At 64.2% G+C, this 50832-nt stretch carries 81 protein-coding genes (1 of these 81 only partly in view); 66 read left to right on the top strand and 15 right to left on the bottom strand.

The genetic code is table 11. From position 1 onward, the window contains the following. The 22 genes from EGH21_RS22630 to EGH21_RS22525 all read left to right on the top strand — a co-directional run. Positions 1-396, top strand: partial view of a phage terminase large subunit family protein gene (locus EGH21_RS22630; RefSeq protein WP_220620676.1) — the 3' end only. 1203 nt of this gene lie to the left of the window's left edge; 396 of the gene's 1599 nt are visible here — the last part of the coding sequence; its start codon lies beyond the left edge, outside the window; it ends in the stop codon at positions 394-396. 21 nt (positions 397-417) lie between these two features. Further along, the gene (locus EGH21_RS22625) at positions 418-714 is read left to right on the top strand and encodes a hypothetical protein (protein WP_220620675.1); all 297 of its coding nucleotides are present in this window, start codon (positions 418-420) and stop codon (positions 712-714) included. 15 nt (positions 715-729) lie between these two features. Further along, complete coding sequence (locus EGH21_RS22620) at positions 730-1968, top strand: hypothetical protein (protein WP_220620674.1); 1239 nt, start codon at positions 730-732, stop codon at positions 1966-1968. Position 1969: 1 nt separating this feature from the next. Beyond that, positions 1970-4201: an FmdB family zinc ribbon protein gene (locus EGH21_RS22615; RefSeq protein ID WP_220620673.1), complete on the top strand. Its 2232-nt coding sequence runs from the start codon at positions 1970-1972 to the stop codon at positions 4199-4201. Next, on the top strand, positions 4198-4716 hold the full coding sequence (locus tag EGH21_RS22610; RefSeq protein WP_220620672.1) for a hypothetical protein: 519 nt from the start codon (positions 4198-4200) through the stop codon (positions 4714-4716). The genes EGH21_RS22615 and EGH21_RS22610 overlap by 4 nt, the downstream gene beginning before the upstream one ends. Positions 4717-4721: 5 nt before the next feature. Next, positions 4722-6035 carry a hypothetical protein gene (locus EGH21_RS22605; RefSeq protein WP_220620671.1) on the top strand — a complete coding sequence of 438 codons (1314 nt, stop codon included), beginning with the start codon at positions 4722-4724 and terminating at the stop codon, positions 6033-6035. A 105-nt stretch (positions 6036-6140) separates the two neighbouring features. Then, complete coding sequence (locus tag EGH21_RS22600) at positions 6141-6809, top strand: hypothetical protein (protein WP_220620670.1); 669 nt, start codon at positions 6141-6143, stop codon at positions 6807-6809. Positions 6810-6811: 2 nt separating this feature from the next. Further along, positions 6812-8056 carry a hypothetical protein gene (locus EGH21_RS22595; RefSeq protein WP_220620669.1) on the top strand — a complete coding sequence of 415 codons (1245 nt, stop codon included), beginning with the start codon at positions 6812-6814 and terminating at the stop codon, positions 8054-8056. A gap of 7 nt (positions 8057-8063) precedes the next feature. After that, the gene (locus EGH21_RS22590; protein WP_220620668.1) at positions 8064-8255 is read left to right on the top strand and encodes a hypothetical protein; all 192 of its coding nucleotides are present in this window, start codon (positions 8064-8066) and stop codon (positions 8253-8255) included. Between the two features lie 16 nt (positions 8256-8271). Next, positions 8272-9018, top strand: a complete 747-nt coding sequence (locus EGH21_RS22585; protein WP_220620667.1) for a hypothetical protein — start codon at positions 8272-8274, stop codon at positions 9016-9018. Between the two features lie 3 nt (positions 9019-9021). Next, entirely contained in the window at positions 9022-9360 is a 339-nt protein-coding gene (locus EGH21_RS22580; protein ID WP_220620666.1) for a hypothetical protein, read from the top strand. Positions 9361-9363: 3 nt separating this feature from the next. Continuing rightward, on the top strand, positions 9364-10284 hold the full coding sequence (locus EGH21_RS22575) for a hypothetical protein (protein WP_220620665.1): 921 nt from the start codon (positions 9364-9366) through the stop codon (positions 10282-10284). A gap of 5 nt (positions 10285-10289) precedes the next feature. Beyond that, positions 10290-10727 carry a hypothetical protein gene (locus EGH21_RS22570; RefSeq protein WP_220620664.1) on the top strand — a complete coding sequence of 146 codons (438 nt, stop codon included), beginning with the start codon at positions 10290-10292 and terminating at the stop codon, positions 10725-10727. Further along, positions 10728-11246, top strand: a complete 519-nt coding sequence (locus tag EGH21_RS22565; protein ID WP_220620663.1) for a hypothetical protein — start codon at positions 10728-10730, stop codon at positions 11244-11246. Beyond that, positions 11243-11524 carry a hypothetical protein gene (locus tag EGH21_RS22560; protein WP_220620662.1) on the top strand — a complete coding sequence of 94 codons (282 nt, stop codon included), beginning with the start codon at positions 11243-11245 and terminating at the stop codon, positions 11522-11524. Before EGH21_RS22565 ends, EGH21_RS22560 begins: the two co-directional genes overlap by 4 nt. Before the next feature lie 81 nt (positions 11525-11605). After that, positions 11606-12595: a phage tail tube protein gene (locus EGH21_RS22555; protein ID WP_220620661.1), complete on the top strand. Its 990-nt coding sequence runs from the start codon at positions 11606-11608 to the stop codon at positions 12593-12595. Positions 12596-12607: 12 nt separating this feature from the next. After that, on the top strand, positions 12608-13168 hold the full coding sequence (locus EGH21_RS22550; protein WP_220620660.1) for a hypothetical protein: 561 nt from the start codon (positions 12608-12610) through the stop codon (positions 13166-13168). A 142-nt stretch (positions 13169-13310) separates the two neighbouring features. Next, positions 13311-14417, top strand: coding sequence for a hypothetical protein (locus EGH21_RS22545; RefSeq protein WP_220620659.1), 1107 nt, complete (start codon positions 13311-13313; stop codon positions 14415-14417). Continuing rightward, positions 14414-14998: a hypothetical protein gene (locus tag EGH21_RS22540; RefSeq protein WP_220620658.1), complete on the top strand. Its 585-nt coding sequence runs from the start codon at positions 14414-14416 to the stop codon at positions 14996-14998. The genes EGH21_RS22545 and EGH21_RS22540 overlap by 4 nt, the downstream gene beginning before the upstream one ends. Beyond that, positions 14995-16113 carry a hypothetical protein gene (locus EGH21_RS22535; RefSeq protein ID WP_220620657.1) on the top strand — a complete coding sequence of 373 codons (1119 nt, stop codon included), beginning with the start codon at positions 14995-14997 and terminating at the stop codon, positions 16111-16113. Before EGH21_RS22540 ends, EGH21_RS22535 begins: the two co-directional genes overlap by 4 nt. After that, complete coding sequence (locus EGH21_RS22530; protein ID WP_220620656.1) at positions 16113-18479, top strand: fibronectin type III domain-containing protein; 2367 nt, start codon at positions 16113-16115, stop codon at positions 18477-18479. Before EGH21_RS22535 ends, EGH21_RS22530 begins: the two co-directional genes overlap by 1 nt. Next, entirely contained in the window at positions 18479-21220 is a 2742-nt protein-coding gene (locus EGH21_RS22525) for a fibronectin type III domain-containing protein (RefSeq protein WP_220620655.1), read from the top strand. The genes EGH21_RS22530 and EGH21_RS22525 overlap by 1 nt, the downstream gene beginning before the upstream one ends. Here EGH21_RS22525 and EGH21_RS22520 read toward each other — a convergent pair whose 3' ends face one another. After that, on the bottom strand, positions 21221-21472 hold the full coding sequence (locus EGH21_RS22520) for a hypothetical protein (protein WP_220620654.1): 252 nt from the start codon (positions 21470-21472) through the stop codon (positions 21221-21223). An 89-nt stretch (positions 21473-21561) separates the two neighbouring features. On the opposite strand from EGH21_RS22520, the gene EGH21_RS22515 reads away from it, so the two are divergent. Continuing rightward, a complete protein-coding gene (locus tag EGH21_RS22515) occupies positions 21562-22044 on the top strand; it encodes a hypothetical protein (protein ID WP_220620653.1) in 483 nt (160 codons plus the stop codon). A 539-nt stretch (positions 22045-22583) separates the two neighbouring features. Here EGH21_RS22515 and EGH21_RS22510 read toward each other — a convergent pair. The 12 genes from EGH21_RS22510 to EGH21_RS22455 all read right to left on the bottom strand — a co-directional run bounded on the left by EGH21_RS22510 (position 22584) and on the right by EGH21_RS22455 (position 27584). Then, the gene (locus tag EGH21_RS22510) at positions 22584-22994 is read right to left on the bottom strand and encodes a DUF7970 domain-containing protein (protein ID WP_220620652.1); all 411 of its coding nucleotides are present in this window, start codon (positions 22992-22994) and stop codon (positions 22584-22586) included. Beyond that, on the bottom strand, positions 22995-23822 hold the full coding sequence (locus EGH21_RS22505) for a ParA family protein (RefSeq protein WP_220620651.1): 828 nt from the start codon (positions 23820-23822) through the stop codon (positions 22995-22997). 742 nt (positions 23823-24564) lie between these two features. Continuing rightward, the gene (locus EGH21_RS22500; RefSeq protein ID WP_220620650.1) at positions 24565-24714 is read right to left on the bottom strand and encodes a hypothetical protein; all 150 of its coding nucleotides are present in this window, start codon (positions 24712-24714) and stop codon (positions 24565-24567) included. Then, positions 24711-25256, bottom strand: a complete 546-nt coding sequence (locus EGH21_RS22495) for a hypothetical protein (protein ID WP_220620649.1) — start codon at positions 25254-25256, stop codon at positions 24711-24713. The genes EGH21_RS22500 and EGH21_RS22495 overlap by 4 nt, the downstream gene beginning before the upstream one ends. Continuing rightward, a complete protein-coding gene (locus tag EGH21_RS22490; protein ID WP_220620648.1) occupies positions 25246-25482 on the bottom strand; it encodes a hypothetical protein in 237 nt (78 codons plus the stop codon). Before EGH21_RS22490 ends, EGH21_RS22495 begins: the two co-directional genes overlap by 11 nt. A gap of 261 nt (positions 25483-25743) precedes the next feature. Further along, entirely contained in the window at positions 25744-25983 is a 240-nt protein-coding gene (locus EGH21_RS22485; protein ID WP_220620647.1) for a hypothetical protein, read from the bottom strand. After that, complete coding sequence (locus EGH21_RS22480; RefSeq protein WP_220620646.1) at positions 25983-26174, bottom strand: hypothetical protein; 192 nt, start codon at positions 26172-26174, stop codon at positions 25983-25985. Before EGH21_RS22480 ends, EGH21_RS22485 begins: the two co-directional genes overlap by 1 nt. Next, positions 26171-26350: a hypothetical protein gene (locus tag EGH21_RS22475; RefSeq protein ID WP_220620645.1), complete on the bottom strand. Its 180-nt coding sequence runs from the start codon at positions 26348-26350 to the stop codon at positions 26171-26173. Before EGH21_RS22475 ends, EGH21_RS22480 begins: the two co-directional genes overlap by 4 nt. Continuing rightward, positions 26343-26585, bottom strand: coding sequence for a zinc finger domain-containing protein (locus tag EGH21_RS22470; RefSeq protein ID WP_220620644.1), 243 nt, complete (start codon positions 26583-26585; stop codon positions 26343-26345). Before EGH21_RS22470 ends, EGH21_RS22475 begins: the two co-directional genes overlap by 8 nt. Next, positions 26575-26754 carry a hypothetical protein gene (locus EGH21_RS22465; RefSeq protein ID WP_220620643.1) on the bottom strand — a complete coding sequence of 60 codons (180 nt, stop codon included), beginning with the start codon at positions 26752-26754 and terminating at the stop codon, positions 26575-26577. The genes EGH21_RS22470 and EGH21_RS22465 overlap by 11 nt, the downstream gene beginning before the upstream one ends. Next, positions 26744-27370, bottom strand: a complete 627-nt coding sequence (locus EGH21_RS22460; RefSeq protein ID WP_220620642.1) for a DnaJ domain-containing protein — start codon at positions 27368-27370, stop codon at positions 26744-26746. The genes EGH21_RS22465 and EGH21_RS22460 overlap by 11 nt, the downstream gene beginning before the upstream one ends. After that, on the bottom strand, positions 27354-27584 hold the full coding sequence (locus tag EGH21_RS22455; protein WP_236035768.1) for an ArsR family transcriptional regulator: 231 nt from the start codon (positions 27582-27584) through the stop codon (positions 27354-27356). The genes EGH21_RS22460 and EGH21_RS22455 overlap by 17 nt, the downstream gene beginning before the upstream one ends. 223 nt (positions 27585-27807) lie before the next feature. Here EGH21_RS22455 and EGH21_RS22450 point away from each other — a divergent pair, with 223 nt between their 5' ends. The 6 genes from EGH21_RS22450 to EGH21_RS22425 are packed head-to-tail and all read left to right on the top strand — an operon-like array spanning position 27808 to position 29854. Beyond that, on the top strand, positions 27808-28254 hold the full coding sequence (locus EGH21_RS22450) for a hypothetical protein (RefSeq protein ID WP_236035767.1): 447 nt from the start codon (positions 27808-27810) through the stop codon (positions 28252-28254). Further along, positions 28254-28688 (top strand): hypothetical protein, encoded by a 435-nt coding sequence (locus EGH21_RS22445; protein ID WP_220620640.1) that lies wholly within the window; start codon positions 28254-28256, stop codon positions 28686-28688. Before EGH21_RS22450 ends, EGH21_RS22445 begins: the two co-directional genes overlap by 1 nt. Then, positions 28688-29020 carry a hypothetical protein gene (locus tag EGH21_RS22440; protein ID WP_220620639.1) on the top strand — a complete coding sequence of 111 codons (333 nt, stop codon included), beginning with the start codon at positions 28688-28690 and terminating at the stop codon, positions 29018-29020. Before EGH21_RS22445 ends, EGH21_RS22440 begins: the two co-directional genes overlap by 1 nt. Positions 29021-29050: 30 nt before the next feature. Next, positions 29051-29470, top strand: a complete 420-nt coding sequence (locus EGH21_RS24290) for a hypothetical protein (protein WP_236035766.1) — start codon at positions 29051-29053, stop codon at positions 29468-29470. After that, complete coding sequence (locus tag EGH21_RS22430; protein ID WP_220620638.1) at positions 29463-29627, top strand: hypothetical protein; 165 nt, start codon at positions 29463-29465, stop codon at positions 29625-29627. Before EGH21_RS24290 ends, EGH21_RS22430 begins: the two co-directional genes overlap by 8 nt. After that, positions 29624-29854, top strand: coding sequence for a hypothetical protein (locus EGH21_RS22425; protein WP_220620637.1), 231 nt, complete (start codon positions 29624-29626; stop codon positions 29852-29854). The genes EGH21_RS22430 and EGH21_RS22425 overlap by 4 nt, the downstream gene beginning before the upstream one ends. On the opposite strand, the gene EGH21_RS22420 is transcribed toward EGH21_RS22425, so the two are convergent. Beyond that, a complete protein-coding gene (locus tag EGH21_RS22420; RefSeq protein WP_220620636.1) occupies positions 29855-30598 on the bottom strand; it encodes a DUF4352 domain-containing protein in 744 nt (247 codons plus the stop codon). Between the two features lie 599 nt (positions 30599-31197). Beyond that, the gene (locus tag EGH21_RS22415) at positions 31198-31446 is read right to left on the bottom strand and encodes a hypothetical protein (RefSeq protein WP_220620635.1); all 249 of its coding nucleotides are present in this window, start codon (positions 31444-31446) and stop codon (positions 31198-31200) included. A 107-nt stretch (positions 31447-31553) separates the two neighbouring features. Between EGH21_RS22415 and EGH21_RS22410 the strand changes: the two genes are divergently transcribed. The 37 genes from EGH21_RS22410 to EGH21_RS22230 all read left to right on the top strand — a co-directional run bounded on the left by EGH21_RS22410 (position 31554) and on the right by EGH21_RS22230 (position 50759). Continuing rightward, positions 31554-31715: a CopG family ribbon-helix-helix protein gene (locus EGH21_RS22410; RefSeq protein WP_220620634.1), complete on the top strand. Its 162-nt coding sequence runs from the start codon at positions 31554-31556 to the stop codon at positions 31713-31715. Positions 31716-31986: 271 nt separating this feature from the next. Further along, positions 31987-32412, top strand: a complete 426-nt coding sequence (locus EGH21_RS22405; RefSeq protein WP_220620633.1) for a hypothetical protein — start codon at positions 31987-31989, stop codon at positions 32410-32412. Further along, positions 32412-32765 (top strand): PadR family transcriptional regulator, encoded by a 354-nt coding sequence (locus EGH21_RS22400; RefSeq protein ID WP_220620632.1) that lies wholly within the window; start codon positions 32412-32414, stop codon positions 32763-32765. The genes EGH21_RS22405 and EGH21_RS22400 overlap by 1 nt, the downstream gene beginning before the upstream one ends. After that, the gene (locus EGH21_RS22395) at positions 32765-32950 is read left to right on the top strand and encodes a hypothetical protein (RefSeq protein ID WP_220620631.1); all 186 of its coding nucleotides are present in this window, start codon (positions 32765-32767) and stop codon (positions 32948-32950) included. Before EGH21_RS22400 ends, EGH21_RS22395 begins: the two co-directional genes overlap by 1 nt. Further along, positions 32950-33135 (top strand): hypothetical protein, encoded by a 186-nt coding sequence (locus EGH21_RS22390; RefSeq protein ID WP_220620630.1) that lies wholly within the window; start codon positions 32950-32952, stop codon positions 33133-33135. Before EGH21_RS22395 ends, EGH21_RS22390 begins: the two co-directional genes overlap by 1 nt. Further along, the gene (locus EGH21_RS22385) at positions 33132-33365 is read left to right on the top strand and encodes a hypothetical protein (protein ID WP_220620629.1); all 234 of its coding nucleotides are present in this window, start codon (positions 33132-33134) and stop codon (positions 33363-33365) included. The genes EGH21_RS22390 and EGH21_RS22385 overlap by 4 nt, the downstream gene beginning before the upstream one ends. Then, the gene (locus tag EGH21_RS22380) at positions 33362-33778 is read left to right on the top strand and encodes a hypothetical protein (protein WP_220620628.1); all 417 of its coding nucleotides are present in this window, start codon (positions 33362-33364) and stop codon (positions 33776-33778) included. Before EGH21_RS22385 ends, EGH21_RS22380 begins: the two co-directional genes overlap by 4 nt. Continuing rightward, positions 33775-35106: a hypothetical protein gene (locus tag EGH21_RS22375; RefSeq protein WP_220620627.1), complete on the top strand. Its 1332-nt coding sequence runs from the start codon at positions 33775-33777 to the stop codon at positions 35104-35106. Before EGH21_RS22380 ends, EGH21_RS22375 begins: the two co-directional genes overlap by 4 nt. A 133-nt stretch (positions 35107-35239) precedes the next feature. Then, positions 35240-36094: a hypothetical protein gene (locus EGH21_RS22370; protein ID WP_220620626.1), complete on the top strand. Its 855-nt coding sequence runs from the start codon at positions 35240-35242 to the stop codon at positions 36092-36094. Next, positions 36087-36467, top strand: a complete 381-nt coding sequence (locus EGH21_RS22365; RefSeq protein WP_220620625.1) for a hypothetical protein — start codon at positions 36087-36089, stop codon at positions 36465-36467. The genes EGH21_RS22370 and EGH21_RS22365 overlap by 8 nt, the downstream gene beginning before the upstream one ends. Then, entirely contained in the window at positions 36460-37563 is a 1104-nt protein-coding gene (locus tag EGH21_RS22360; RefSeq protein WP_220620624.1) for a DHH family phosphoesterase, read from the top strand. Before EGH21_RS22365 ends, EGH21_RS22360 begins: the two co-directional genes overlap by 8 nt. After that, the gene (locus EGH21_RS22355) at positions 37553-37906 is read left to right on the top strand and encodes a hypothetical protein (RefSeq protein WP_220620623.1); all 354 of its coding nucleotides are present in this window, start codon (positions 37553-37555) and stop codon (positions 37904-37906) included. The genes EGH21_RS22360 and EGH21_RS22355 overlap by 11 nt, the downstream gene beginning before the upstream one ends. A gap of 216 nt (positions 37907-38122) precedes the next feature. Further along, complete coding sequence (locus tag EGH21_RS22350) at positions 38123-38287, top strand: hypothetical protein (RefSeq protein WP_220620622.1); 165 nt, start codon at positions 38123-38125, stop codon at positions 38285-38287. A gap of 45 nt (positions 38288-38332) precedes the next feature. Then, positions 38333-39184, top strand: coding sequence for a DUF5131 family protein (locus EGH21_RS22345; RefSeq protein WP_220620621.1), 852 nt, complete (start codon positions 38333-38335; stop codon positions 39182-39184). Beyond that, on the top strand, positions 39177-39359 hold the full coding sequence (locus tag EGH21_RS22340) for a hypothetical protein (RefSeq protein WP_220620620.1): 183 nt from the start codon (positions 39177-39179) through the stop codon (positions 39357-39359). Before EGH21_RS22345 ends, EGH21_RS22340 begins: the two co-directional genes overlap by 8 nt. Beyond that, positions 39360-39731 (top strand): hypothetical protein, encoded by a 372-nt coding sequence (locus EGH21_RS22335; protein WP_220620619.1) that lies wholly within the window; start codon positions 39360-39362, stop codon positions 39729-39731. It abuts the gene before it with no gap. Further along, a complete protein-coding gene (locus EGH21_RS22330) occupies positions 39721-40299 on the top strand; it encodes a hypothetical protein (protein WP_220620618.1) in 579 nt (192 codons plus the stop codon). The genes EGH21_RS22335 and EGH21_RS22330 overlap by 11 nt, the downstream gene beginning before the upstream one ends. Next, positions 40292-40609: a hypothetical protein gene (locus tag EGH21_RS22325; protein ID WP_220620617.1), complete on the top strand. Its 318-nt coding sequence runs from the start codon at positions 40292-40294 to the stop codon at positions 40607-40609. The genes EGH21_RS22330 and EGH21_RS22325 overlap by 8 nt, the downstream gene beginning before the upstream one ends. Next, on the top strand, positions 40602-40991 hold the full coding sequence (locus tag EGH21_RS22320) for a hypothetical protein (protein ID WP_220620616.1): 390 nt from the start codon (positions 40602-40604) through the stop codon (positions 40989-40991). The genes EGH21_RS22325 and EGH21_RS22320 overlap by 8 nt, the downstream gene beginning before the upstream one ends. Continuing rightward, positions 40988-41281: a hypothetical protein gene (locus EGH21_RS22315; protein WP_220620615.1), complete on the top strand. Its 294-nt coding sequence runs from the start codon at positions 40988-40990 to the stop codon at positions 41279-41281. Before EGH21_RS22320 ends, EGH21_RS22315 begins: the two co-directional genes overlap by 4 nt. Further along, a complete protein-coding gene (locus EGH21_RS22310) occupies positions 41274-41666 on the top strand; it encodes a hypothetical protein (RefSeq protein WP_220620614.1) in 393 nt (130 codons plus the stop codon). Before EGH21_RS22315 ends, EGH21_RS22310 begins: the two co-directional genes overlap by 8 nt. Beyond that, on the top strand, positions 41666-41818 hold the full coding sequence (locus tag EGH21_RS22305) for a hypothetical protein (RefSeq protein ID WP_220620613.1): 153 nt from the start codon (positions 41666-41668) through the stop codon (positions 41816-41818). Before EGH21_RS22310 ends, EGH21_RS22305 begins: the two co-directional genes overlap by 1 nt. Before the next feature lie 531 nt (positions 41819-42349). Beyond that, positions 42350-44947: a hypothetical protein gene (locus EGH21_RS22300; protein WP_220620612.1), complete on the top strand. Its 2598-nt coding sequence runs from the start codon at positions 42350-42352 to the stop codon at positions 44945-44947. Beyond that, positions 44940-45305, top strand: coding sequence for a hypothetical protein (locus EGH21_RS22295; protein ID WP_220620611.1), 366 nt, complete (start codon positions 44940-44942; stop codon positions 45303-45305). The genes EGH21_RS22300 and EGH21_RS22295 overlap by 8 nt, the downstream gene beginning before the upstream one ends. Next, positions 45298-45564 (top strand): hypothetical protein, encoded by a 267-nt coding sequence (locus tag EGH21_RS22290; protein WP_220620610.1) that lies wholly within the window; start codon positions 45298-45300, stop codon positions 45562-45564. The genes EGH21_RS22295 and EGH21_RS22290 overlap by 8 nt, the downstream gene beginning before the upstream one ends. Beyond that, positions 45561-45857: a hypothetical protein gene (locus tag EGH21_RS22285; RefSeq protein ID WP_220620609.1), complete on the top strand. Its 297-nt coding sequence runs from the start codon at positions 45561-45563 to the stop codon at positions 45855-45857. The genes EGH21_RS22290 and EGH21_RS22285 overlap by 4 nt, the downstream gene beginning before the upstream one ends. Further along, positions 45850-46572 (top strand): ParB/RepB/Spo0J family partition protein, encoded by a 723-nt coding sequence (locus EGH21_RS22280; protein ID WP_220620608.1) that lies wholly within the window; start codon positions 45850-45852, stop codon positions 46570-46572. Before EGH21_RS22285 ends, EGH21_RS22280 begins: the two co-directional genes overlap by 8 nt. Further along, positions 46569-46805, top strand: a complete 237-nt coding sequence (locus EGH21_RS22275) for a MarR family transcriptional regulator (protein WP_425433327.1) — start codon at positions 46569-46571, stop codon at positions 46803-46805. Before EGH21_RS22280 ends, EGH21_RS22275 begins: the two co-directional genes overlap by 4 nt. Positions 46806-46977: 172 nt before the next feature. Continuing rightward, entirely contained in the window at positions 46978-47652 is a 675-nt protein-coding gene (locus tag EGH21_RS22270) for a hypothetical protein (RefSeq protein ID WP_220620607.1), read from the top strand. After that, positions 47649-47864, top strand: coding sequence for a hypothetical protein (locus EGH21_RS22265; protein ID WP_220620606.1), 216 nt, complete (start codon positions 47649-47651; stop codon positions 47862-47864). The genes EGH21_RS22270 and EGH21_RS22265 overlap by 4 nt, the downstream gene beginning before the upstream one ends. After that, positions 47861-48190, top strand: a complete 330-nt coding sequence (locus EGH21_RS22260) for a hypothetical protein (protein ID WP_220620605.1) — start codon at positions 47861-47863, stop codon at positions 48188-48190. Before EGH21_RS22265 ends, EGH21_RS22260 begins: the two co-directional genes overlap by 4 nt. Positions 48191-48195: 5 nt before the next feature. Then, positions 48196-48486: a hypothetical protein gene (locus EGH21_RS22255; protein WP_220620604.1), complete on the top strand. Its 291-nt coding sequence runs from the start codon at positions 48196-48198 to the stop codon at positions 48484-48486. Then, the gene (locus EGH21_RS22250; protein ID WP_220620603.1) at positions 48486-48665 is read left to right on the top strand and encodes a hypothetical protein; all 180 of its coding nucleotides are present in this window, start codon (positions 48486-48488) and stop codon (positions 48663-48665) included. Before EGH21_RS22255 ends, EGH21_RS22250 begins: the two co-directional genes overlap by 1 nt. Beyond that, entirely contained in the window at positions 48658-50055 is a 1398-nt protein-coding gene (locus EGH21_RS22245; protein ID WP_220620602.1) for a hypothetical protein, read from the top strand. The genes EGH21_RS22250 and EGH21_RS22245 overlap by 8 nt, the downstream gene beginning before the upstream one ends. Then, positions 50052-50306 carry a hypothetical protein gene (locus EGH21_RS22240; RefSeq protein ID WP_220620601.1) on the top strand — a complete coding sequence of 85 codons (255 nt, stop codon included), beginning with the start codon at positions 50052-50054 and terminating at the stop codon, positions 50304-50306. The genes EGH21_RS22245 and EGH21_RS22240 overlap by 4 nt, the downstream gene beginning before the upstream one ends. Then, positions 50303-50560, top strand: a complete 258-nt coding sequence (locus EGH21_RS22235; protein WP_220620600.1) for a hypothetical protein — start codon at positions 50303-50305, stop codon at positions 50558-50560. The genes EGH21_RS22240 and EGH21_RS22235 overlap by 4 nt, the downstream gene beginning before the upstream one ends. Before the next feature lie 19 nt (positions 50561-50579). Continuing rightward, complete coding sequence (locus tag EGH21_RS22230; protein ID WP_220620599.1) at positions 50580-50759, top strand: hypothetical protein; 180 nt, start codon at positions 50580-50582, stop codon at positions 50757-50759. The last annotated feature ends 73 nt before the right edge of the window (positions 50760-50832 follow it).

The following is a 50832-nucleotide window of genomic DNA, read 5'->3' as shown; positions in this document are numbered from 1 at the left end:
GTGCAGGACAACGCTGACTGGGCTGCTCGCAAGCTCCGATCGGCGACCCTCGGCGACCACTCGATCAACCCGTCAGAGGTCCGCGTCGAGACGAACAAGGCGCCGGGCGTCGCCCAGACGCTACGCGACGAGTCACCATACCGAGTCCGCGGCGAGGACTCAACCGGCGCCAAAGAGGGTCGGCTGCACGACCTCTCAGCAGTCTTTCAGCGCGGCGACCTCGTCATCGTGGGCGACTCCACAGACAGGCGGTGGCGGGACTTCGAGCAGGAGGAGTGGCTGCAGTTCCCGAATGCAGCTCACGATGACCGACTCGACGCCATCGAGATCGCGCTCCGAAACGTTCGCCACGGCGGCGGCACGGAGCGCATCGGCTCGATGCGCGACCTCCTCTGACGACTGACGGAGCAACCTACCATGCCAAGTAAACAAGACGAAGCTAGCGACTACGACCTCAGTAGCACCGGCACCATCGTTGAGACGACCGCCAATCACGGTAGCGATATCGGTTGGAACGTCAAGGCTGGCACCGCTGTCGACCTCGTCGTCGAGGTGAAAGGCAACGACGTCGGCTGGCTGACGCACAAGTCAGTATCGTCAACGACCGACGAGAACGACGGCGCCACTCTCCCCGAGGCGCGGCGCGTCCGGATCCGAAACACAACGACGGCGGCGGACACCGCTGACGCGCTACTCGGCGTCAGCGAGGAGTAACTGGAGGCACACAGGATGGGATTCGGCGGTGATGAAGACAACGACCCTGCAGCCGATAGCACGTCGGGCCGACTCAACCAGTTTGACGAGTACATCTTCCGCGAGCTGCAGATTATCTGGGAGCACACGTTCCAGAAGGTCGACGAGAACGCCGGCGATGGCATCACGGACAAGTTCTTCGACTACAGCGGCGTCACTCGAAGCGGCCCGGACGTCCAGGTCGGCGAGGGTGGCTTCATACGCACCAAAGAGGCCGGTGACTACGGCGCCGGACAGCCGGTCCTCGCCGGCGCCGCGGGCCACTTCGACAGTGCGCCCACTGGAGATCAGGATGGCTGGGTCGGCTACACCAGCGGCGACAACGGGACTGGCTTTGGCTGGGATGCGACGTCGCCGTACGTGTTCAACGACCGCGCCGGCGGCCGAACCACAGTCCGCCAGTCTGACTGGAACCTTCACAAGCTGAATGGTGACGAGGGCGAGGGACCGACTCTCGACCCAACCGACGGATTCACGCTCCGGATTCCACACGCCTGCTACGGCCACGCCAAAGCGGTGATCGTCATCGGCGTCAAGTCTGACAACGGCGGATTCGACCTCTACCCTGTCCATCAGTTCAACGAACGCGGGCAGACAATGTGGGAACAGTTCGACGTCCCCATCGAGTGGCACTTCGACGGTACCGAGGGCGACGGCAACTTCCTCGCAGCGACTGCCTGTCACTACGAGGGCGAGCAGGGCCGTCAGGTGAAACGCGAGACTGGCGAGGGCTGGACGCCGCAAAAGAACAGCGGCACCAAGATCACGCTGAACGCATATCCAGCCTGGACGTTCATCATCGGCCTAAAAAAGCGCGCTGGCTGGGAGAACACCGACGTCACGCCGTCAGCTATCTCGCTGAATGCGACCCACGACGTCGAGGTGCAGTTGACGGTCCGGGGCACGTTTTCGGGAACCTCCTTTGGACTGCCTGAAGATACATCGACGACCGAGGCAGCTGCTGAGTACGACGTGAAAACGTACGACCTCGCGAACGACAGTGAGAAGAGTACGGAAACGACCATCGACTCGCGCGGCGAGCGTGAGTGGTACGACGTCGTCCCGGGGGACAAACAGAGTCCGATTCAGGTGGGCTCCGAGCTGAAAAACGTCGAACTGGCATCGGACGAGGTGTTCGCGATGCTCGTTCGTCCCGCTACAAGCAACGCGACAGACGTCAACTACGCAGCGATGCGCAACGGCGGAGGGTTCTGACATGGATGGCATACAACAGCATGACCTCGGCGACGGCTCCAGTCTCCTCGTCTCTGGGTTCAACGATGACGATGCACTGGCATCGGTCGAGCAACAGCTGCGTCGCTCGGTCGACACGCCGACGCCGTCGGGGCGTGGCTCCGGTGACGGTGGTGTCGCGAGCCGGGCGACCAACTCATCGACCGTCTTCGGAATCAAGGGGCTGCGGACACTCGGCATGCAGGCCCACGAACTGGGTGACGCCGTCCGGACCCGTCGTGACGAACTCTACCGCAACGAGTTCCCGCTGCTCAAGCCACGGTTCACGCAGAAGTGCGAGGCCTGCGAGTCCGAGTTCGACGAACAGAACGACGTCTGTCCGGCCTGCGGCGAGGACGCACTCCGTCGCCCTGATCCCGAGGAGAAGCGCTGGGCCAAGCGCCTGTTCGAATCGGTCAACAGCGAGGGCCAGAGTTTGCGCGACCTCGCGAAGTACTGCGAGGTCGACCAGTGGTTCGCCGGTGTCTCCGTGATGGTCATCCAGTACGACTACGTCATCGCGCAGGGCTCGGCGATGTATCAGGACGGCGAGGTCCTCGCCAAGGAGCCCGACGAGATCGTCTACGGCGACCCGAACACGATCAAGCCGGTCGTCGACGAACACAATCGCGCCGGCGGACACTGGTGGACCTGCCCCATCCATCGCGAAGACCCGGCCGAACAGCCCGGCCGCTGCAAGACGTGCAACGCCGAACTCCAGGAGGTGTTCTTCGCCGAGCAGCAGCAACAGGGCGACCACAACTACTACTTCCGCGACGAAATCGTGACGTGGGCGTTCCCGATGCCCCGCCTGCACGGCCTCGATGGCCTGGCGCCGGCGGGCGGCGTGATGCTCCGGCAGCTCATCCTCGAGATGATGCACCGGTACGGCGCCGCGTTCTACGATCAGGAGAGCGACCGGCTGCCCAACCAGCTGATGATTCTCCACACGACGAACGCTGACTCGTTCCGCAAGGAGATCCAGCGTATCCGGGATGACGACGACCCGTACGACTCGCCAATCCTCTCGAACGAGTACTCGCCGCAGGACTCGTCGACGCCGACACTGGAGGTCGTCGACGCGATGCCTGACGAACTGCTGGGGCAGTCGGCCGAGATCAAGCAGGACTACAAGGAGGACATCCGGCAGGCCATCGGCATCTCGAATGCGCACGACTCGGACCTGCAGGATGCCGGCGGGCTCAACAACGAGGGGCTGCAGCTGGAGGTCACCGACCGCGACATCGCGAGCCAGCAGCACGACTACATCGAAGGCTGGCTCGACACGCTCGCGAAGCGGCTGGGCATCGACGACTGGCGCATCGAGTTCCTGCCATCGACGGAAGACGACGAAGGTGCCTTAGACCTGCAGCGGACTTTGCGAGCCGGCCAACTCGCCGCTGAGTCTGGGCTTGACGCTCGCTGGGAGGATGGTGAACTCGTCATCGACAGCGGAGAGTTCGAAGCGCCACCCGAGAATCCACTCGGAGGGGCGGGAGATAGCGGCGAGGATCAGCCCGAGGGATCTGGCCAGGACGGTCCGGACACGCCGACGCCACCAGGACAGCAGTCGGCGAGCCCGCGACTGGGCAACCTTGCGAAGCAGGCTGATGACGTCCTCTTCGACGCCCATCGCCACATCGTCTGGGCTGAAGATGGCGATGTGGAGCAGCAGGCAGAGCCGTTTTTCGATGAGGACGACAACGTCCCAGAGTTCGTCATCGAACTGATTCAGGAGGCCATCAACGACGGCGCTCTTTCGACGAGTTTCGAGACGCTGTCGGCTGGCGCCAGAGGCCGGCTGGCCGCCCTGCTCGAGGACAACCTTACCCAGCCACAGGGCTGGTCGCTCCGGTCGATTTCCGAGGACCTGCAAGACGAGTTCGGCCTCTCCGAAGACGAGGCCAACAGTCTGGCCCGCAACGAGGTCAAGGCCATCAACGACCAGGCTCGCGAGGTCGCGTACGAGCAGCAGGATATCGAAGACGAGGCCGAGTTCAAATGGCTGGGGCCAGAGGACGACCGCAAGCACGAGGCGTGCTGGTGGCTTCTCGAGAAGACCAACCCCGAACACGGCGGCACGCCCCGGCCACTGGACGAGCTTCGCGACCTCGTCCAGGAGGCCAACGACCGCTTCGTCGACGGGCATGACGCCCGCCGGTACAGCCCGCACATCGGTTGCCGCGATACATACGTGCAACACTACAACACATGACTGAGACCATCCCCCTGACAGCGACTGACGACGTCACCACTGGCGAGCTTCTCAAGAGCGTCGTCGACGAGGTAACGACCGCCGACACGCAGTCGGCGTTGACAAACAACTACGCGCCGACTGCTGGCCGTGTCGCAGAGGTGACGAGTACCGGCACGGTCTACGTCGGCGACGGGAGCGCGTGGCAGACGGCTGCCTCGCTGGTCGGCCTCGAGTCCAACCACGTCTGGCGCCGCGCCGGCCCGGCGACCGCGAACACCTCTGTCTCCGACCAGGGCATCATCCAGGCCGTCGACACTAGCGGCGGGACGGTCACCGTCACGCTCGCGAGCGCGATGGTCGAGGACGGCGCCGAGATCATCGTCAAAGACGAGGCCGGCAACGCCGGCACGAACGCCATCACCGTCGACACCGAAGGAAGCGAGAGTATCGACGGGTCGGCATCGGCCACGATCGGCTCGAACTACGGCGTTCTACGCCTCTACTCCGACGGCACTGACTGGTACACTCGGTGATCACCATGGCTGACGAAACTGCTGTGCCAGCCTGGGCGTCGGAGTGGACCGTTCGAGAGCTCGACGGCATCGCGATGGAGATGGACGTCCTCTCACGGGCCGAACCCGAGGCGGGCCGCGTCGTGTGGTCGTCGGCCGACGGCGCCATCTCGTACTTCGCCGAGCTCCCCGACAAGTACCGTGAGAACATCGGCGAAGACGCGTTTGTCCCGCCGGAGACGGCGGCCGACAACGCCCGCCAGGCTCTGGAGTGGTACGAGGAGTACCCCGAGGAGTTCGACGCTGGCGCCGAAGACGGTGAAGGCATCCGCCGGGCCCGCCAGATCGTCGAGCACCACAAGGACGACGAGCCACTCCCACCGGAGTACGTCGTCGAGATTCAGGGCTACCTCTCCCGCAGCGACGCCCAGGAGGGTCGGGCCGAGCTGGACGACGACGTCCCCGACGACCAGCCGTGGCTCGACGACGGCTACACAGCGCATCTGCTGTGGGGCGGCGACGCGATGCTGGACTGGGCTGAGGACCTCATCGAGGAGATGGAGGCCGTCGACAGCGAGACCGAGCAGGAGGCTATAGCCGGCGCGACGACGGCTGAAGGTTGGCAGGCTGACGGGCCCGCGACCGCAGTCACGCAGGCGTCGGTCGCCGCCGATGACTTAGACGCGCCGGGCCCGCTACGCAGCTCTATCACCAAGGAGGGCAGCAACGAGATCGACGTCGAGTCGCTGCCCGAGGAGTATCAGGCCGCCATCGAGGCTGATGATTTCCTCGTGTACGGCAAAGCCAGCATCGAGCAGTACGACCGCTCGGACGACCCCATCAAGATCGAGATGGAGGCGCTCGAGGACGCCCTCGACCGGTTCTTCGAGAGTCAGGAGGCGCCGGGTATCATCTCGCTGTACCACGACGACATCCCCGTCGGCGTGCCCGTCCGCGAGCACGTCCTCGACGAGGACACCGTCATCCACCTCGAGAGCCCGAACGGCGAGCCCGAGCGCTACGAGTTCGAGGCCGGCGAGAAGCTGACCACGCACGTCGAAGACGGCGATGGCGACGGGCGGCCCGAGATGTGGCTCCTCTCCAACCTGGCCGGCGACTCCGAGATGGCCAAGGAGGTCCGCATCCGGGCCCTACAGAACGAACTCAACGGCTACTCCGTGACGATCCATCGCAACCGCGACGAGCAGACCGACGACGGCCGGCTGGTCACGCAGTGTGACCTGCACGCCGTGACGCTCGGAACGAGCGAGATCGTCAAGAACGCCGGGTCGACGTTCGGCGTCGCGGAGTACCAGGCCTTCTCGCAGACTGCAGACTAAACCGCTCGCCAACGACGCCACGAAGCCAGCTACACCGATGACGCCCCCAATAGTGGCAGAGGTACTGGCTGTCGTGGACGGTGCGGTAACACCCAACGATTCTCCATGAGTAACGACGCAGACGAAACGGACGAAACGCTCCGTGAACGGCTCCACTCTAAGCTCGACTTCATGTCGGGTGATGGTACCGACACCGAGGACGACGAGCCGACCACTGAGCAAGAGGCGGATAGTGAGACAACCGATGGTGGCGATGATGCCACCGAACAAGAAGGCGACTACGGGGACGGTGAAGACGACGAGGACGAAGACGACGACACCGAGATGGAGATGGACGCCGGTGACGCCGTCGACATGCTCGTCGCCAACACCGACTTCGACCGCGAGGAAGCCATGGCCTTTGCTGAGGCCGTGGGTGCGGGCGGGTCCGGCGAAGACGGTGGTGACACCGGCGATGACGACGGCGAGATGTCCGCAGAGGCGGACGTCGACGCGGCCGAGGTCGCGGATGCGGCTGCCGAAGCCGCTGCCGAGGTCGTCGACCAGAAGCTGGACGACCAGCTCGACGACGTCCCGACGCAGGTGGAACTCGAGCAGGAACTCAACGAGCGCATGGAGTCCTTCGCGGACACCATGGCCGAAGAGACCGAGACGACTGTCGAGCAGGCGCTGACTGGCTCTACCCCCGGTCCGGACAGCGCGGGTTCGACGGACATCAACAAGAACGACCTCTTCAGCGGCGACGCTGAGGGCGGCGACAACGGGGGCGACTAACAATGAGTGTCGGACACATCAATCACGGGCACAGTCCGCGGGACCTGCTCGAACAGCAGGGCATGCTCGACCGCGCCGTTGAGGCGCTGTCGGCCATCTCGCAGGAAGCAACGTACAGTACAAGCGACGCCGCACTGGTCAACGACCTCTTCGGCGCCGCGCTGTACGTCCAGACGAACCTCGAAGCAAACGGCTACGGCTCGCTGCCGAAGATCGATCGCTCGGGGATGAACACGGACGCGTCCCAGCCGCTGCCGCTGACGTTCCGTGCCGCGCACACGCCGCCGGCGCTGCAGTCGACCGGCGAGGGCGCCAGCATCCCGGACGGCCGGAAGTACAGTCAGGAAGAGGTCAGTGCGGCCATCAAGCAGTCTGAGGCCGTCGTCGAGCAGACGCACCTCCAGCAGGTGCGGGCTGAAATCCTCGACGGCGTCCCGTGGGACGAGCTCACCCGCGTCGACGAACTCTTCCAGGAGCTGGCCATCGACCGCGACGGCGTCATGGCCGCGGTCTCCGCGAACAACGGTGGTTACTCCAGTCGGGACAAGATCACCGAGCTCGACCGCATCATCGCGTCGGGTGACGAGGAGGCCAACGCGACGGACACGTCGAGTACGGCCTTCGCCGACGGTGACCTCGACGTCTACGACATCGACCGGTCGGCTGACTCGTGGGCTGACGCCTACGTCGACCACAACAGCGGGACGCTGCGCCAGCTGACCGAGAGTCTGATGGACTCGTTCCTCGCGCAGTACTTCGACTTCGGGAGTGCCTCGCGAGAGAACGTCTACATCCTCACCGGACGCACCACGGCCAAGGTGCTGGGTGAGATCCAGTCCGACTCGACGGATGGCGTCCAGGCGGTCGTCAACTACGACCCCGAGGACATCGGCCGCGACGGCGTCAACGACGCCGAGACGGTCATGGGGCTGCCGACCAACACCAAGTCCCGCCACTACAAGGGCATCCCGATCGTCCCGAGCCAGCACATCCCTGCCGACAGCCTCGGTCGGATCTACCTCATCCCGACGGACACGATCCAGGCCGGCGACGGCCAGCAGGTTCCGCGCATCGCTGTCGAGGAGCTGCGCAACCCGCACTACGAGGAGCTCACCGACGCGAACCCAGAGAACGCCCCGTACCTCTCCCGCGGCAAGAAGGAGAACGCGGCGTACTACCTCATGGACCACGAGATCGTCACGCGGGACTTCTCCGCGCTCGGCAAGCTTCGCGACCTGCAGGAGTAACGCCCGCATGAAGACGTTCACCATCATCACTACCTCGGGCTCGTTCGACGTCGACGGCGAGCGCTGGACGCGCGACGACAACGGCGACGTCTACGTTTACGCCGACGACACTACCGACGCCGACCCTGTCGCAGAGGTCGATGCGCCCGAGTTCACCGCGATTTTCGATGCCAACCACGGCACACACGTCAGAGACTAACAAACCACTAACACCAATGTTCCACTACGAAAACTTCACGAACGAACTCGAACAGGAGGGTCGTGTCGAAACGGCCCTTATCGGCCTACGCTACGTGGGCACGAACAGTTCTGTCTCGCCGAACCAGGCACGCCAGCAGGGCGGCTGGCCCGGGACACAACCCTTCCAGGCCGGCGACGTCGTCGAACGCGACGAGGACGGGACGGTAATCGAGCGGGAGCCGGGCCCGATGCAGATTGGGCTCAACCCCGACTGGCTCGACGACACTGTTGAGGGCGGCTCCCTCGCCGGCCTTGAAGCGCTACCGGACATCGAGGTCGTCTACGACGAGGCCGAGCTCGCACAAGCGATGCTCGACGCGAACTACCTGCCACCCGACGTGTTCGGCTCACCCGGCGACCAGACCGGCGGCCAGCGGACGGCGCCAGACTTCGAGATTCGGGAGGCCGTGTTCGAGTTTTTCGACGAGCTCGAGGATCGTGGCTCGGGCCCCGGATCCCATCAGATGTACCGCGAGCAGCTGGCCGACATCGCCGGCGTCGACCTCGCCGGCGAGGACGACTCGCCGACCGACAGCCAGCGGTCCCAGCAGTACGTCGACGATCACACTCGCGCCGAGCTGAAAGACGCCGTCGACGAACTCCGCGAGGGGCCCGAGGACATCAGCCTGCAGAACGGCAAGAGCGACTTCGCAGAGTGGCTCGCCAAGCAGGACGCGGCCGATGTCCGGGCCGCGCTCGAAGACGACGACAGCGAGGAGTGACTGATGCCAGTTAAGTCCGACACAGGCACCTGCAGTGAACCCCGAGAGCAGGAACAGCTCTGGCCAGCTCGCCGGCACCCAGACGAACTCATCCTACCGGACGTCCACCCAACGCGGTTTCCCGGCACGTGGGTAGCTATCTTCGAAGATACAATCCCAAACGACCAACGCAATGGTCTGTTTCTCGAGGGGTACCATCTTTACCGAATCCGGCTACTCGAAGGCGGCAGGGCGCAGGTCATCATACGGGAAGAGGACCGTCCAGACCGCGACGACGAGCATCAGCACGACGCGACAGACCAGCGCTACGAACAGTACGACCCACGGAAGCGCGATTACTGACCCATGCCCGTCCCGTACTGCACTGACATCGACGTCGTCAGGAAGTTCAACCCGCAGCTGGGTGAGGCAGCCCTAGAGGCGAACGACTACATCGGGAACGAAGATCGCGAGCAAATTCGCGCTCGCATCGACGCTGTCTCCGACCAGTTTGATGAGAGCACTGGCCGGGCGATGCGCGAGGTTCGCGTCGGGTCGCCGGGCTCGCCCCGTACCTACGAGTACTACGATGCGCAGCGCCAGCGCCATCGTTATCCGCTGGAAATTGACCTCGACCACGAGGACATCGTCCCGATCGACCCGGGCGCCGGCGACACGCTCGAAGTGCGAGACGGCCGCGACTCGTGGGACGATATCACAGCCGGAGAGGGCGACGACTGGTTCCTCGACTACGACGACGGCGAACTCAAAATCTTCGAGCTGCTAGTCAACCGTATCTACTTCGAAGCCCGCAACGAGCGCTACCTCCGGGCAACCTATCGACACGGTGCCCTCGGTGGCGGCCGTCGCCGCGGCGGCCAGACCACGCTCGCCAGCCAGATTGATGACTCGGCGACGTCGCTGTCGGTGGCTGACAGCGCTCGCCTGCCGGCCGATGGCGGCGTGATGCTAGTCGGAACCGGTACCGATGCCGAGTACGTCAGGGTGACCGACGTCGACACGAGCACGGACACACTCACCGTGGCGCGTGGCATCCGGGCGACCTCGGCGGCCAGTCACGCCAGCGGTGATACAGTCCACTACTGCCCGCTTGAGGTCCGTGACGCAGTCGCCGCAAAGACTGCTCGCGAGCTCCTGCGCTACGAGGACTGGGTCGACGAACTCATCGAGGCGGGCAACGGCCTCGGCGCGTCCGACAAGATGGATGCCTGGGAGCAATCATGGACTGACGCCTGTGCGAATCACTCGGCCGTACACAGGATGTGAGCTGCATGGAGATCGACAGCAGCGAACTCGAGGCCAAGTTCGAACTTCTCGGTAAGCAAGAGGCCATGGAGGCTGCCAACCGCGCGTTCTCCTCGTCACAGGAGAGGCTGACGAAGGTCGGCGACAGTCGAGGCTACGAAGTGTTCCCCGTTGTCCAGAGCGGCACGCCGCCGGTGTGGGACGAGACGGAGAATGCCGCCCGCTTCGAGTACTCCCACCCAGCAGCGTACTACTTCGAAGTCGGCACGCAGACCCACGAGATTGTCGCCGACGACGGCATGCTGGCTTTCGAGTGGCCCGATGCACCGCCTGAAGTTCAAGACATGTTCGAAAGCACGTTCCCGACGGTCTTCTTCAAGAGCGTCGAAGTCGAGGGGATCGACCGCATCGACTTCGTGAAACAAGGGCTCGAAGACGCTCGTGACTGGCTGGAGGGTCGGTAGATGTCGATGACCGAGATGCAGGCTGCTCAGGCTCTGCTCGACACAGAGTGGGAGACGACCATCAGCGACCGGACGACTGACGTTCCGAAGCCGACCATCGTCCTCCAGCAGAACGTCTCCCAGTCCGACCTGAAAACGGAGCCGTATGCGCGCATCGTCGACGGCGGCGGCAAGACGTTCGAACCCCGCGGCTTCGGATGGACACACCAGCGGATCGAGGCGGACGTCACAGTCGAACTACGGACGGCGGACCGTCGCGTCGACGGCGGCGCCACGCAAGACGGCCACGAAGAGATGTTCGGCGCTCGCAGCGGGACCGGCGAGCCCGACCGGTACGTCGGGCTGACTGGGGAGACACGCCGCATCCTCGAGGCCAACCGCAAGGGCTTCGCGGAGTTCTGCAACGTTTACTCCAGCGAGATCCGCAACGAGAGTTCGGCCGAGGGCAAGAACTACTACCGGGCTGACGTGGACATTCGCTTCGTCCAGGAAGCCGACCAGATCAATCCCGCACCATGACTGAGGGCGAACTGCCGGCCCCGCCGGAGGACCGACCCGACGCCGAGCGACAGGCATGGTTCGAGGGGGCTGCGACGGTTGCCCAGCTGCAGGCAGACCAGTGGGCGATCATCGCGAAGCAATATCGCGAGGCCGCCGAGGATCTCGGCCACGAAGACGACCCCGACGACGTCGACGATGAAGACGATGGTCCTGGCGAATGTCCTGACTGCGGGATGGACCGGGTCAAGGCGATGGGCGGCGCCGTCTGCCCGCGTTGCGGGCCCGATAACGACTAAACCGATGATTCACACGACACTCCAGACCTACGGCGAGATGCATCGACCAGCAACCGGTATCCGCGGCGGAGGTGATGGCTGATGGGCGGCGTTCCAACCGGTGCAGATGTTCGCACCAACATCCAGTGGGAGAGCGACTTCCGCAACGCCGAGTCCAGCCCCTCGCCGTTTGTACCTGGCGCCGGCGGGACGCTCGAGACCGCCGAGGCCGTGAACAACATCACGCGCATCACCAACTTCAGCAAGGACGTCGCTGCGACGATGAAAGCCGGCGCGTTCGAGGGGGCCTGGAGCCTGTCGTGGGACCTCACGACGCCGTGGTGGCTGCGGTCCATCTTCGGGGCGCCCAACACCACGGACAACGGCGACGGCTCGTACACCCATGCCTACTCGTTGGGCACGGGCGATCCCGATTCCTTCCAAATTCTGGAGGGGTACGAGACGTCGACGGCTGCCGAACGCGCGCTGAAGGGCTGCGTTACTGGCTCCGTTCGCATTGAACCGTCCGTCGACGATGATGGCGGCAGCCGCGTTACGATGGATGGGTTCTACGCCATCGAGAACACAGATACCGGCGTCTCACTCACCAGCCAGGACACGATCGACGAGGACGTCCTCAACTACGCCGACGCCACGCTGAAGCGCGACGGCTCGGCTGAGGCACTCGTCCAGAACGCGACGCTGGACCTGTCGTGGGAGGCTTCGCGCGCCATCCAGACGTTCGGCTCGCGCTTCGCAACAGACTATCTCGTCGGCCTGTTTTCCCCCAACCTCGACTACTCGAAGCTGAAGACCGACGCCGCGGCCCTGCAGGACGTCTACGGCGGGGCGTCGGCGACGGTCGTGCAAGAAGACATCGAGAACAGTGTCTCGGCCGAACTGTCGCTCGACAACGGCAAGGCAGCGGGCTCGGGCATCAACCAGCACGTCTACTCGCTGTCTGGCACGTATCCCGATAGCTACGGCGAGGACGGCGCCGGCCAGCCCACGGAGGCCATCACCGAGAACCTCTCGCGGCCGACGACCAACGTCACCGTCGACGTCACCAACGAGACCGCGACGCCGCCCTGACGTAGGATCATCATGACTGACAACACAACTACCAACACCAAGAGTAGTACCGACTCCGAAGCCGATCTGAAGAGCGTCGCGACCGGCGGCGACACAGCGACGGTCGACCTCGAGGGTCTCGTCGAGAGCCTCGAAGCCGAGGCCGAGGACCTCCGCGAGCTACGGGAGGAGGCGAAAGAGGACGAGGACGTCCAGTGGCCGCCAGAGGAGTACCGCGGCATGCAGCGACCGGTACTGGAGGTCGAGCACAGCGCCGAACTTGTCCGCTCGGACATCGAGCGCTTTGGGGGGTCGGAGATCGTCATCACGAAGGCACGCGCCGGCGAGATTGCCCGAGCGAACGACCTCGTCGCGACGGACTCGCTGCAGTCTGACCAGGACGCCCGCGCGAACGTCGAGTCGAGCAAGCACCGACTCGTGCAGGTCTGTGTCCAGCAGGTGCCGCCGGACACCCCGACCGACGCCAAGGGCGAGCTGCAGACCACGGCCTTCGAGACGCCGACGTTCAACCACCTCCACCAGAAGGTGCGGAACTTCAACCGCTACGGCAAGCTCGAGCTCGAAGATTTTTGAGATACATCGCCGATCCGGAGTATCGACAAGTGATCGTGACCACCCTCGCGAGGCAGGGACTCACGCTTGACGATTACTACGTCGAGGACCTCCTCGCACTGCTCAAACAGGCATATGACATACAGCAACAGGGAGGGCAGTGATGCCGCGTAGAGCCGAGCTCGCCGGCGTCATCCGCCCCGAAGTTGACGACCGCCAGCTCGAACAGGAAGCCCAGCAGATGGAGAATCGGCTAGGGAAGGCTGCGCAGTTGACCCCTAGCATCGACACGGGACAGATACAGCGGCAGCTAGAGCGGGCCATCCCCGGCGGCGGCGTGATCGGGACGGCCGTCGACGCCGTCCGTGGGGCGGGTGGTGGCGGTAGTGGCGGCGGCGCCGGCGCTGGCGACGCTCTGTCCGGGTCGGGGAACGTCGAACTGGCGCAACTCGAGAAGCTCAACGACATCCACGACGAACTCGAGAAGATCGGCGTAAGTGGTGGTGACGGCGGTGGTGGGGGTACCACGATTATCGGGAGCGGAGGTGCCGGTGCGCTGGGCGGTCTTCTCAGCACGGCCGCCGTCGCCGGTGGCGCACTCACTGGTGTCGGCGCGGGTATCGGAGGTGCGCGCTATGCGATGGGACAGGGCACGTTTGGACGTGCTGGCCGACAGGCGCTGCAAGGCCGGAAGAAATTCGAAGGGGTGAGCGGCGCTCGAAACGCGATGCAGGATCCACTCGGGGCGCTCGCGACCGGCGCAAAGAACCTGTACGATCCATCAGGGCTGCTTGAAACAGGCGTCCGCGCAGCAGGGTCGAAGATTCGGAATGCGGCGCCGCAGTCGTTCGTCAACGAGGTCGACAGAGGCGTCAAAGGTGTCAAAAACCTTCCATCGAAGATTGACGACATCCAAATCGAGAAGCCACAGTGGCTATCCAACCTTGACCTGCAGAAACCGACATGGCTATCGGACCTTGGGACACTGCAGGAACCGACGTGGCTGCAGAACCTCGGCACACTGCAGCAGCCGGCGTGGCTGTCGCAACTTGACCAGAACATCTCCATCCAGGAACCGCCGTGGCTGAATGCGCTCAGCAACATCGGCCTCAACTTCAACGTCGACCTTCCCGCACCGAAGTTCCAGCTCGGGACTGGACAGCTTGAGCGTGAGCTCCGGAGTGCGTTCGACGACTTCCGCGACGACGTCGTCGACGACGCGGTCAAGCAACTTGAGCAGGAGTTCACCGACGTGTTGGGTGGTGTATGACTGTCCTGAACAAGGCTGTCCTTGTCGTTGAAGCCGATGTCGACGGCGACGGCACCGCTGAGACCGGCGAGTTCCACATGAGCGGCAACCTCAAAATCACACCCAGCATCCGCACTGGCTATCTCATCGGTGGACGTGGGTCGACAGTCAACTCAGTCGCCTCGAGTACGAGCGGGTCAGATCAAGCCAAACGGCAAGGGTTCTATCTCGACCTCGGTGGCGGTGCTCGCCTTTATGAGATCGAGTTCGATCAATGGGAAGGCTCAGACGATCAGTGGGGCAACACCGGCGATAGTTCGTCGGTCAGTCAAACTGACGCGACTGGCGCGGCGCCGATGACCCAACTCGAAGTGCTGATGGAATATCTTGCTGTCGCCGAGATCGATTCCCGAAACCCTGCGACACTGCGGTGTGGTGAGCACCACGCTAACGGACTGTACGACGAACTCGACGTCGCCGTCGAAGGCCCACAGGGAACTCGCTCCGCCGAAGACGGCTCGTGGTGGAGCGGGAACATCACACTGGTAACGCTGCAGTCGCTCGAGAAAACTATCGACGGCGCTTCTCAGACGATATCATGACCGACAGAGAACTCTACGTAATCAGGGCTCCGACCAGTGTGCAGACCAACGCCAAGCGGCGAGGTCGGCAGAAGACCGCCGCCCAGGGCCTCCTCAATTCGGATACTGGCTCGGTCCAAGCTATCGCGACAGAGCCGGGTGAGAAGGACATCCGCTTCGAATATCGCGGACAGTACGCCGAGAAGATAGTGTCCGAACTCAAGGAGCTCGCGAGTAGCTCGACGATCGATGAGGTACCCTACGCTGCGGTCTCCGAGTCGACGCCGTCTGATGGCTACTACACCGTCCAGTCAGCGTCCGCAAATCGGAACGACCCTCGCACGGACAAACTCCAGGTCTTCGATGGCGTGCTAGTCGAGGCTGGCACTCGCGCAAACAAGCGCCGCGTCGTCCGCCTGAACAAGAACCAAGCCGACCATCCGTTCGGTAACGAGACGACCGCCGAGGTCGCGGTGCCAGCGACGGCCACACAGGTGCAGTGGCTGGACCGCGAGACCGAATCCACGTCGGATCCGTCGCTGGTCACGACCCGCAGCGCCGAACTCGGCGACGTCGAGATCTACGACCTGCAGGCGGCGCCGTACGCCAACGCCACGCTCGTCTACGACATCCCCTACGCCGACGAGGGGCCCGTCGACGTGCGTGTCTGGGACGAGCGCGGTGTCGGTTCCCGAACCGACGCAGATGGCGTCCTGCAGTTTCAAAAAGTCTTCTCGACGGCCCACGAGTACTCGGGCGAGCGCGTCATCTCCAACGGCCTCGTCCGCCTGCGCGTCGACCAGTCGCCAGCGCTGTCGGTCGAGCGCTGGGACGACGGCGCCGGGGAGTGGACCAGCCAGTCACTCGGTTCCTCGTCGTGGAGTGTCTCCGATATCGACATCCGCCACATCGGGATGGCCCGCGCCGACGCTCGCGTGGTCTTTGCGGACGGCAGCAGTGAGTACCCGCTGGACGTCTCGATCAAGCGCGGGTGGACGGACCCGCTGTGGATGGAGATCGACGGCGAGGGCGGGACGGAGCCAAGGGTGGCGGACCTGCTCGACCCGGCGGCGAGCGAGCAGCTCTACGACCCCGGCGCTGATCTGGGTCTCGTCAACCGGGCGGTGGTGCAGTAATGCCGACGGAGACGTTTTCGTACACGGGCAGTGAGCAGACGTGGACCGTTCCTGATGGGATCCAGACCGTCGAAATCGAGTGCTACGGCGGGTCGTCCGGGACATACGACGTGGACCAGCCACAGGGTGGAGATGGGGGCTACGTCAGGGGCGAACTCTCCGTCTCGCCGGGCGAGACGCTGTATATCTACGTCGGCGAGATGGGAGGAAGTGGTGACAATTCTGGCGGCTGGCCGAACGGCGGTAGCGGGGCCTACGCCGAGTACGAAAACGATCCGGACACCTTCGGGACCAACTACGGGGCCGGTGGCTCGTCGGACGTCCGGCAGGGCGGTAGCACGACCGATGACATCGCTATCATCGCTGGCGGCGGCGGCGTTGACGGCCTCGTCCGATCTGAAGGTGTCGAAGAAGAGAGCGATGGGACCGGCGGCGGCGGGCAGGCCCCGGACGCGCAGGACGTCGATTTCACGGCCGGTGGCGACGGCGGCGCGGCCAGCGGGTTTCAAGGCGGCGATGCCGACGTGTACGAGGGCACTGACGTATTCGCGATCAGCGGCGCCGGCGGTGGGGGGCTCAACGCTGGGACCGCCGGCGAGGCGGACGGCAACGAGGCGGCTGGCGGGGCCGGTGGCGATGGTGGCGTGCCCGGCGGCACCCAGTTAGAGGCGACCGTCGGCGGCGCGTCCACTGGCGACGGCGAGGTCGTCATCAGCTACACGGAGCCGGCGGAGCCACCGAACAACGTCGATGCGACCTACGTCGCGGACGATCAGGTTGACCTCTCGTTCGACGAGGACACATCCGGCGGCCCGGTCGACCACTTCGACGTGGAGATCATGCGCGACGGCGCGTCGTGGGAGGACCCAGCGGGCGGTCCGTCGGACCCGACGAGCGACGGGACCTACAGCTACGGCCCGGCGTCGGACACCACCTACGGCCGACAGGTCGGCATCGACTCGTCGTTTAAGTTCCGCGTTCGGGCCGTCAACGACGCCGGGTCCACGACGTGGGTCCAGAGCGACACAGTCCACACGACACCGGTCCCGCCGCACAATCCGAGTGTTAGCCGGCCTGATGCGACAACGGCGGCCATCAACTGGACCACGACAAGCGACACCGTCACGGAGGTCAACGGCCAGTACCGGAAAGACAGCGGTAGCGGGTACGGGTCGTGGAACGCGCTCGGCGGGAATCCCAAAGACAGCGGCGAGACCATCGGGCTGGACAGCGACGCTCGGTATCAGTTTCGGGTCCGGTCTGAGGGGCCGGACGGTAAGACCAGTGCGTGGGTCTACGCCGATTACGGCAACGACGGCAACGTCTTCTTCAGCGACGACTTCGAGAGCGGTGACACGTCGGCGTGGGACGCGGTCAACAACGACAACGGAAGTGCGCAAGTGCAGGGCGGCAGCCACTCGGACACCGGCATCAGCGGCCCCGACGAGGGGTCGTACTACTGGGCCGGTACCGGCGAGGACGACACCGAAGGGACGTGGCTGCAGAAGGACCTCGGCGACCTCTCCGGCGAGAGCGACGTGTTCGTCAAGTGCGCGTTCGCGGTCGGGTCGCTGGATAACGCCACCGAGAACTTCGGCATCTCGTGGTACGATGGCTCCGCGTGGCAGGACGACATAGCGCGGATCTACTGGGAGCACAACGAACAGGGCTGGTTCGAAGTCTCCGCGCGCGTCCCCGACTCGTATCTGTCTACTGACAACCGCATCCGCGTCGGGACGACAACCGACGACGGGATGTTCTCCGGCGACTTCTTCGCCGTCGACCGGGTAGTCGTGAGCGACATCCTGCACGAGTACACGACCCCAGCAGCGCCGACGGACTGGTCGCTGGACACCAGCGTCGAAGACGAAATCACGGCGACGTGGACGAACAACGCGGCGTTCGCTGATTATCAGGACATGCGCATCGGGCTGGCCGAGAACGGCACCAGCTACGAGGCAGCGCTGGGGCCGACCGCGACCAGCTACACGTTCAGCGGGCTGTCCGACGGGCAGGACTACATCGCGGGCAACGAGACGTATGTCGTCCAGTACCGCAACGGGTCTCAGTCCACGTCGTGGTTCGCCGACGAAGTGACGGCCACCGCTGTCACGTTACTGCCCGCTCCGACCGACCTCGCGGCGTCGAACGTCACCGCCGACTCGGTCGACCTCTCGTGGACGGCCAACCACGACTACGGCGACACGCTGGTCCAGTACAGGCCGACCGACGTGGGGTCGTGGACGACCTTCGCGACGGTCTCGCGGACGACAGAGACCGAGACCATCACCGGCCTGCGGAACGGCGAAGAGTACGATGCTCGCGTTGTCGCGAACACTGAGCACACCCAAACGGAGGACAGCTGATGCCGGTCCAGTTCACCACCGATCTCCCGGACGTCGCACAGCCCGACCTCGGTAACGGCGTCGAGGACGAGATCGCCGTCGACTGGACGGACGTCATCAACTACGGCGAGTACGCTGTCCAGTATCGCGAGACGACGTCGTCGACGTGGCTCGCCGGCCCGACCGTCGACGACACTGCCTCCAGTGCGACCATCACTGGCCTCGAAGACGGCGAAGCGTACGAAGTCCGCATCCGCACGCAGACCGAGCACGTCGATGGCGCGTGGACGACGCCGACGTCGATCACGACGAAGTTCCCCGGCGCCTCCTCGCTCTCCGTCGACGCCGTCACGACAACGTCGGTCGATCTCTCCTGGACTGACAACTCGGACAACGAGGACGGGTTCGAGATCCAGCGCGCGAAACAGTACGACACGGGCTGGGGGCCGTGGCGAACACTGGACGACCTGGCGCCGAATACGACGTCCTACACCGACGACACCGCCCAACCCGAGCGGGAGTATCGCTACCGCATCTACGCCTACACAGAGGACACCGACGCCTACTCCAACACGGTCAGCACGACCACGACCAGCGCCGGCGTCCAGCAGCGCCGCGTCCCCGCCACCGGATGGCACGTCGAGATCGATCACCCCAACGCAGCGGCGCCGCTCACGCCCCAGGTCTTGGCCGACGGCGTCGAGTTTCCCCACAAGGTGAACGCCCTTCCAGAGATCCGCATTCCTGTCCCCAAATCCGACCACTGGCTGCGCTCCGATCAACTGGAGGAACAGCCCATGCGCGTCTGGTACGAGGGCAAGCGCTTGCCGATCACGAAACTTCAGAACGTGCGCGAGCGGCCCGACCGCGTCATCCTCGAGGGCAACGGCGGCGACGCTCTCAAAGAGCGCGTCCAGGCCGAGTACGTCGAGGAGGAGGTGCCCGTCGCCGTCCGAAGTCTCGTCGACCAAACGGGACTGGCTCGCAACGTCGACGACCCGCAGTCGACCGTGACGACCGACAACCGAATGCAGTCGGCCGACTCGACGAGTGAGTGGCAGGACCGGTTGGCGAGCGTTCCGTCGACGGACCCGACACTGGTCGAAAATGGCAAGCTGACCTCGGACCAGACGGCGTGGTTCGTTGAGGCCGAGAACGCCGACACACAGCTCATCATCAACTCGGAACTGTCGACCCCCGGCGACGTCGCGAGCAACGAGACGATGCTCAACATCACCGAGTACGAGCTCAACAACACGCATCCGGAGGTCAGCCACACGTTCACCACCGAGCACGCAATCCCGGCCGACCAGGTCGGCGTCGCGATGCGCGTGGAGTTCTACGGCGACCTCGACAGCAACAACCTCTCGCACGGTGTGACGCTGTTCGTCGACGGCAACGAAGTCGGCGCGTATCCGCGCAACGTCGACACCAACGGACTGGTGTGGCACACCTCGGTTGGCGCGGACAACATCAGCACGCTGTCGGCAGGCGATCACGAGGTGACGGCCAAGGTCACTGAGCAGGGCACCGCCGACGAGCCAGGATTCAACATCGACTGTGTCGCGTTCTACGACAACCGCTACACGCCAGGCTTCACAGAGAACGTCAGTAACGGCGTCATCGAGGGGCCGGACCTGCATCCCGACGGCGTCGAGCGCCAGACGCAGGATGCGACGACGTTCTTGTCGGTCGTCGCCGGCGAACTGCAGTCGGCGTGGAACGACACGAGCGGCGACCAGCAGGTCGCGATAAGCAACGATCAAGCGTCGAACTGGCTCACGGCCGCCAACTCCTCGTCCGTGTCGGGCTCGTTCACATCTGCGACGGCCCAGATCCGCGCTCGCTTCCGGCTCTCGGGCTTCGATACTGACCCGTCGACGTCACCGGCCGGTCGCAAGCAAGCCCACGAGGTCGACCTCTACGACCTGTATGCCGACCTCGACGACACGCCGTTGCTCATCAACAAGACGTACGACGAGCAGGCTCTCGAGGCGCTGCAAAACATCGCGACCTTCTCGGATTCAATCTTCGCGCTGACGTGGGACGAGTCCATCGGCGGGTTGCGCGTCCAGTGGACCCAGCCCGGCCAGCGTGTGCAAGAGACGGACGCCGATCTCATCGACTACGAGACGGCGAAGATCAACTCCGGCAGCTACGACAAGATCGTCATCAAGGGCCAGAGCAAGTCCGTCCAAGAGGAGTCAGTGACGGCGGACGTCGGCAACGCCGTCGCGCTCGACAACAGCCCCGTCGTCGAGGGATCGGGTCGTGTCGCAGCGACGGATGGGACGGTCTACGTCGAGGGTGAAGATTACGAGTTCAATCGGCTGCCCGGCGAGTTGGTCGCCCTCTCCGGCGGGGCGATCAGCGACGGCGAGTCGTTGCTCGTCGACTACAACTGGAAGGTCTCGGGCAGTTATACGGCGCCGGACGCTCCCTCGAGTCCGAAGACGCTGGTGCGGGACGTGCCCTCGCTGCCGTCGAGTCGGGGGTGTGAGCAGGCAGCGCTCTATCTCTATCGCGTCGTCGACGAGCCACTGGTCGAAGCCGAGGCGACGCTGGACGAGTTGCCGCCGACGGTGAGTATCGTCGAGACGCTCACGATCCCGGACCTGCCGACGGCCGGCGAGGCCGTGGAGTTACGGGACATCCAGCAGTCCACCGGCTCGCCGACCGTGTTGCTGGGCAGTCGGTCGACCATCAGTGACGCTCTGCAAGACATCCGGTCGCAGTTGCAGGCCGTCAGCAAGATCGTCTGATTAGGAGCGGAGTCGGTCGATCACCCAGCTCGTGCCGTCGTCCGTTCGTGGGATATCGTTCGCGAGGAGAGACTCGTCCTCACGATCGACGTCGAGGATGCCGGTCTCGAGGACGTTCGGTGCGTCCTCGCGATGGCCGATGAGGGTGAGTGTCAGGTGGTCGTCGGTCTTGCCGGTCACGACCTCGATTTTCTCGACGTCGTCGAACGCGACGGTCGTCCACCCATCCGCCTTGCGGGCCCGGAGATCCATGGACGGTGATCCGCCGGCCGTCGTCAAGACTGCATCGGCGACGGCGCCAGGCAGCGCGGCGTCGCACCCCCCGTTTTCGAGCTGTAACCATGATCTGGCCAGACCTCATCACGTTCAGACGCATCGCTCTCCCGCCGCTGGAGCGCAACGAGCGCCGCCTGTTCGGTCGGGACGTCATGTTCTCAAAGCCCCTGCAGACTCGGTGTTTCGCCGGCGTCGTTCGGGACGCCGACGTCGACGACGTCCGCTACGAGTTGCTTGCGATGGACGACGTCTATCCCGTCAACACGGCCACGCTGAAGTACCACGAGACCTCGCAGGGCCGGGCCTACGAGCGTGGGTCGTACGCGTTGCGTCCGGACGGCTTCTGGAGCGAGTATCAGTATCACTTCAGACTGTGGTCTCACGAGGAGGGCATCGGCGTGTCGGCCCACTACGAGCTCAACCCGTGGGTGCGGCCGCGTGATCACTACGCCGGCGTTGACTGGCAGCCCCAACCCGGCATCGAGAAAGCGTGGGCACTGCTCGATATCGACTCGTCGAAGACGGCGGACGGCATCCTCCCGCAGTAACCCGAGTGGCTAACCAACATCGGCGCCGGTACGGCGGCCGTGTTGGTTAGCGGACCCCAGTAGTTCCGCTGTTTCTTAACCTACATCGAGACTACTGGCGGTCGTGCGTTGGTTAAGACTCGTCGACGACCAGCGGCAGCGCTGTCTCACTGCCCCCATCCCCCCAGATAACAATCAGTATTTGTGTAACTGACACCACGTTTCCGCTGTATCCCGTCGCTGTATGGTGGTTTTCGCACTCGAAGTGTGGGGTTGCGCCGTCAGAGAAACACTCGAAACGCCGGGGCGTCGGGTTCGATATAGCGTATAGCGCTATACAGAGTTGGAACGCTCCCCCAAATTTAAATGAAATCGCTGCCGCATTCTGAGCATGAAAGTTACCCTCTCGCGCGATTTGTACCACGACCCTGATGGCGACTGTTCCATTCTCCAGATGGTTGGCCACAAGTCTCCAAACGAGTATTTGGACGAAGACGAGCTTGCACAGTCCGACTACGAGCCCTGCGAAGACTGTTTTCCGGGCCGAGTAGAATAATCGATCACTCGGCGTCGTAGCCCCACTCGCGTAGCTGGTCGGCGACGTCGTCAAGGTGCTGATCAAGCGCGACCTGGTAGGCGGCCTCGCGGATGTCCAGGACGAGTGGTTCCTCGCCGACCAGCGACTCGAGGTCGGCCTGTGCCTGACTCTCTAGCTGCTGAGTGTCTTGCTGGAGGAAGAACTGGACCATCTCGCGGCCGTCCTTGGCGTTGTTGCGGGTGAACAGCCACGGATAGCCCGACGAGGACACACCACTGTTTCCGCTGTTCTCGTCGCCGTCGTCGACGCTGGTCTCGTCGTGTTGGGCCTCGTTCACTGTGTCGGCCTCGTCTTCGGATTCGCCATCGCCGTCACCGGCGTCGACGTCGGCGAACGGATCCTCGCCGGAGCCCGACTTCATGCCGTTGCCCATCTACGCCACCTCCTCGATGTGCGTCGCGAGCTCATCCAGCTCGGCGAGCGTCGCCTCCTCATAGTCGTACGCCGCCCGGACCTCCTGCGTGTAGTACGCCGGCGGGTACTGCTGGTCCCAGCACCCCTCGAAGAGTGACGACCGGTCAGCGATGGCGACTGGCGCGTCGAACCCGAGGTCGCGGATGCGCTCGAGGTACTTCTGCTGGTCGCTCGTCGAGCCGATGCCGTTCGGGATCACCGCCAGCACGCCGACGTCGATATCGAGCGAGTCGCTCAGGTTGAGGACGACGTCCTCGAGGCCCTCGACGGACTGCATCCCCTTGCCCGTCGGCTCGACCGGCACGACTAGCGACCGCGTCGCGTGGATCGCGTTGTAGAGGTGCGGGCCCGCGGTCGCCGGCGGGTCGACGATCAGCGTGTCGTAGTCAGTCATCACGTCGGCGTCGATGAGGACCTCCAGGAGGCGTTCGTTCGGCGAGAAGTACTCGCCGAGGTCCTCGGCCATCTCCTCCGCTCGAGAGAGCAGGCTAGGCAGGTTTTCCAGCATGTCGTGGTTGGGTATGAGGTCGAAGCCGTAGCCCGTGTCGTGGACGAGCTCGTCGAACTCGCCGAGCGGCCGGTCGATGAGGTGCCGGCCGATGTTGTCAGCATCGCCGTCGTTGCGAGGAGCATCGACGCCCAGCAGGTACGTCAACGAGCCCTGCTGTGGGTCAAGGTCGATGGTGAGGACGTCGCGACCGTGGTCGGCGTGCGCCGTCGCGAGCGACGCGGCGAGCGTCGTCTTGCCGACGCCGCCGGCCTCGGAGTAGACCGTGTATGCGAGCATGTCTCACTGGTGAGTCTAACCCGTCATAAACACTCGTCAGACGTACGTGACACACCAACCAGTTAGACTGGTCGGTTAGACTTGCAGGTTAGACTTGCAGGTTAGGATGCTGAGTTAGACTAACTACAGTTGCTAACCAACACCGGGGCAGAAAGGCAGGGTGTGTTGGTTAGACGTTGTCGGCGAGGAAAGTTGCCATCAAGAGGATGCGGCTATTCTCTTAGAAAATCACAGCTGACATGGCAAGTACATCAGCTATCCACTCGGGCGATTCGCAAAGCAACCATTGCCCAATCTCAAACATGAGGTTATCACCAAATGGTCCCCCAGTACTCTCACACACCATATGTATCCCTACTATCAGAAGCTCTAAATATCTTCTGGCTGACTAATCATCGGCAGTACTCTGGAGCGTGGCCTGTTCGCGAGAGACAGTCAGTCGCGAGCAGATCATATGGGCCGATGCGAGACCAGTGCCTCCGATGATTTCCGAGCAGACTCTATGGTCATCGCTGTGCTGGTCGATAAGATGCTGGGCGACGTCGTCAGCGGCTTCCGCACCAGTAGACGAGTATCCACAAAGGTCGCACCGCCAACCGATACGCTTTGGGATGCCTGCAGTCTTCATCGCGCATTCGCACGAGCAGTGGCGGCCCAGCGTGTCACTTGCATCGCCGCCGCAGACGACACACTCATCCGGGCCGTCGCCGGGACAGCCGCCCTCGAGATCAAGGCCGGACATCTACGCATCAGCTCCGAAATCGGCGAGCGTGGAGTTGTCCGAGTTGTCGCAGTAGGGCCGCGGGCAGTCACCCTCTTCGTAGAGGGCAGTATCGAACTGCTCGAAGCAACCATCGCACATCCAATACTCATCGGCGTCGGCGACGTTCATGCGGTCTCACCACCGACGAACGCCTCGAGCGATGCATCATCCCAGTTCGACGGGTTGCAGTCCTGGTGGATCCACCCGTCTGGTGACTGGTCAGCCTTCGTCGCGTCGACGGCGAGCCCGCACTTCGCGCACTCGCGCTTGGCCCACGGCTTGATGTCGAACCCGAACCCCGTGATCTGCAGCTCGTGGCCGGTGACGGGATCTTCGCCGTGCGGGTCTCGCTGCGAGGGCAAGACGTCGGCGTCGACGAGGTCGAACGTCTTCTTGGCGCTCTTCCGGTCGACGCTCTCACGAGTTCGTTCGGGGATGTACCCGAGGTTCGGGATGCAGAGCCGGTGGGCCTCGTTGCCGAACCCGTCTGCGTACGCCGAGCGGATGCAGGCGAGGCCGAAATCTGTCTGGACGTAGTAGGACAGACACGGCCGCGGGTCCTCGTCAGCGTTGACGTCCCAGCAGCCCTCGTACTGGCTGTCGTAGACGCGGAGTGCCGTCGACTCGTCGACGCGGTCGAGCAGGTCCGACGGACTGGACTCACTCGTCATCAGACTCACCACTCTGTGGCAGCTCGCCGTCGTCGAGAATGTGGTCGTACGCCCACTTCCGGAGCTCGTCGCTCAGTGCGTCGTCGTCGGTCGCACTGGCGTACGACAGCAGCGCCTCACGAGCGGCCGGGTCGTCGGCAGGCTCGAGGACGAAGCACTCCTCGACCGGTTCGCCGTCCCTGTACACCTCGTACTTGTCGTAGAGTCCGTTTGCAGTCTGAGTCATCTAGTCGTTACCTCCCGAGCAGTCCCGACAGAGATACTGGATGTCGGGGTAGTAATCGTCAGGAGCAGAGACATCCACTGTCTCCATGTCCTCTTGCGGGCCGTCGCGACCACAGCCTATGCAGCGTCGCATCGGCGGTTTCGAGCCGTATTCGCGGGCGCACGGGTCGCAATAGTCACCGTTCCCGAGGCCGGTGTGGACACCACATCGAGAGCAAGCTTTTGGATCCTCGGTCGAATCGCGGCGTTCGCTAGTGGTCATCTATGCATCACCGTCAGCGTCGGAGTTGTCTGGCCGGATCACTTCGTCGACGAACGGCAACTCCAGCAGCATCTTCTCGAAGTCTCTGCTGCCGAGCTTGTCGAACATGACCAGCGCCTTGCCGTCATCCATCGACCGCATCGATGCTTTTGCGACCGGGTCTCCGAAATAGCCCCGACCGGCTTTGATGTCGACTGGCTCTCCGTTCTTGAACTTCACGCGCAGCTCGTCGAGTGTCATCAAACTCGCACCCGTGTTGTGTTGCGTAAGCCTTCGACGTCTGGGCCACAGTCAGGACAGACCGTGTACTCGCGGTCCGAGCCAGGCCCACAGACCCAGCGTTCGTTGTCGCACGATTCGTACCGGCACGGCAGCAGGACACAGGCCGGATGCAGCTCGCGGACGTCGACGTAGTCCTCGAGGTCGCTCATCGTTTCGCCCTCCAAAGCGAATCCTCGTCGGGTCGCTTGAACACGGCCGTGCAGTCGCCGAGACACTCGCCGTGGTTGGCGATTCGCAGGACGCGCCCGTCGCAGAACGGACAGATGAACTTGCTCTCGTCGTCGTTCCAGAGTTCGTACACCTCTGGTTCGACCTGGTCAGCCATCGGCGAACCTCCCGAGGCCGTGCTGGCTGGCCTCACGACATTTCTGTTGGTCCTGCCGCTGGTCCTGACACCGGCCGCACAGCCAGTCGCCGGCGAGCGTCAACTCCGACGTCTTCGCACCACAGCGCTTGCACTCGCCAGGCGCCGCGCAGTCGACACACAGCATCTCGTCGCCGAACTCCCGGACGACGGCGCCGCGCGAGGTGACGCCGCACTGCTCGCACTCACTCGGCATCGAGTGGCCCTCCGACGTAGCGCGGTCGGCCGTAGACGCCCTCGGCAACCATGTGGTCGGCGACGCAGTCGTCCAGCCCCGACGGCAACAGCGTGAACAGGTACCAGCCGAGATCCCGAGTGTGCTGGTGATCGAAACGGGCGTCGACGCGGTCGGTGTCAGTCGCCATCCAGCATCGCCTCCTTCGCCTGCTGGATGCGCTTGTACGCCTCGCGATCGCCGCCGTTGTCGGGATGCTCGTTCGCTGCGAGCCGGCGAGCGGCCGCCTTGATCACGTCGTCCGGGGCGTCCTCGGCGAGACCCAGCACCTCGTGCGGCGCCTCCGTCGACGCGACACCGGACCCGTCGCCGGCGACGATGACGTCCTCGTTCCCCGAGGGCAGCTGCGCCGTCGCGAACTCGTCCTGGCCGGTCTTGACCGGTCGGTTCGACATCTTCCGCTTCTCTTTGATGTAGAGGCCGATGGTCCGGACGTTGTCCCGGAGGTCGTCGTACTCGTCGACGGCGATGCAGTACTGCTCGCCGTCCATACTCCAGCGGACGACGGCGCCGGGATCCGACGGGTTCGCGTTCGCGTACGGGCGGCCGTCGTTCTTGCGGTGGGGTGCGGCCGTCGAGAGCCGCCAGTCGTCGACGCCGAGGCGGTCCTCGAGTTCGGTCTCGATGTGGGTGATGGACTTCGCCAGCGTCGTCGAGTACTTGTGCGTGCTCTCTCGCCGTTGCGTTCGCGATGCCCACGCCGGCCAATCTATCTCGCCGCCGGTGCGGTCAGTCTTCGACGTCATCACCACCCTCCCGCGGGTCGCTGACAAACTCGAACAGGCGCGTACCTTCATGCACGCACTTGATGTGCTCACCCGCTTCGAGCACGTCCAGTCGATTATACACACTGTTCCGTGAGAACCCAGTCCAGTCTACGAGCGCCCCTTTCGTAGCGCGCCCTTTCTTCAGCTCATCGAGTATCGCCTGATCCGTCTTGGTGAGGTCCTCGGCGTCCATTGGTGGATCTGCTTGTGCAGACGCCATGTGCATATATCCCACCTGTGCGCACTTAGACCTTTCTGTAAGACATGTCTGTCAGCACTGTAGATTAGACTGTGCAGATTGCACAAGCTATAAGTCACTGGGGGTAGATTGTACTAACATGAAGCGCGGGAGTTCGGCGCAGAAATCGGCCGACGGGCGCGACAACGCCCTCGACCGTGCTTCGAGCAACCGAAGCATGAGCATACACACGCGCACCGGCAATCAAACTGCCGGCACGACCCGAGTTTGGAAGTGGAACGATACGGCGAAAGACCCCATGATCATTCCCGATTCGTGGGCCCAGGCAGGCGGTTACGAGACGGCCGACAACGGCGAAGAGCAGTTCTTCGCCGTCGAGGTCCGGTTCGGGATCCTCCTCGAGTACGACACCAACAGCGCCGGTGAGGCGGCTGGCGTCGCGAACCGCGAACGTCCCGGCATCCGGACGCTCTACGTCTCCGAGGATGGCGGCCGCGCCATCGTCGTCGAGTCTCAGGCCGAGCGGTCAGGCAGCAGCATCACGCCGCGCGAGGACTGGGCGAGCATCATCACCCGACCCGCCGGCGCCGGCGACGAGGTCGACGCCGAACGTCGCGACGCGTACCGCTCGCTGATCCGCGACCTCTACGAGGTGGACAACTGATGACGCGCCGGTCGCCTGCCTCGAAGCAGATGCAGTCTGACTTCGCCGAGCGGTTCGCTGACGAGTTCGACGAGGCACCGCTCCACAACAAGGTCTGGGACGACCTCGGCGAGGACGACCAGCTAGCTCGCCTGTGCGACGCGGCTGCGATGGCCGACGCCGCTGCGGACCTGCGAGTCAGCTACCTCGGCGAGGACGTTGACCATCTCGAACCGATCGAAGAGGCCGAAGGGACGCTCGGCTGGGTTGCTCGGCAGCGAGCCGTTGAAGCGGTCGCCGAAGTGTGTGCGACGCTCATTCAGGACGGCGACCAGTGGGTCGAAGAGGGCCACTGGGAACAGACGACCATCGACGGCGCGAAACAGGAAGCTCGCGAGTGGCTGCAGACCCACACGACGGAAGCCGAGCGCGTCGGCGCGCTGGAGGTGCTCTGATGGCCGACGAAGTCCAGCGCGTTATCGGCGCGTTCGAGGACGTCGTCGCGATCGAACACGACGAGGATGCAGGCCTGTTCCAGGTCGTGACGTGGTGCGATACGTACCTCGCCATCCCGACCGAGGGTCAGCACCTCTGCCCCGACGTCGAGTACCACCTCGAAGGCAACGACCGCTGCAAGCACCAGTGGGCAGTCGATATCGTCCGCGGTCGCGTCGACGCGCCGGCGCCGTGGCTAGTCGTCGACGATCTCGACCAGCGCTCGGAAGACGGTGACAGGTTTCCAGACTTCGACGAGTTCGAGGCCGGCGAGGTGAGTGCTGATGTCTGAGCATCTACACATCGATAACGGGGGGTCGCGATGACGGACGACAGCGACGAACCCGCACTCGGCAGCCCCGAACAGCGCCTGCGCGAAGCGCGCAAGCAGGCCCGGCTAGCTCGCGAGGACCTCAAACCCGATACCCCACAGTGGCATCGGGCACAGGCTGCCGTCGAACACTGCGAGGAAGCCATCCAGGCTATCGACGGCGGGCCGCGGCCCGATGGCGGAGCGGTCCTCGAGGACGATGACGCGTCGGCAGCTGTCCACGACCGGCTGTCTGTCACGTACCAACCGACGACGGGCCCGCACCGTCGGCTGCGGCTTGAGCCCAGAGCCGCCGACGGCGGGATGTGGCGCTACACCGAAGTCTGGACTGGCTGTCAGTGGCGCACCGAGGGGCGCGAGCCGGTCGACGTCCTCACGATCGAGCGTGAGGGGGAGGCGGCCGATGTCTAAGATGCAGTACGGGGAAGGGCTCGTCGACTGGGCCCACTTCGAGATGTTGCCGTTGTCGCGAGCTGCCGTCGGGGTCTACATCCCACTCCCGCTCATCGGACGCACGCTCCTGCTCGCGTACCGTCGCAGCGGCGGTCCGGAGGTGGACCTACAATGAACAGACCCAGCAAGCGCTCGTTCGCCGACCCTGATACGCTGTTCACCCTGATCAGGAGCGACACGCCCGTCGACGTCGACGGGTTCAAGCTGGGAGAGCCGACGGGCGAGGTCGAGTGCGACGAGTGCGGCCAGTCGGCCGCAGCGCCGGAGTACATCAATCACCTGCCGGACTGCTCACAGGCGGACGTCCGCAGCGAGTGGTACTACGACATCCACAAGCAGTGACTACGCACTGACGTTCACCGGCATCGACGCGTCTTTTTCGAACTGTACTGCCGTCCGCTCATTGTAGTACGCATCCTGATGGACGATCAGCTCTACGGAGGTGGTATCCTCCGGGATCGAGAAGGCTACCCAGCCATCAAACGTGGCGCCCTCTCTCAACGTCACGCCTCGAAGATCACCTGACGTACTGCCGAAAAGTGCCTGGTACTCGTATTCAACGCCATCAGACAGTGCGCGAAACAGTGTCGGCGTCAGGTCGATAGAGCTCGAGGCGTTGTTCGTTAACTGCATCCTGACGACCAGATACTTCTGCCCCTCTTCAGCGTCGTACGACAAGGAATCGTCTGGCGTTGGGTCCACCGCGGACTGGGCACGAGCATTCCAGACGACGTTGAGGCTCTGTGTGGCTGGTGGGTCAGCATCTTGCGCAGTCACTGAAACGTTCGAGACATCGCTGCCGGCCCCAGTCGGGCCCGACTGCCCAGACCCATCTAGCGCCGCAGCGACGAACATCCCCATCGACGCCACTGTCAGGAGCACGACCAGCCCGACGACGGCCGCCGCCGAGAAGCTGACGTCTAGCCGCGTGTCGAGGCTGCGGCGGATGACTGGTAGCGCCACTGCCCCAGCGATGATGAGTGCCACACCGGATGCCACACTCACGAACGCGAAGACGAGGCCTGCGAGGATCGCAGCTAAGCCGAATAAGTACCCAACTACGTTCCGAAGAGTGATTTCCACCATATCAAGTACGTGTCAGGCTCGCACAAACAGTCTTTCCCCATGCTGCAGGGGCTAACCAACATTCGGGGGTGCACGCCGCCGGTGTTGGTTAGCGATGGTCGGCCCACCCAGTTCCGGAATTAATACTACATTTTATGTACCCTTTTGCTAAATTCTGCGTTTACTTTCACTTCCACACGGGTGTTCGAGACGGCCGTGTGCCTGCCAGAAACCCGGCGCAAACGCCACAATCCGCACATTTTTACTTCCACTATGGTTCCCAGAAAAAGGACTATACCCCCACCTCTCGTCATCCTGAGATGTACCGTGTCAGCAATCATGGCCGACGGGTCGGCGCTAGCCGACGCGCACGACGAAGTGGTGATAGACCGTGAAGATGAGCCCTATCGGTGGCGGTGTCCGAACGGACACACGACATGGGACCGGACCAACTCGCACCTCTGGTGCCCGAGTTGTCGCCGTTCGATGGAGCAGCAAGGCCGCTGGAGCATCATGCAAGTCGAGAGTGCTGAGCACTGGGAAATAGTCGACGAAAAGACTGGAGAGACGATCCCCTACGCTGCTGTCAGATTCGCGGAGGACGCGTAATGACGGTGGCTTCAGTCAGCGGTCGTCGGCGGGACCTTCGGATTTCCCTCGAGGAACTCCTCTATCGCTCCAACCTCCTCCTGGAGTTCGTCCTCAAGGTCTGTTATGGACTCTTCAACAGACTCCTGCAACAGATCACTCATCGTGAGCTTATCGTCGCTATCGGCCAGTGCGTTGTGCAGATCTATCAGACGCTGCCACCGATTCTTCTTATCTTCGCTGATTCTGAACGTGATACGAACGTCCTCATCATCACCCATGTCTTACAGTATGACCATGTGATTAAAAGCCGTTTACCCATTAGTCCCGTCATATCGTCATACGGCACGACAAGATTTATTAGTCAGTCGGTAGGACGGTAATACGCATGGCGAGAGTGACACTCCGTCTCCCCGACGAGCTCGACGAAGCCGTCGAAGACTACGTCGGATACGGTAGCAAGAGTGAGTTTTACCGGAATGCTGCCGAGGCCTTGCTAGCCGAGGAGACGGATTACGAGCCGGAAAACGACGAGCAGACGGCTAACTGACGAGACGCCAGCACCGCTCACGAACTGACCGAAACCGGCCTGCCCAAACAGGCCGGAAGAACCGAGACCACATGTCCCAGCATACAGCCACAGGGTGTTACTATACACCTGCTAAACGCGGTAGTCCGGTCCTACTGGCACGTATCTGGATACTTGTCTCGGTGCTCGTGAGCCTGTCTGCACACACGGACCCCAAGGTACCAAGTCACGGTCCGCGCGTGCAGGGCAGCCCCGCATCGCCCGCTAGATACACGAACGACCCGAGACCACGATGTCAAACGCAGACGACACTCAAAACGATACCGAACAGCGTACCGAACCTGAACCACACCATCGCCTCGCGAGCAAGTTCCGCTGCCTCGCAGACGAACTCGAGCGCGCGGGCCGTCAGCTCGCTAGCGACGACCTCGACGTCGATGTCCACGATGGGGAAGCGACCATCGTCGCGACGTACGACCTGACCGAGGACTACGACCTCGAGAAAGACCCCGAGGGGCTGACCGAGCCCGAGACGGTCACCGACGGCGGTCAGCTGACCGACGCCGAAGCCGCGATGCTCATCGAGGGCGTCATCACTGCCGCAGAACCGGCACTCGAAGACGACGAAGTGGATGACCTTGCGACGGCAGCGGGACATCTCCGTGACGGTCCCGACGACGCAGGCATCCCGGTGGTCGCCGAGGGAGGTGATGCGTGATGGCGGCCGCCGACCAGAAGGGCGATTACGTCAAAGACGTCGAGCCCGCTGTCGATGACGGCGAACTCACCCGCTTCCAGTGGACGATATTGTACCTGCTCGCCCGCGAAGACGGCCAGAGCGAGTACGGCCTCGGCATCAAACGCGCGCTCGAGGCGTACTACGGTGACGAAGTCAATCACGGACGACTGTATCCGAACCTCGACCAGCTCGTCGACGCCGGCTACATCAAGAAGGGCGAACTCGACAACCGGACCAACCTCTACGAGCTGACCGAGACGGGCAAGCGCCTGCTCCGTCGCGACGCTGACCGACGCGCGACCATCGTCGACAGCCTCGGGGGTGAGCTCTGATGCAGGCCCCGAGCGACGATAGTCGCGACGCCGAGATGGCGGCCTACGAGCGCGACCCGTACGACTACGACGTGCTCTCGGTCGAAACGGACGACCGACGCGTCGCGATCGGCGAGTGGGGGAGTGACGAGGGGTACATCGAGGTGGACGAGTCCGCGACGGTCAAGCGCTGGAGGTGGGAGTGATGGCGGACGCTATCGACGTCTCGGCGAACTTCTGTCCGGAGTGCGGCCAGCCCGTCGAGTCGGCACAGTCGTTCGCCGTCGACGAGGACATCATCGAGCAGGGCGCCTTCGAGAAGGCCGGCGCTCACGCTGTCGTCGAGTCGGGCCAAATCAGCATCTACTCCCACGGGGAGGGGTCGGCATGAGCGACACCGTGCAGGCCTGTCCGGCGTGCGATTCGACGTCGAAACTCCACAAGCTCATTCACGAGGATCGGGTCGACAGCGCCGACGTCGACGAGGACTACAAGTGTTACAGTTGCGGGCACGCGTTCGACGAGCCGGTCACCCGCGAAGCGCGGAACACGAACACGCTTCGCGGCCTCGCGAGAGAGCTGGACCGAGCGGACCCCGACCAGGTGGGTGATGCTGCATGACGGTCGCCGACGACGGCGCCAGTCGCGACCTCGCGCCCAACGACCCGGTCGCGAACGCGCTGCTGGACTACCTCGACGGTATCGAGGACGCGGCGGTCGCACGGGTTCTCAACGCCTACGTCGACGACCGCGAGGCGAGTCCGAACTGGACCGACTACCGGCGCGCACTCGACCGCTGTCCTGACGTGGTCGGTCGCTGGCCGTCTGCGGATGACCACGGCACGGACATCCTCGTTCGGGCGGGTGACACGGTCGGGCTGTACCAGCGGGTGCCCGTCCGCGATACCGCGACCGCTCATGCAGCGCAGGTGAGCGGCGACATCATCGAGACGCTGGTGGAGGCCCGCGGCGCTCCGGAGCTGGTCCCGCTCGACGACGTCCACAACCACTTCCTGGATGGTGGTCTCGCATGAGTTCCGAGACCGACGGCTTCGAGGTCGTCCGGAAACAGTCGACGCGGCGGGCCGACCCGCGCCTGACCGTCTACCAGGACGGCAACGGCTACCTCAATGCGACCGCCATCGACCGGCACTTCGAGGACGTCGACGGTGTCCAGGTCCTCATCGACCAGGATGCCGGCCGCATCGCGTTTCGGCCGGCTGACGAGGTCAACAACGTCGACACGTACTCGCTGACCCACACCGACGCCGGCGCAGATATCCGACTCCGGACGCCCCTGCGCACGCTCGGCGTGGACCTCGACGCGATCGAGGAGACGCGCTACTTCGATCTCGAGCCCGCCGATGGGCTGGTCGTCGCCGATGTGTCCGCATTGCTTGTGGTGAGCGATGTGGTCGGCGACGTCGATATCGGCCGCGAGGACGACGTCGATTACAGCGAAAACGACGGCGCCGAACCCGACGACACCGACGAAGCGACCGACGCTGACGTCGAGGCCGCCGTCGACGAAACTACGCCCGACGAGTCTGAGTCAGGAGACGAGACTCAGTCAACCAGTGTCGCGGACGTGCCTGTGCTTGAGGACGCTGACGACCCGACGACTGAGGAGAAGGTCGCGGCGTACCTGCACCGAGAGATCGAGGGCGACGGCGGAACACTTGAAACAACGTGTGGGGAGATCGGCGACGCCGTCGACGAAGACGGTCGCGCCATCCCGCATGCGCTGAAGGGCCTCGACGAGTACGAGGCCGAGAAGACCGACAAGGCCGACGACGGCGAGGCCGCGATCTGGGCCGTCCGACGCGCCGGCGACGACGAAACCGAGGACCCCGCATCGGCCGGCACCACGGAGGACGAAACGGACGCTAGCGACGAGTCTGACGACGAGTTGGACGAAGCAATCAACGACGTCCTCGGTGGCAGTGACTCCGGACTCGATGAGCCCGACGAGGAGGACGTTCGCTTCTGGTGTGGTTTCTGTGGTCAGGGCCCATTCAGGCGCGAGACGCAGGTCGAAGGCCACCACAACCGCAACGATCACCCCGGTGAGTACGTCCCACGGACGACGGACCCTGCCGAAGAGCAACTGCTCGATGGCGACGGCCCCGAACTAACCACTGACACCAGCCTGACTGCCTACCAGCGCGTCGCTGAGTGGTTCGGGCAGAACGTCCCCGAGTACAGCTACTGGAAGACCGAGGACGTTGCCATCGAGTGCGACATCACGGGCAACGAGGCCCGCGACGCTCTGGAGACGCTGTCGGAAGACCTCGAGGACTACATCATCGAGAACGATGGCCGGCTCTGGCATGTCCGAGCGCCGACGGGAGGTGACGACTGATGAGACACACTGTCGAATGCCCGTCTTGCGGCTGTCTCAGTGCGTGCATCTTCCGTTGTGGAGGGTGCGGCCACGACCTCGTCGACGTCAAAGAGACTGCTGGCGATCGCGCGGCCGTCGGAGGTGACCGGTGATGCAGGCCGGCAAGCTCGGCCTCGTCACCAGAGGGTGGATCGAGGACGTCGCCGGCGCGGCGTACCGGTCCGCGAAAGAGGACTACGTCGACGGCGGCATGGAAGAGTTCGTCCGGATGCTGTCGGTCGACGAGTCCTCGCAGGCGACGCTCTCGACCATCGGCGACGTCGACGTGTACGAGGGGGCCGCCATTTGGGACGAGAAGCGAGAGCCCGAGCAGTGGTTCGGCGCTGGCACCACCATCAACAAAAAACAGGTGGAGACGCGCGTTCGAACCGGCACCCGCTGGGCAGCGGTGCCCGCTGAGAACGGCCACGACGGCTACGCGATGACATCCACCAGCGCAGGGACGTTCGCGTTCGATCAGCTAGCCAGTCATCAGACAGACTGCAGCATCGAGCCCGCGTACCTCGACCTCCGGTCATGGCTGGAGGACAAGCGCGACCGTCTCGACGTGTGGGAGATTGGCCGGGACAAGCCAGGAGCGAAGACGACGATGTCCTGGTCCGGCCGTGAGGAGATGACGGACTCGGAGATCGACGAGGCCATCGACCGACATGCGGTGCTGACACTGGACGTCGACTATCAGGGCGACTACCGTCGGGTCTCACTCGCGCAGTCGGGCTGGATTGAAGTGTTCGAGCCCGAGATGGAGACGGCGGAGTTCCTCGAGTTCGTGTCCGAGGAGATCCTTCCCTACGCAATCACTGCTGAGAGCGAGGACGAAGCTGTGGACAACATCGTCCACGAGCGAACCGACGTTGGCGATGTCCAGGTGACCGACGAGGACCAGCAGACGTTCGATAACTTAAACACAGTCCACATGGCCGACGGGGGTGACGGTGATGAGTGACGCCCTGCAGGACCTGCTGACCGGCGCCGTCCCACTGTTCGAGGACGACATGGACCGACTCGTGGAGTGGGCCGAAGCTGTCCAGGACGCCGACGGAGCCCTTGAGTCCGGCGCCGGGTTTGGCATGGACACGACCGGTCGCACCACCGAGATCCACGCCACCGTCGGCGACGCTGCCGCCGAGGCCGATCCCGGTTCGTTCGACGAGGGGTGGATCGCGACGCCAGGTCTGTCGAGTGAGTGCGACTGCACCGACGACGAGCAACCCATCGTGGCGCTCAGCCATCGCGACCGTGAGGTCGTTCTCATCGACTGCATCAACTGCGGCGTTCGATACGACGTCGACGCGCTGGACGGTGATCGCGATGACTGACGACGCCCTGCTCGACCGTGCCGAACTCGGCTTCAAGGAGTGGGCCATCACGCCCGACCCCGACCATCTCGTCCCCGACTCGCTCGAACGCGAGCGGGCCCGCGAGGCGTTCCGCTCGAAGCTCCGTAGCGACCCGCCGGCAGTCTGCATCACACACACTGACGCCGACGGCCTCTCCAGCGCCGCGCTGGTCGTCGACAAGTACGGCCCCGAGACAGTCGTACAGCCGATCGACTACCACGGCGCGTACCGCTTCGAGCACGTGTTGGAGGACCTCATCGAGTACGCTGACCTTCCCAACACGACCGTCGTCGTCTGTGACTTCGCACTCGACGAGCCCACCGATGCTCTTGCCGTCGTCGGAAAACGAGCACGGACGGCCGAGTGGTTCGACCACCACCAGTGGGACGACGATACCGCACAGTCCGTCATAGATGCGGGGTTCCGCCTCACCGTCGACGAGGACGAGTGTACGGCGTCGTTGCTGGCCAACTTCCGACAACTCGACCCACACCTGGAGGAGCTCGCCGAGGTCACGAAGGACATCGACCTGTGGATTCGAGACGATCCACGCTCCGGCCGCCTCAACACGTTCGCGAGCATCGCCGACCCCGAGGACTACGTCGCGACCGTCCTCGAGTGCGGTGTCGACCTGCCCGGCGACGTCGAGCAGCGAATCGACGAGCGACAGGCGCTCGACGAACAGCTCGAAGACCTCGCCGTCGAGCGGGCAGTGTCCACGTGGGTCAACGACCTCGACATCGCACTCACCTACTGCAGCGGCGGCCGATCCAGCGTGATCGGCAACCGACTCGCTGAGGACCACGAGGACGACTACGACATCGCGGTCGTGATGAAATCCCACGGCGGCATCGGGATCTACTCGCACAGCGACCGCGAGGGCTTCGCAAAGTGCCACGAAATCGCTGGTGAGCTCGGCGGCGGTGGGCATCCGACCGCCGCGGGGTGTGAGGCACCGGTCGACACGTTCCGAGAGTTGGCCGAGTACTGGACTCGGGAAGGTGCGAACGTCTACGACGACATCCAGTATGCTATCGGCATCGTCGATGGAGGAGGTGGGTCTGATGCCGAGTGAGCAGTCCACAGGCGAGGGTAACCACGTCAACATCGGCGTTGACGTCGAGATACTCAGCCTCGATACGCTCCAGCGAGAGTACCAGGAGCTGACGGAACGTCGCTTTTCGAGCACGCTCGGTGAGCAGGAGCGCCAGCGCCGCGCAACCGTCTGGCACGAACTCTGTGGTCGGATGGACGTACAGCAGCCAGGATGCCCGGAGTGTGGCGCTCGGAGTTGGGGGTTCACCGATCACACGGAGTGTACCGAGTGTAGTCACGCCCCGACCGATCGGGAGCTCCTGACCGACATACAGCGCAGCTGGGAGCAGATCATCCACGGAGGTGTAGCCGATGCCGAGTGAGCAATCTGTCGGCGATACTGCGCATTGTGCGTATGACGACTGTCGCGCTGACGTGTGCGAGCAGGTCCGATACACGCCAGTCGACAGGACCGTCGGCTACTGCTCCCGGCACGCGGATGTCCTCCGGCGCTACTTCGCCCAATCGACGCCTCGAGACAAATCACTGAGCGAGATCGCCGACGAACACACCGCAGTCTCTAGAGAGGTGACCCACTCGTGAGCTGTGCTCATCCCCAGTGTACGAACACGCCATCGAGCGGTTCAGTATACGTCGTTGACGAGGTCGAAGTCGAAATCCGTGCGTGCTCCGAACACATCGACGGTGTGGTGTCGGCGCTGGAGGACGGCGTCGACGACAGCGACGTGGAGGTGTATCGATGAGCGGTACCTACGTGGTGACCACTAACTCGGAAGGAGGTGTGGCCGATGCCGAGTGAGGACAGTGGCATCGGCTGGACCGACTCGACGTGGAACCCCGTCCACGGCTGCTTCAAGACCAGCGAAGGTTGCGCGAACTGTTACGCTTCCGTCCAGTCCCAGCGCTGGGACCACACCGAACACGCATGGACGGTCGACAACGCCGAGGCGAACGTCCAGCTGCAGCGTGATCACCTCGACTGGCCGCGCAACCGCGACCCCAAACGCATCTTCGTCAACAGCATGTCGGACCTGTTCCTGCCCGAAGACCTCGTCCCCGACGACTACCTGCACGACGTCTTCGACGTCATCGAAGACTGCGACCAGCACGTCTTCCAGGCGCTGACCAAACACGGCGCCGAGCACGACAACCGGATGCTCGTCTGGGACCGCGAGGCCACGCGCTGGCCGGACAACCTCTGGATGGGCGTCACCGTCGAGAGTGCAGAGCGGACCTACCGAATCGAGCACCTGCGGAACACGGCCGCGTCGACGAAGTGGGTCAGCTTCGAGCCGCTGCTCGGTCGGGTCGGTATCGACGCCGATGACCTCGAGGGCATCGACTGGGTCGTAATCGGCGGCGAGTCCGGGCCCGATGCGGACCGTCGCGAGATGGACCACGCGTGGGCCCGGGAGATTCGCGACGCTGCGAAGGCACAGGACATCCCCGTGTTCTTCAAGCAGTCCAGTGCTCGCTACCCCGAGCGTGACCGTCGACTCGCCGAAGCCGGTGAGGACCTCAACGAGGCCGCACTGCTTGGCGCCGACCAGACCGAGTACCGGGAGCTGCCCGAACTGACGCCGGCGCTGCGGGACGCCCGTCCCGACCTCGCCGGCCAGGAGGTGACCGTCGATGCGTAGGACCCGAGCGTCGACGGCGCACCGCGAGGTCGTCCGTCAGACTGAGGGTAGTGCTCGCGCCCTCGCCGGCGCTGGGAATCAGGGCCGGTGCCCGCACGGCAACATCGACTGCCGTCTCGGTGCCGGCGACACGGACGCGCCGTGCTTCGAGTGTGTGTTCGGAGGTGACGAGTAGATGTCTGAAGCCGAACAGGCCACCGACCCTCGCAAGTGGGTCCTCGAGGAGCTCGACGGCCGAACCGAAGCGAATCCGGACAGTGCGCAGGGCGTCGAAGCCGACCTGTGGACGTCGAAGGAGCGGCTCGTCAAGCACGCTAACAAGTTCTCGACGCCAGTCCAGCAAGAGCCGGTCGAGGTCGCGCTAGCCGACCTCATCGACGAGCGCGAGGTCCTATACTGGCACGGCCACCTGACGCTGGCGACCATCCCGTACTTGAACGCCGTCGTGCAGAGCGAGCAGCGGTCAGATGTCACGAGGCAGATCCTCATCGAGAAATGTCGGGACTGGCTCCCTTCGAAGGCTGGGGGTGACGCCGATGGCGACTGATGGCGCCGACCCGCGAGCGCCCCACTGGTTCGACTTCAACAAGGTCAACGACCTGCCGAACGAGTGGCGCTTCGAGGTTCTCGAGTGGGATGACGACCCGGACGGTAAAGCCGTCGACCGCGGCGGAGCGGAAATCACCGACGGCGAGCACCGCCTCGTCATCGTGACGTGGCTCGTCGAGCGCGACCGCACGCACGACCGCTACTACAGCGTCGCCTACGAGACGATCAACCAGGACGGCGAGTTCGAACCACTCGCGTTCCACCTCGGTCGCAGCGCCTCCATCGCGCGGAACAGTACTGGTCACGCCCGCGATTGCCTCGAAGCAGACGACGGCAAGCCGCACGTCCTCGTCCGGCACCACGACCGTGGCGACGGCGAGCGCGAGACCTTCGAGTTCCCGAACGAATCGCTCGCCGAACAGGCTTCTGACCTGCAGGTCAGGCTCAAGCTCGACCACGACGACCGCGACTACCTCGTCAACGTCTTCCCGAAAGACGAGTGGGAGGAGCGCCTCGAGACTGAGCGGGAGCTGGAGTCGGGACTAGGAGGTGGTCGCGGTGTCTGAGGCAGACGTCGATGACTACCGGTTCGGCCGTCTTCGCCTCGCACTCGGCATCGTCATCGCGAGGGCCATCTGCCACCCAAAGTTGGTGCTCGGCCGGCGCCGGCACGACAACCACTGCGACGAGTGTGGTGAGTGGTGCGGGAGCTACGCGATGCAGAAGCTGGACTTTCCGATGGACACCAGCGCCGACGCAGTCAGCGACCGCTCGACGGTCGAGAACATCCGCGGGATGCTCGACGCCGAGTACCGGCGCGTGTGCCTGGAGTGTGCCCACGAGCTCGAACAGGCAGGAGGTGAGTCTGGTGAGTAACCTGTCCGACCACGTCGACCGTGCCGTCCGCCGCGTCGAGCAGTTCGACGAGGACCCTCGGATGGCGGTCGTCGTCGCGACGGACGGGTCTGGCCTGTCGATGGACCAGCGCGAAGCTGTCCTCGAGGAGACGCGTCAGGAAACGGCGCCGGTCGTCGCCGACGGCAGCGGCCACGATACCGATATCGAGGACATCGGCGAACCCCGCGGCGACGGTGAGTCGTGGGCCGAGCTCGCCGAACGGCTTCGCGACGACGATCGATGCCCGGCCTGCGGCGCCGAGGGGACACTCCAGAAGTCCCTCGCGCCGGGCCAGCGCCGGTGCCCAGAAGAGGTCGAAGAGTGCGCCGTCGTCACGTTTCTGGAGGGTCCGCGCGAATGACGCTGGTCCTGCCCTGCAGTAACTGCAAGCGACCGTTTCGCGCATGTGATCTCTCGCATATCGAGATCGAGCCGCCTCACTACGAGGATCTCCCGGAACCGTCGGCCGAGAACTACGTCGACATCAAAAGCGAGGACCGGCCAGACGAGCGCGTCATCCGGCTGCACTACTGTGAGATGTGCCTCGACGACGTCGAGCTGCCACCACTTGAGCCAGTGTCCGACCCAGAGGTGGCGCCCCGCGTCCACCATCCTGGGACCACGCACGATGATGGAGGTCAGCATGAGTGAGTCAGTGTCACTGGACCGGTCGGGCGTCCAGATCCTGCGCAAGCATCTGGACCTCTGGGCCGAGCTCGCTGACAGCCCCGACGACACGTGGCGCGACCTCGACGTCCCCGATCACGGTAACGACGTGTTCCGATCATTGCAGCAGTATACGTCGATCATCTCGCGCGAACGCGTCGAAGACGACGCTGGCGAGCCGTATCACGTGTTCCAGTACACGGAGGCCGCGTGGGTGTACATCGAGGACGCGCTGGAGAACCGCGAGACCTACTGCCCGTGCGAACACGGCGGTGTCCAGAACCGCGGCGACCACTACGTCTGCTCGTACGAGGGTTGTGACGACACGTTCGACCGCGAGCAGATCGACATCGGCGGGGAGGGTCAGTGATGGCGGCGGGCGTCACCGGCCGGGACACCGTTCCCGACTGCCCGAACTGCGACCGTCGGCTCGCTATCGTCAACGCCGACACGTTCGCCTGCTACAACTGTCTGACGCGATTCGCTCGGGACGGACCGGGGCGAGTCGGAGGTGTGCGATGACGCTCGACCACCCCGACATCGACGACGGACGCTGGACGGTCGACACCGGCCGCCACGTTGTCAGCATGGACTGCACGGTGACGCGCTTTGACGAAGGCGGCAACGAAGCCGGCGAGGAGTCTGGGGCGATTGCGGCGGTCTGGTTGTTTCGAGGGGTCGCCGACTCGCGTCGACGTCGAACTCAACGACGGCGGTGTCGTGAACACAGCAAAAGAACGTGTCAGCTTCGGTTAAAGTGTATGACGGCTGCCCCATCATTTAAGGTACATGCGAAAGACATCTTTCACAGCCAAGATAGGTCGACATCTACACGCATCGCTACCCGGTTAAGAACGAGGAGTGGTGGTACACTTCCTTGTTCTGGAGCCGGTCATGTAAAGCTATCGCCCACCGAGAGCGGTAGCTCTGCGCAGCGCATATCTCGGGGACGGCGAGGAGCCGTTGGACTGCCCAGTCCCACGACCGTGGACACTACAGAGCCGTTGGCGGGCCAGCCCAGCACCCAGCCGTGGCTGTCGGAGGTGCCGTGCCATGTCTGAGGCCGGCATCGAAGTCCGGACGACGGACGTCGCCGGCGCCGCTGGGCGGGTCGAACTGGACGGACGCCCCCTTACCGAGTTGTCGGCGGCGCTGACGAAGCAGGCCAGCTTCCAGCGCGAGCTGCTCGCCGCCCTCGAGGGCGCTGTCGAGACGACGGCGACAGCACTCGCCGACGACCTCGTCGGCGCCGACGTGACTGCGCTCGCGACGAGTGTAGCTGGCGGCCAGCCAACCCACATTTACTCGAGTCTCGCCGGTCAGGCGGCCGTCGACCAGCACCACACGCGGGCGACGTTCTTGCGCGTGACCCAACAACTCGGGCAACGGACGCAACTAAGCATTCAGTCGGACACCGAGGACATCTGGACCAGCTACCCGCGCGTGTTCGCGACGGTCGAGGCGACACCGACCATCGGCGTGGAGATCACGGCCGAGTTCCTCGACCAGGACGCCGCCCAGCGTCGGGACATCTGCCGCTGGCTCGCCGAGCTGGCCAGTGGGTGTGAAGTCCTCATCGTCGGGTCGCCCATCGACGTCGAGCGACTGGCCCAGCTGCACGGCCACGACCTGCCCGCCGAGTTTAGCGACTGGACGAATGCAGGGCGTACACAGGATACCCCCATCGAGGAGGCTGTCGCGACGGCGGCGACGCAACTGGACCCCGACGGCCGTGGCGTCCAGATTCTTCGCGACCTCGCCGCAGAGCCCGCCGAGATGCTGTCCTACGACGAACTACAGGCTCAACACGACGTGACCGTGGGACGCATCTCCGACCTCGTCGGCCGCCTCCAGGAACTCGACCTGCTGCAGAAGACTGGGAGTCGTGGGAATATGCGCATCGAACTGTCGCCAGCGGGATCGGCGTTTCTGGACCATCTCGACCTCGAAGTCGGCGTCCAGCAGGAACTGGATGCGAAGTTTAGCGAAGCCCGACAGTCTCACGACAGGCCGTGTAACCACGCGGGCAAGAGGGGTGCCCCCTCATCCGCCGGACCCTACCGCACCCGCTACCTCTCCCGGCCACAGCACGTCGCCGCTGCCGCCCTCGCTACTGACGGCGGCGTCACGGTGGCCGAAGAGGACGTGACGGCCGGCCAGACAGCCGATGACGAGGCTGATGAGGCTCACGTCCGGTACGTCAGCTACGAAGACGACGCCGACGAGGCCGTCGTCGCTGTCCGGGCCACGTCGGCCCTGCAGTACATAACGAGCGTTGCGATTGGTTTAGCGTCACCCCGACTGATCGACCGAACACTTCCCACGGACCGCCTCGAGGATCTCGACCTGTCGCCGGAACTCTTGCGTGGTGCTCGGTGCATCGGTGCCCTCTCCGACGAGGCCGCCGACGACCCAGAGACGTTCCGCGATGCACTCGTCGAGTGGGGCGAGGAGCTAGCGGACCTCACGACGGACCTCTCCAACCAGCAGTACGAGGACCGCGACGGACTCCGGTCGACGATCATGCGGTCGGCACACGGCCTCGCCGGGACGATGGTGCATCTCCTGGACGTCGCCGGCGTCGACGTTGTTCGCGAACTCCGCATCCCCGAACACATCGACGACCGCCGACTCGCGGCCATCGCTGAGACGATCAGTCTCGCGGCGACGATCCAGTCGCACTACAGCAAACACGCACTCTACCGGAAGCTGTTCGAGACGCGTGATGAGAAGCTCAGCCAGACGCTGTCGGTAACTGTCGACGCCGCCGACCCACTCGGGAGCTACATCGGCGGGCTCGTCATTCGCGGTCGACGAGCCACCCGTCTCGGCTACCACGTCCAGGGCCATCTCGCCCGGCGGACGCCGCGAGACGACGCACCGGAGATCGCCGTCGACGTGCCGGTCGCGACGGCCGGTCGCGAACACTACACTGCTGCACTCAACCGCATGCTGAATCCGAAGCACATCCACACGACTCGGGACGCAGTCACGCTCTGTCGGGCCCTGACGGACAGCGTCCATGCAACCTGCGACGCCGTCCACTGGCTCGACAGCGAGGACCGTCCTCGAGACATCGGCCTCGACGAGGTCCGCGTCTCCCTCGCGAACCTCGACCCGGCTCGCATCCTGCCGAACTGCCCACCGACCGTCTCGAAAGTCGTCTCGGTCATGCTTCGGACGGCCGGTACACTCTCGAAGAGCGAGCTCGCCGACGCCGCCGACGTCTCGACCCGGTCGGTCGGCCGACATCTCGACGCCCTCGAAGCGTTGGATCTCGTCCGCCAGACCGACGATGGGCTTCGGCTTGCACTGCCGATCGACAGCAGCGAGCGAGGCGACGTCTGCCCGTCGCCGGTCAGCGACACGACGGCGGCGCCGCAGGACAACCTCTTCGACATCGCGATGGCGCTCGTCGACGACACCTCGCGACTCGTCGACCCGGACCAACCGCTCGGCGCTGCGTTCCAGTGGCCAGTCGACCTAGACGCTCTCAGGAGACACTGCCCACAGCTCCAGCCGTGGGTCGACGTCGCGATGGCACTGACCGACAGCATCGAGAGCGAGGCCGAGACTGTCCGGGTCGGGGCGACCGTCCGACAGACTAGTCTGCAGGCTAGCGCCACTGGAGGTGCTACGGTCGATGACTGAGGACGATGTCGACACGGAGGAACGCTACGAGCGCGTCCTCTCCGTGGTTGAGCACAACACCGGCGACCCGCAGTTACCCGGCTGTCGGCCCAGCACAGTCTACGGCGTCCTTGTCGGCGCCCCGATCGGCTACGGGGACTACTCTCGAGACGGGGTCGACGCGAGCATCCAGGCGGCTCTGGATGCTGACGACCTCATTGTCTGGAGAGACCGCAACAGCCACACCCGACTCACCCGGACGCTCGACGATGATCTGCGCGAACTCATCGGCCACGAGAACGACCAAGAGCACCCGACGACAGAGTTGATCGAGCAAGCAGCGCGCCACATCGACGACAAGGAGGCCACAGATGAGTGACTCTTCACGAACCGATGCCGACCGCGTCGTCGAGCGCATCGGCGAGTCGTGCGAACACTGCAACTGGACGCTGACGATTGAGGAGGCCATCCGTCGCGAGCAAGACCGCGTCGGCCGCAAGCCAACCCCCGAGCGCATCCGGTCGAAACTCGGCAGTCTCGGCGAGGGGCACGCCTACTTCAACCGCGGGCACCGCGTCAAGCGTCGGATCTCACTCGAAGAGATCGAGGCCTACGTCGGCACGGAGGGACAGCGATGATCGGCCCGACGACTCTCCTCGTCTGGACCGCCGGCGGCGCCGTTGCTGGCGCTGTCTTTCTGTCTGGGCTAGGCATCTATCTCACTGCGGCTAGCTTCCGACGCCGAGTCATCTGGGAGGACGACGCAACTCTCATCGGAAAGACCCGAACAGTAGCCCGCTACACGTACCGGAACGCCGACTGGTCCGAACTGCCGGCCACCGCTGGATACGGTGCCGCCATCGGCGGTGGGGCGGTCCTCATCCTCTCGCTGCTCGCTATCGGCGCCATGGAGGTGCTGCAGAATGCGTAGTCTCTCGCCGGGCGACGTCGTCATCGACCGCGAGCAGGCCGACCCCGACGAAGCCGTCGTCGTGAACACCCCGCCGGTCGCGAGCAAAGACTGGCACGTCCAGGGCCACGACACGACAGTCGCGCGGGACAACCCCAACTACCCGGCCGACGAGACCGTCGCGATCGTCGTCTATCGCGACACGCTTCGACGCCGACGGCCAAAGTACGCCGGCTACCAGCATCTCGAACTCGCGCAGCTGGATGCCGACGACGTCTCCTACTACGCGTTCCCGCAGTCCCGTCTCGAGCGCGTCGACACGGTCGACCCGACGACCGTCGCCCTAGATGCCATCGACGCGGCGCCGTACCACTCGCGCAACTTCGACGTTGAGGCCAACCGGGCGTTCGTCGATGGCATTCGACAGCGAGGCTACCCGCGCCCCATCCCAGTCGTTCGTGACGTCGACAACGGCTACGAGATCGTCAACGGCCACAAGCGTGTGTGGGCCAGTCACGTGGCTGGCCTCGACCGCATCCGAGCGCACGTCATCCACATCGACGACTGGGACGCAGCCCAGCGGTTCGTTGAGCATCACCTCGACGGCAGTTACACTCGGGACGAGGCGCGCGTTGCACTGCGCCGACTCCGCGAGCGCTGGGGACCGCAAGTGAATGCACTAGACGTCGACGAGCAGTATCGCGCCGACTCGCAGGAGAACCCAAAACCAGCATGACCGGATCTACCATGACCGACGACGTGTTAGAGGACCTCCCGCCGAGCGCGAAGCTCGTGTACAAGGTCCTCGAGGAGGACGAGCCCCGGACTCAGCAGGAGATTCGGGACGAGTCGTGGCTGTGTGACCGGACCACCCGCTACGCTGTCGACCGTCTGGAGGCGGCCGGCCTGATCACGTCCCGGCCGAACCCGTCCGACGCTCGACAGGAGCTCTACCAGCGCACCGGCTAACCAACACTACCTGCATGGCTTCGCCGATGTTGGTTAGTGCGAAAGAACCGGTATTACTGCTGGTAGATAATCGTTCATCACCACTGGCGCGCATACGTGTAGACAGACTCAGCGCCACTGGCGCTCGCCATACGGTCCCGAACTGGGATCGTCCGCTAGTCACTGCTTTTCCATGAGTACATCACGTCCCACATCGACAGGTAGCACCGGCCAACGGCCGTCAAATCGTGGCGACCGGGCCCTACGCCTGTTCGACGACCTGCTCTTCGAGCACCCCGAGTACTGCTCGACGTGTTTCAGTCGCATCCGCGACCGGACTGAACACGACCAATCGGCTGACTCACTCGGGACTGGCAACAAGCCGACCGAGACACTCGAGCGCTCTGGGAAGGGCATCATCGGACAGGATGCCACCGACCACGACGACTACGGCGCCCAGCGGAGCCATCACGCACGGACATACTGCGGCGAGTGTGGCTCGCCAAGTGGTCGTGCGTCCGGTGCCCGAATCTGCTCGCTCCAGGAGGCGATCAGTCGCAGTCACAACATCGCCCGTGCGCTCCATCGGCACGGTTACTACCCGGACATCGACACGCTTTACCGCGCCGTCGAGCGGCTGAAGACCGACCCCGAGCGACAGGGCAAAGACCGCGAAATCTTTGCGACTGCGACGTATCTCGCCGTCGCCGCCGGCGACGAAGCGCCCGACGTCCCGGCGAAGGTGCCTCGTGGCAAACTTGAACCGATTCGTGACCAGCTGGGCGTCCAGACGGGCGTCCGCGAGGTCGAGTGGACACCGGCACAGAAGCCACGCTGGCTCAGGATACTGGAGGATCTCGACGGATGAGCGCAATCAACAACACCGCCTCGCCCATCGAACCGCACGTCCCCGACCGCGTGGCAATCGAGACGCCCCGTGGCGAGATTCGCGTCGGTGACGTCGTCGCGACCGACTTCTCAGCCGACGGGACACGATGGTACACGGTCGACGTTGAAGGCTCGACGTTCCGACGCTCGTCGGACGAGGTCGGCCTTCCGGACGGATACGATGTCCTATGAGCACTCATCGAACCACTCCACAGCCGCGACCGTGGTACTGTCCAGACGGACTGGTCGACGACTACGTGACCGCACTCCAGGATGGCGGCGATTTTAGGATGCTCAAAGCGTTCAAAATCCTTCGCGCCACGGTCGTCAACCTCGGCACCGTCGCCATCACGTTGTACGCACTCAGTCTGGGGGCCGACCCGACGTTGGTTGGCTCGCTCGGGCTGGCGTTGCTGATGCTCTACAACGGAATCGAGATCGGCGACTACGCGGCGCTCCTCCAGGCACTCGCCGAGGTAAGCGCCCAGCAGTCTGAGGACGACGAGGAGAACTCTTGATCACCATGTCCAACCACAAGCGCAAGGCCCGCGACGCCGTCGTGGGTCTCCTGATTGCACTCGCTCCGTTCGCGTACAAACAAGTGCTGCTCGGGAATCGCGTCGTCGGCGTCCTGACTGCAGTCGTCATGGCGCTACTAGTTTTTGTGTACCGCTACGCCGACGCCCAGGTCATCGAGACTGCGCGCGACGTCGCGGATGCTGACAACGACGGCGCCGTGGCTGATGACCTCCAGCCAGTCCTCCGCCGCGTCGGCCGCCAGGTCAAACGGCGACTCCCTTCCCGAGACAGCTGATGCCAGACGGCCCGGCCAACGAGAACCTCTACACGGACCGCGACCTCGACGAGGCACTGGACGCAGCTCGCGATCAAGCCGACGCGGCGCCGGACGAGGTGTTCTCCGCGGGCTGGATAGAGGGCGTCGAGTTCATGCACCGCTACCTGACCGAACGCAAGCGACTCGAACATGAGTGACCTACCTGACCCCGACGAAGCCCCACGGCTACGGGAGTATCTCGAACTTCTCCCGACCTCGACAGCTGACGCCGCCGCGGCGATGGGCGTGCAACCAACGACAGTCGAGGGCTATCGCAACCGGCTAGAGAAACACCACGACATCGGACTTGAGTACGACCAGAGTGAGAACGTCTGGGCCTGTCCCGATGTCGACGTCGCCACCGACGACGAAGCCGACGATGACCGCGAGGACCTCACCGAGCGGGAGGCGTACATCTACCGCTCGCTCCCGTCGTCGGTCTCTGCCCTCGCCGAAGACCTCGGCGTCGACGAGCGCGTGGTCAGGGCGCACCTCGACGTCATCAAGGCGAAGGGCTGGTCACTCGACGGCGACGACGCCGGGAACTACCACGGCCCCGATCAGGATCACCTCCGGAGCAGCGAACACAAGCAGACGCGAACGCGGAAGGCCAACAAGTGGTGGCAGGCCCGTCACGACGAGCTCGTTCACGACTTCGCACAGCTGGAGTGGCCGACAGCGTCACTGAATGCATACGCTGGCAACGAGGACTGGGTCACACACCTGACCGACCTCCACGCCGGCGACCGCATCCGTCGCGATGACGGAGAGGTCGTCTACGAGACCGACATGATACCGGCGGTCATCGACCACATTACCGAGCGCTCCCTCTCGCTGGCGGACAAGCACGGCTCGTTCTACGACGCCGGCCACCTGCTGTGGGGTGGCGACTTCATCACCAACGAGGGCATCTACGAGGGGCAGTTCGAGCACCTTGACGCGTGGCTGGACGAGCAGCACGACATCCTCGTCGCGCCACTCCTGCGGCAGATCAAGGCGTTCGCCGAGCGGTTCCCGACGCTGCAGGTCGTCTGCCAGGTCGGCAACCACGGCCAGCACCGAGCGAGCGGGACGTCCCGGCAGGCCAACGCCGACCTCATCCTCTACAAGCACATCCGCAACGCCGTCGCTGCCATCCGCGAGTACTCTGACGACGACACGCTCGAGAACGTTCAGTTCCTCATCGGCGAGGCGAAGGCGTACCGCAACTTCGAGATGCGTGGTGGTGACGTCCTCGGTCACTTGCGCCATGGGCAGGACCGTCGCCCACAGGCCGAGACGTCGGCCCGGCAGAACGAGTGGCGCGGGACGCTGATGGACCACGATTTCGATATCGCGTACATGGGCCACCACCACATCTCCGGCCGCATCCCGTGGGATGGCCCACCCGTTTTCTGTACTGGCAGTCCGAAGCCCGCCGGCGAGTTCGTCGAGCGACTCGGCGGCCGGCCGACGCGACGTTACCAGGACGTCGCGACCGCCCACGGCGTCTCCGACCAGGGACTGACATCGGCGTTCCCCATCGACACGCGAGACTTTGAGCCATGACCGACGCCGACACCTTTCGACGTGGTGCCGATGCCGCCCACCGGATCGTCGAGGCCGTCGACGAACCCTGGCTCTACCGACACGCCGCCCGCGATGACTCGCCACCGAAACTGTCGGGCCCGCGCGACTCCGTCGTCGCTACGACGCTCCAGCGTTTCGTCCCGGACCCCGAGGTTCACGTCCTGATCGAGGACCGCACGACAGAGCGCGAGTGGATCCTCTCCTCAGAGTTCGAACCTGTCCGACCATGAGCCGCAAGAGCATCACTGTCGACGCCGAGACCAAAGCGCGTCACGAGGACCTCAAGCGCGAGGACGAGACGTGGGACGAGTTCGAGCAACGCGCCGCCGACGCGCTCGAAGCTCTGGAAGCGCAAGACGACGGCGTGAATGCAGACTGTGGGCAGGTCCCCGACGACGTCCTGACCGAAGACCATCTTTCGGACATCCAGACGCTGACCGAAACGGCCGTCGAGCAGGCGCTCAGTGGTGCGATGCGCCGATGACATCAGATTGTGTTCATCCATGACTGATACGCTATCCGGGACAGCGGTGGCCTGGAAACAGGCTTACGTCGACGGCGACGTCGGCCTTTCAGAGCTTGAGGCCGCGCTCGAACAGTACTTCGAAACTGGCGCCGCCCCCGATGATCCTCGGGTAGTCGAACACGTTCCGACGCTTGACGGGCAGACCATCCCCATCTGATCCATGACTGACTACGACGCTTCAACCGTCCGTGTCCACGCTGCGGGCCCGACGGCGTCGATCGAAGCCGACG

The sequence above is a fragment of the Haloarcula rubra genome (assembly GCF_019599465.1).
Lineage (GTDB): Archaea > Halobacteriota > Halobacteria > Halobacteriales > Haloarculaceae > Haloarcula > Haloarcula rubra.
The sequence above is the reverse complement of the archived record's forward strand: the minus strand, read 5'-3'. Positions and strand labels throughout refer to the sequence as shown.

What these genes read in the sequence shown, in the direction of transcription:
- EGH21_RS22355 (WP_220620623.1), top strand. Translation starts at nt 37,553, where the DNA reads ATGCCGAGTGAGCAGTCCACAGGCGAGGGTAACCACGTCAACATCGGC.
- EGH21_RS22605 (WP_220620671.1), top strand. Translation starts at nt 4,722, where the DNA reads ATGGCTGACGAAACTGCTGTGCCAGCCTGGGCGTCGGAGTGGACCGTT.
- EGH21_RS22290 (WP_220620610.1), top strand. Translation starts at nt 45,298, where the DNA reads ATGAGTGACTCTTCACGAACCGATGCCGACCGCGTCGTCGAGCGCATC.
- EGH21_RS22550 (WP_220620660.1), top strand. Translation starts at nt 12,608, where the DNA reads ATGACTGACAACACAACTACCAACACCAAGAGTAGTACCGACTCCGAA.
- EGH21_RS22240 (WP_220620601.1), top strand. Translation starts at nt 50,052, where the DNA reads ATGACCGACGCCGACACCTTTCGACGTGGTGCCGATGCCGCCCACCGG.
- EGH21_RS22285 (WP_220620609.1), top strand. Translation starts at nt 45,561, where the DNA reads ATGATCGGCCCGACGACTCTCCTCGTCTGGACCGCCGGCGGCGCCGTT.
- EGH21_RS22260 (WP_220620605.1), top strand. Translation starts at nt 47,861, where the DNA reads ATGAGCACTCATCGAACCACTCCACAGCCGCGACCGTGGTACTGTCCA.
- EGH21_RS22480 (WP_220620646.1), bottom strand. Translation starts at nt 26,174, where the DNA reads ATGAGCGACCTCGAGGACTACGTCGACGTCCGCGAGCTGCATCCGGCC.
- EGH21_RS22345 (WP_220620621.1), top strand. Translation starts at nt 38,333, where the DNA reads ATGCCGAGTGAGGACAGTGGCATCGGCTGGACCGACTCGACGTGGAAC.
- EGH21_RS22370 (WP_220620626.1), top strand. Translation starts at nt 35,240, where the DNA reads ATGCAGGCCGGCAAGCTCGGCCTCGTCACCAGAGGGTGGATCGAGGAC.
- EGH21_RS22365 (WP_220620625.1), top strand. Translation starts at nt 36,087, where the DNA reads ATGAGTGACGCCCTGCAGGACCTGCTGACCGGCGCCGTCCCACTGTTC.
- EGH21_RS22485 (WP_220620647.1), bottom strand. Translation starts at nt 25,983, where the DNA reads ATGACACTCGACGAGCTGCGCGTGAAGTTCAAGAACGGAGAGCCAGTC.
- EGH21_RS22265 (WP_220620606.1), top strand. Translation starts at nt 47,649, where the DNA reads ATGAGCGCAATCAACAACACCGCCTCGCCCATCGAACCGCACGTCCCC.
- EGH21_RS22540 (WP_220620658.1), top strand. Translation starts at nt 14,414, where the DNA reads ATGACTGTCCTGAACAAGGCTGTCCTTGTCGTTGAAGCCGATGTCGAC.
- EGH21_RS22545 (WP_220620659.1), top strand. Translation starts at nt 13,311, where the DNA reads ATGCCGCGTAGAGCCGAGCTCGCCGGCGTCATCCGCCCCGAAGTTGAC.
- EGH21_RS22495 (WP_220620649.1), bottom strand. Translation starts at nt 25,256, where the DNA reads ATGACGAGTGAGTCCAGTCCGTCGGACCTGCTCGACCGCGTCGACGAG.
- EGH21_RS22275 (WP_425433327.1), top strand. Translation starts at nt 46,569, where the DNA reads ATGACCGGATCTACCATGACCGACGACGTGTTAGAGGACCTCCCGCCG.
- EGH21_RS22410 (WP_220620634.1), top strand. Translation starts at nt 31,554, where the DNA reads ATGGCGAGAGTGACACTCCGTCTCCCCGACGAGCTCGACGAAGCCGTC.
- EGH21_RS22250 (WP_220620603.1), top strand. Translation starts at nt 48,486, where the DNA reads ATGCCAGACGGCCCGGCCAACGAGAACCTCTACACGGACCGCGACCTC.
- EGH21_RS22375 (WP_220620627.1), top strand. Translation starts at nt 33,775, where the DNA reads ATGAGTTCCGAGACCGACGGCTTCGAGGTCGTCCGGAAACAGTCGACG.
- EGH21_RS22305 (WP_220620613.1), top strand. Translation starts at nt 41,666, where the DNA reads ATGGCGGCGGGCGTCACCGGCCGGGACACCGTTCCCGACTGCCCGAAC.
- EGH21_RS22330 (WP_220620618.1), top strand. Translation starts at nt 39,721, where the DNA reads ATGGCGACTGATGGCGCCGACCCGCGAGCGCCCCACTGGTTCGACTTC.
- EGH21_RS22360 (WP_220620624.1), top strand. Translation starts at nt 36,460, where the DNA reads ATGACTGACGACGCCCTGCTCGACCGTGCCGAACTCGGCTTCAAGGAG.
- EGH21_RS22500 (WP_220620650.1), bottom strand. Translation starts at nt 24,714, where the DNA reads ATGAACGTCGCCGACGCCGATGAGTATTGGATGTGCGATGGTTGCTTC.
- EGH21_RS22530 (WP_220620656.1), top strand. Translation starts at nt 16,113, where the DNA reads ATGCCGACGGAGACGTTTTCGTACACGGGCAGTGAGCAGACGTGGACC.
- EGH21_RS22310 (WP_220620614.1), top strand. Translation starts at nt 41,274, where the DNA reads ATGAGTGAGTCAGTGTCACTGGACCGGTCGGGCGTCCAGATCCTGCGC.
- EGH21_RS22505 (WP_220620651.1), bottom strand. Translation starts at nt 23,822, where the DNA reads ATGCTCGCATACACGGTCTACTCCGAGGCCGGCGGCGTCGGCAAGACG.
- EGH21_RS22390 (WP_220620630.1), top strand. Translation starts at nt 32,950, where the DNA reads ATGGCGGACGCTATCGACGTCTCGGCGAACTTCTGTCCGGAGTGCGGC.
- EGH21_RS22575 (WP_220620665.1), top strand. Translation starts at nt 9,364, where the DNA reads ATGCCCGTCCCGTACTGCACTGACATCGACGTCGTCAGGAAGTTCAAC.
- EGH21_RS22300 (WP_220620612.1), top strand. Translation starts at nt 42,350, where the DNA reads ATGTCTGAGGCCGGCATCGAAGTCCGGACGACGGACGTCGCCGGCGCC.
- EGH21_RS22440 (WP_220620639.1), top strand. Translation starts at nt 28,688, where the DNA reads ATGGCCGACGAAGTCCAGCGCGTTATCGGCGCGTTCGAGGACGTCGTC.
- EGH21_RS22415 (WP_220620635.1), bottom strand. Translation starts at nt 31,446, where the DNA reads ATGGGTGATGATGAGGACGTTCGTATCACGTTCAGAATCAGCGAAGAT.
- EGH21_RS22295 (WP_220620611.1), top strand. Translation starts at nt 44,940, where the DNA reads ATGACTGAGGACGATGTCGACACGGAGGAACGCTACGAGCGCGTCCTC.
- EGH21_RS22600 (WP_220620670.1), top strand. Translation starts at nt 6,141, where the DNA reads ATGAGTAACGACGCAGACGAAACGGACGAAACGCTCCGTGAACGGCTC.
- EGH21_RS22380 (WP_220620628.1), top strand. Translation starts at nt 33,362, where the DNA reads ATGACGGTCGCCGACGACGGCGCCAGTCGCGACCTCGCGCCCAACGAC.
- EGH21_RS22340 (WP_220620620.1), top strand. Translation starts at nt 39,177, where the DNA reads ATGCGTAGGACCCGAGCGTCGACGGCGCACCGCGAGGTCGTCCGTCAG.
- EGH21_RS22385 (WP_220620629.1), top strand. Translation starts at nt 33,132, where the DNA reads ATGAGCGACACCGTGCAGGCCTGTCCGGCGTGCGATTCGACGTCGAAA.
- EGH21_RS22585 (WP_220620667.1), top strand. Translation starts at nt 8,272, where the DNA reads ATGTTCCACTACGAAAACTTCACGAACGAACTCGAACAGGAGGGTCGT.
- EGH21_RS22395 (WP_220620631.1), top strand. Translation starts at nt 32,765, where the DNA reads ATGCAGGCCCCGAGCGACGATAGTCGCGACGCCGAGATGGCGGCCTAC.
- EGH21_RS22515 (WP_220620653.1), top strand. Translation starts at nt 21,562, where the DNA reads ATGATCTGGCCAGACCTCATCACGTTCAGACGCATCGCTCTCCCGCCG.
- EGH21_RS22510 (WP_220620652.1), bottom strand. Translation starts at nt 22,994, where the DNA reads ATGGGCAACGGCATGAAGTCGGGCTCCGGCGAGGATCCGTTCGCCGAC.
- EGH21_RS22620 (WP_220620674.1), top strand. Translation starts at nt 730, where the DNA reads ATGGGATTCGGCGGTGATGAAGACAACGACCCTGCAGCCGATAGCACG.
- EGH21_RS22535 (WP_220620657.1), top strand. Translation starts at nt 14,995, where the DNA reads ATGACCGACAGAGAACTCTACGTAATCAGGGCTCCGACCAGTGTGCAG.
- EGH21_RS22590 (WP_220620668.1), top strand. Translation starts at nt 8,064, where the DNA reads ATGAAGACGTTCACCATCATCACTACCTCGGGCTCGTTCGACGTCGAC.
- EGH21_RS22450 (WP_236035767.1), top strand. Translation starts at nt 27,808, where the DNA reads ATGAGCATACACACGCGCACCGGCAATCAAACTGCCGGCACGACCCGA.
- EGH21_RS22400 (WP_220620632.1), top strand. Translation starts at nt 32,412, where the DNA reads ATGGCGGCCGCCGACCAGAAGGGCGATTACGTCAAAGACGTCGAGCCC.
- EGH21_RS22235 (WP_220620600.1), top strand. Translation starts at nt 50,303, where the DNA reads ATGAGCCGCAAGAGCATCACTGTCGACGCCGAGACCAAAGCGCGTCAC.
- EGH21_RS22595 (WP_220620669.1), top strand. Translation starts at nt 6,812, where the DNA reads ATGAGTGTCGGACACATCAATCACGGGCACAGTCCGCGGGACCTGCTC.
- EGH21_RS22470 (WP_220620644.1), bottom strand. Translation starts at nt 26,585, where the DNA reads ATGCCGAGTGAGTGCGAGCAGTGCGGCGTCACCTCGCGCGGCGCCGTC.
- EGH21_RS22520 (WP_220620654.1), bottom strand. Translation starts at nt 21,472, where the DNA reads ATGGATCTCCGGGCCCGCAAGGCGGATGGGTGGACGACCGTCGCGTTC.
- EGH21_RS22625 (WP_220620675.1), top strand. Translation starts at nt 418, where the DNA reads ATGCCAAGTAAACAAGACGAAGCTAGCGACTACGACCTCAGTAGCACC.
- EGH21_RS22565 (WP_220620663.1), top strand. Translation starts at nt 10,728, where the DNA reads ATGTCGATGACCGAGATGCAGGCTGCTCAGGCTCTGCTCGACACAGAG.
- EGH21_RS22580 (WP_220620666.1), top strand. Translation starts at nt 9,022, where the DNA reads ATGCCAGTTAAGTCCGACACAGGCACCTGCAGTGAACCCCGAGAGCAG.
- EGH21_RS22445 (WP_220620640.1), top strand. Translation starts at nt 28,254, where the DNA reads ATGACGCGCCGGTCGCCTGCCTCGAAGCAGATGCAGTCTGACTTCGCC.
- EGH21_RS22560 (WP_220620662.1), top strand. Translation starts at nt 11,243, where the DNA reads ATGACTGAGGGCGAACTGCCGGCCCCGCCGGAGGACCGACCCGACGCC.
- EGH21_RS22315 (WP_220620615.1), top strand. Translation starts at nt 40,988, where the DNA reads ATGACGCTGGTCCTGCCCTGCAGTAACTGCAAGCGACCGTTTCGCGCA.
- EGH21_RS22525 (WP_220620655.1), top strand. Translation starts at nt 18,479, where the DNA reads ATGCCGGTCCAGTTCACCACCGATCTCCCGGACGTCGCACAGCCCGAC.
- EGH21_RS22270 (WP_220620607.1), top strand. Translation starts at nt 46,978, where the DNA reads ATGAGTACATCACGTCCCACATCGACAGGTAGCACCGGCCAACGGCCG.
- EGH21_RS22460 (WP_220620642.1), bottom strand. Translation starts at nt 27,370, where the DNA reads ATGACGTCGAAGACTGACCGCACCGGCGGCGAGATAGATTGGCCGGCG.
- EGH21_RS22230 (WP_220620599.1), top strand. Translation starts at nt 50,580, where the DNA reads ATGACTGATACGCTATCCGGGACAGCGGTGGCCTGGAAACAGGCTTAC.
- EGH21_RS22465 (WP_220620643.1), bottom strand. Translation starts at nt 26,754, where the DNA reads ATGGCGACTGACACCGACCGCGTCGACGCCCGTTTCGATCACCAGCAC.
- EGH21_RS22420 (WP_220620636.1), bottom strand. Translation starts at nt 30,598, where the DNA reads ATGGTGGAAATCACTCTTCGGAACGTAGTTGGGTACTTATTCGGCTTA.
- EGH21_RS22455 (WP_236035768.1), bottom strand. Translation starts at nt 27,584, where the DNA reads ATGGACGCCGAGGACCTCACCAAGACGGATCAGGCGATACTCGATGAG.
- EGH21_RS22430 (WP_220620638.1), top strand. Translation starts at nt 29,463, where the DNA reads ATGTCTAAGATGCAGTACGGGGAAGGGCTCGTCGACTGGGCCCACTTC.
- EGH21_RS22280 (WP_220620608.1), top strand. Translation starts at nt 45,850, where the DNA reads ATGCGTAGTCTCTCGCCGGGCGACGTCGTCATCGACCGCGAGCAGGCC.
- EGH21_RS22425 (WP_220620637.1), top strand. Translation starts at nt 29,624, where the DNA reads ATGAACAGACCCAGCAAGCGCTCGTTCGCCGACCCTGATACGCTGTTC.
- EGH21_RS22490 (WP_220620648.1), bottom strand. Translation starts at nt 25,482, where the DNA reads ATGACTCAGACTGCAAACGGACTCTACGACAAGTACGAGGTGTACAGG.
- EGH21_RS22475 (WP_220620645.1), bottom strand. Translation starts at nt 26,350, where the DNA reads ATGGCTGACCAGGTCGAACCAGAGGTGTACGAACTCTGGAACGACGAC.
- EGH21_RS22570 (WP_220620664.1), top strand. Translation starts at nt 10,290, where the DNA reads ATGGAGATCGACAGCAGCGAACTCGAGGCCAAGTTCGAACTTCTCGGT.
- EGH21_RS22255 (WP_220620604.1), top strand. Translation starts at nt 48,196, where the DNA reads ATGTCCAACCACAAGCGCAAGGCCCGCGACGCCGTCGTGGGTCTCCTG.
- EGH21_RS22335 (WP_220620619.1), top strand. Translation starts at nt 39,360, where the DNA reads ATGTCTGAAGCCGAACAGGCCACCGACCCTCGCAAGTGGGTCCTCGAG.
- EGH21_RS22555 (WP_220620661.1), top strand. Translation starts at nt 11,606, where the DNA reads ATGGGCGGCGTTCCAACCGGTGCAGATGTTCGCACCAACATCCAGTGG.
- EGH21_RS22610 (WP_220620672.1), top strand. Translation starts at nt 4,198, where the DNA reads ATGACTGAGACCATCCCCCTGACAGCGACTGACGACGTCACCACTGGC.
- EGH21_RS24290 (WP_236035766.1), top strand. Translation starts at nt 29,051, where the DNA reads ATGACGGACGACAGCGACGAACCCGCACTCGGCAGCCCCGAACAGCGC.
- EGH21_RS22615 (WP_220620673.1), top strand. Translation starts at nt 1,970, where the DNA reads ATGGATGGCATACAACAGCATGACCTCGGCGACGGCTCCAGTCTCCTC.
- EGH21_RS22245 (WP_220620602.1), top strand. Translation starts at nt 48,658, where the DNA reads ATGAGTGACCTACCTGACCCCGACGAAGCCCCACGGCTACGGGAGTAT.
- EGH21_RS22405 (WP_220620633.1), top strand. Translation starts at nt 31,987, where the DNA reads ATGTCAAACGCAGACGACACTCAAAACGATACCGAACAGCGTACCGAA.